The organism is Faecalibacillus sp. (genome assembly GCF_047023275.1).
Lineage (GTDB): Bacteria > Bacillota_I > Bacilli_A > Erysipelotrichales > Coprobacillaceae > Faecalibacillus.
The window spans coordinates 1-57,671 of the sequence record NZ_JBKYAR010000006.1 but is presented as its reverse complement, the minus strand read 5'-3'; the positions used below and the strand labels follow the sequence as shown (position 1 = coordinate 57,671).

The following is a 57,671-nucleotide window of genomic DNA, read 5'->3' as shown; positions in this document are numbered from 1 at the left end:
CATTTGAATGTCCAATACTTACAACTACATTATTTTGACTACAATATTTTGTAAGAGCGTAATCTTCATCATTTTCAACAGCCATTGTAATATATTTAATTAAACCATGAGCTGCTTTTTGATATCTTTTAAATTGTTCAATATCAGGTTTTACACAGTATTCTTCAGGTTGAGCTCCTTTATGTGCTTTATTTAAATAAGGACCTTCAAAGTGAATTCCTAAAATTTCAGCACCTTCATAACCTTCTTCAACAACTTTTGCAACATTACTTACTGCATTTGTTAGAACTTCTTCACTTTGAGTAAGAGTTGTTGCAAGGAATGAAGTAACCCCTTCATCAACGATTCCTTTTGTCCATTTTCTTAAACCTTCAGGATCAGCATCATTTGTATCAAAACCATAAGCTCCATGACAATGAATATCAATAAAACCAGGAAGAATTCTTAAATCCCCATAGTCTTTAGTAACTTCTTTTTCATTGTAAGGATATATTTCTTTAATAATTCCATTTTCTAATTCTAATTGTGCAGGAATGAATTGATCAGCAATCCAAACTTTTTTACTTTGTATAATCATAATTTCACCTCAACTTTATTATAGAACACTTTGCTTATCTAGACAAGCAACAACTCTCTTATTTCCTATAAAAATTCAATTTACCTTGACTTTAAATTAGTATATAATAAGTAGCATAATAAGGAGGAGAAGGATATGGATGAAAATTTACTTTTATCATTAATTGAAAACAACGCGAAAATGGAAGTCGTTGATCTTGCGGCCGCCTTAAACGAAACAGAAGAAAATGTTGAAAATAAAATTAAAGATTTAGAGAAAAATAAAACAATCTATGGTTATCATACATTGATCAATTGGGATAAAACAAACCATGATGTATGTACAGCAGTGATTCAAGTTAATGCTAAACCTGAAAGAGATTATGGATATGATCGTATTGCGAAAAAAATCTATAATTTTCCTGAAGTAGATACAATGTATTTATTAGCAGGTAATTATGAATTTTTATTAATTGTTAAAGGAAAGACAATGGTTGAGGTTGCTAAATTCGTTAATAGTCGTTTAGCGGTTATTGAAGGTATTGAAAGAACAGCCACAATGTATGTTTTGAAACAATATAAAAACATGGGTAAACTTGTTGATGGTGATAATAAAGATGCAGCAGAAAGATTATTGGTAACTCCATAATGGATTTTGAAAAAATTGTTAATCCTATTGTAAAAGATATTCCACCTAGTGGAATTCGTAAATTTTTTGATTTAGCTAATCAAATGGAAGGTGTTATTTCTTTAGGGGTAGGGGAACCTGATTTTGCAACCCCTTGGACAATTAGAGAAGCTGCAATCTATTCAATTGAAAAAGGAAAAACATTCTATACTGCAAATCAAGGATTATTAGAATTAAGAAAAGAAATTTGTAAATATCAAAAAAGAAGATTTAATTTAGATTATAAACCAGAACAATGTATTGTTACTGTTGGAGGATCTGAGGGAATTGATTTAGCCTTTAGAACAATTATCAATCCAGGTGATGAAGTCATTTTATTACAACCAAGTTATGTTGCTTATACACCAGGTGTTGCTTTAGCTGGTGGGGTAGTAAGAAACATTACTTTAACAGAAGAAAATGAATTTAAATTAACACCTGAACTTCTAAAAGAAGCTATCAATGAAAAAACAAAAGCAATTCTTTTAAACTATCCAAGTAATCCAACAGGAGGATTCATGACAAGAGAGGATTATGAAAAACTTGTTCCTATCTTTAAAGAATCTGGAATTATGATTATTACAGATGAAATTTATGCAGAACTTTCTTATGAACATAAATTCTGTTCAATTGCTGCATTTGATGAAATCAAAGATCAAGTTATTTTAGTGAGTGGTTTTTCAAAAGCTTATGCAATGACAGGATGGCGTTTAGGATATGTTCTTGCTAATGAATATCTTGTTAAAATGATGAAAAAAATTCATCAATATGTCATCATGTCAGCACCAACATGTGCTCAATATGGAGCCATTGAAGCGATGAGACATTGTGATGAAGAAATTGAAAAAATGCGACAAGCTTATCTTGCAAGAAGAAATTTCTTAGTCAAAACATTTAATGAAATGGGACTTAAAACATTTACACCACAAGGTGCTTTCTATGTTTTCCCATGTATTAAATCAACAGGTCTTACATCAGAACAATTCTGTGAAGAATTATTAAATGATCAGTTAGTAGCCTGCGTACCAGGAAGTGCTTTTGGTGAAGCGGGAGAAGGATATATTCGTGTTTCTTATGCTTATAGTTTAGAAGAACTTAAAGCAGCAACAAAGAAAATTAGAAAATTCTTAGAAAACAGGGGAGTTATTTAACTCCTTTTTTTTGGTTTTAAAATAGATACAAATTAATCATAAAAATCATCATTTCCCTATAATATAGATAAAGAAAAGGGGATGATTTTAATGGTAGTTAAAAGTTATGAACAAATGACAGATGTATCAATTATGGAAGTAAAAACGTATTTATTAATTCATAGTGACGGAATTTATCAACAAGATATTTATGATTTAATGAATACGTGTATTGATGTTTTTCAATTAAAAAGAAAATTAAATAAAAGAAAAGATATTCAATTATGGCTCTTTTCAAATATTAAAAGATATATTGATTGTTGTTTATCTTATAATGAAATGGAATATCATTTAGTCATGATGAATTTATTAATCAATCAACATTTTAAACCATTAGTCGAATATAAATATAATTTATTTTATTATATTTTAGATCATAGTGATTTTAATATAGAAATTTATTGTCTAGTAAGACATTTACTTACATTTAAAATGAATCAACTCAATCAAGTCATTTTAGGTATGACACATTATAAAATGATGAATGATGAACAAACACACTATCAAGCCAGTCTTATTCTTTTATTAGAAAAACAATATAAACAAGCTTATCTTCATTTACCATTTGTAACACTTGATGAAGCCTTTAAACGTTTTGAAAAATCTCTTTATAATTATTCACCATCCCGTTACGAAATGTTGTATCATAAAGATAAGACATATTCTACATTGTATGCTAGATAGGAGATCATTATGGATAGACTTTATTACACATATTTAATTATTAAAGAATCTTTAGATTATATACCTGCTATTGAAATAAAAAAACAACTTGAAGAAAACTATCAAATTAAAGTAGATATTAAAACAGTTTATCAAGCAATTAGAAATATTAATGAATTATCCAAATATATTTATCAAAAAGAGATTATTAAAACCAAACATCGAAAAGGGTATAGTATTGATGAAGAATTCTTTAATGATGGACAATTTCAATATTTATGGGATAGTGTGCTTTTCAATAACGATTTAAATCAAAATGAAGTCAATGCGTTACTTACAAAATTACAAACATTAAGTTCAAGTAAACAACTTTCACGTATTCAAAATCAACCTAGAAAAAATCAACCTAGAAATTATGATTTACTTTTAAATATGACAACTGTTATTAAAGCCATTCATGAAAAGAAAAATATTTATTTTAAATATGTAAGTTACGAAATAAAAAATAATAAATTTATTGAAATAGCTCATAATCATGGAAATCATAAAGAAAATAATGAATTCTATATCATTTCTCCTTATAAACTTATTCAAAGAGATTCTAAATACTATGTTTTAGGATATTTCAATCAAAGACCAGATAAATTATCTATTTATCGTCTTGATCGTATGCGTTTAGTAAGAAATCATAAAAGTTCTTTTGAAGAAGGAGAACAATTTGATTTGGAACAAGAAACGGATCATATAAATATGTATGTTTCAGGAAAAAGAGATACTTTAGAAATTAGTTTCGATGAAGTGGTTTTAAGAGAAGTTATTGATCAATTTGGACAAGAACATCCAGTAAAAAAAGATTTTGAAAATCGTTATCATCTTACAATTAAGGATGTGCTTATTTCTGATGGACTTATTGGTTGGTTGATGATGTTACAAGATCATGTAACTGTTATTAAACCTTATTCACTTCAAGAAGAAATGAAGGAAAGAATTTCAAATATGTTAGCACAATATAGGTAGGTAAGTAAAATGATTTATATAACAGGAGATAAGCATGGTGATTTTAGTGAAGTATATGGTTTTTGTTGTAAAAATAAAACAACCAGAGATGATTTGATGATTGTTTTAGGAGATGCAGGAATTAACTACCATGCAAGTGAAAAAGATATTTATTTAAAGGATAGTCTTTTACAATATCCTATTACTTTCTTTTGTATTCATGGAAATCATGAAGAACGTCCAGAGAATATAACAAGTTATAAAACGAAAATATTTCATGGGGGAATTGTTTATTATGAAGAAGAATATCCTCATTTGTTATTCGCTAAAGATGGAGAAATTTATCAATTTAATCATCAAAGTGTTTTAGTGATTGGTGGAGCTTATAGTGTGGATAAAAACTATCGTCTACAAATGGGATATAATTGGTATCCAAGTGAACAACCATCGGATGAAATAAAAGAAAAGCTTTTATTATATGCAGAAAACCATCCTCAAATAGATGTTGTTCTTTCACATACCTGTCCTTATAAATATCTTCCTCGTGAAGTATTTATGACAGGAATTAATCCTTTAAAGGTGGATTATAGTACAGAATTCTTTTTAGATAAATTAGAAATACGTTTAGATTATAAAAAATGGTATTGTGGTCATTTTCATACAGATAAAGTTAAAGATAAAATGAGATTTATGTTTGATGATATTATAGAATTTTAAAAATAATTGGTTATTTTGACCAATTATTTTTTTGGACAATTTGTCCAATGAATAAAGCTAAAAGAGAGTATATAATAATAGAAAAGAAGAATATTTGAGACAAATATGAAACAAACTTGAGACAAAAAATAATCGGACATATGATACAATTTATTTGTAACAAATCTAGATGACGTTACCTCAAAAAAAGAAAGTAGGTCATATAAATTGATAACAGTAAATAACTTAACACCAGATAGTGCCTGTCGTACCTTCTTCAATAATGATATCTATTTTTCTGCTTTTTGTAATGCTGTTTTGTTTAATGGAAGACAATTGATAAGTGCTCAAAATTTAATACATTATGAAAATGACAGTGCTGTAATAATCAACGATACAAAGAAAGTAGAAGATAAAAAAAGAAGAAGAGATATCATCGTTAGAGGGGATATTCATGGTATCTATTGTCTCTTTGGTATCGAACATCAAAGTACGATTGATCAAGAAATGGTGATTAGATGTGGCAATTATGAAATGATGGAGTATTTAAAACAGATAAAAAAAGGTGAAAAGGTTATACCCCAAGTCATGATTGTTTTTTATACAGGAGATAGAAAATGGAATGCTCTCTTAAGATTAAGTGATTACTTTGAAATACCAGAAGAGTTAAAAGAATATGTTAATGATTGGAAAATCAAAGTTGTAGATGTCAAAGAAATAAATACAAGTAAAATCAAAGATGAACAGACAAGATATTTTATAGAAGCAATACAGGCGATGTATAAAGGAAACTTTGAAGGATTGCATCGAAAAATAAAGATGAATAGAGATAACTTGATTTATGCAGCTATTATTACAAGAAGTTTAGATTTAATTAAAGACTTACCAGAAGGAGATGAAATAGATATGTGTGAAGGAATGGAAAGAATGGCAGAAGGATTTAGAAATGAAGGTAGAAAAGAAGGACTTATGGAAGGTGAAAAACGAGAAAAGAAAATGACACTATTATCACAATTAAAAGTAAAATTAGGAAATGTATCAAATCAATTAGAACAAGCAATACAAAATAGTTCGATGGAAAAACTCAATACTTTAACACTTGCTATTTTTGATATAACAAGTGAAGAAGATGTTTTAAAAATTATTAATTAGAGGCTAATAAGTAAATAAAAAAGCATCTATATCGCAAAAACGGACTTATGCCCGTTTTTTAATTACTTATTGATGTAATTTGTATTTGAAATAAAACAAGGATCATAATGAATAAACAGTAAAAACTATTTATTAGTTACAATTTCTTTAGTTTTTTTCCAATCAATATCTTTGACTTGTTTAATTATAGATTGGAATAAATTTCTTTTATCTTTTGGATAAATTGCATAATAACGAACATGTGCTTCTTGATCAGTAATTGGTATTAAAATACGATTTTCTTCAGCTTCTTCTCTTTGAATAGTAATATTACTTCTAAAATTAGGTAAAGCTGACATTTTTGTCAGTTCATTAAAAACAGAAGGATCATCTTGAAATAAAAGATGTGATTCAGGAATCATGCGTTGACAGACCTCATTCCAAAAACCAATACGTGAAAGAAGTAAAACACTTTGACCATTTAAATCAGAAAAAGATATTTCTTTAAAAGGTGCTAAAGGATGAGCTGGTGGTACTGATAAATAAAGAGATTCTTCTAAAAATTCTTGGGAAATATATTTTTTATCTTCTAAAGGATGATATAAAATGATTAAAGAATAATCACCTTTTTTAAGTCCTTCAATTAATGCCTTTTCCTCTTGAACAAGAGTACTTTCAATTTGAGCTTCTGTATTATTTAATAAAGCATATTCAACGCCCCATAAAGGAGCTGGTGCACAAGAACCAAAAGAAATATGATTTTGATTTAGTTTTGTAAGTTCCTTGATCATTTCTTCGCGACCATCAAGAAGCTTCTTCGCAAATTCTACCGCAAGTTTTCCATTTTCATTCAGTTCAATTTTATTTTTTTTACGATCAAATAAAGAAAGTCCTAAATCATGTTCTAATCTTTGCATGGATCTTGTAAGACCTGGTTGAGAAATTAATAATTCCTCAGCAGCTTTTGAAATAGTTTTATTTTTCGCAATGGCAACAAGATGTTCAAGTTGGTTAAATTCAATCATAGTTTCACTTCCTTTTTCGTAATTATAACACACTATGACTTTGAGTTATAGTAAGATAATTGAATGATAATGTACTTTTTTAAAAGCACATATTAAAATAAAAGTAGTTAAGGAAAAAGGAGAAGAAAAATGAAAGTATTAATAATTAATGGAAGTCCTCGTCCAAAAGGAAATACAAAGATTGCTTTAGATGAAATGATAAAAATCTTTGATCAAGAAGGTATTGAAAGTGAAATTGTGCATATTGGAAATAAGGATATTCGTGGATGTATTACCTGTATGTCATGTAAAACAAGATTAGGTCATTGTGTTTTTGATGATTGTGTCAATGAGATTGCTCAAAAGTTTGAAGAAGCAGATGGACTTGTGGTTGGAACACCCGTTTATTATGGTTCTGCCAATGCAACCTTGATTGCCTTTCTAACAAGATTATTTTATAGTACTCCATTTGATAAAACAATGAAAGTTGGCGCAAGTGCTGTTGTCGCAAGACGCGGGGGAATTTCTTCAACTTATGATGAAATCAATAAATTCTTTGCTATTTCAGGAATGCCAATTGCTTCTTCACAATATTGGAATTCTATTCATGGAAGAGAAATAGGAGAAGCAAGTCAAGATGAAGAGGGATTACAAACAATGCGTGTTCTTGCTAGAAATATGTCATTTTTAATGAAATGTATTCATGATGGTAAAGAAAAATATGGTTTACCAGAAAAAGAAGAATTTCATCGTACAAACTTTATTAGATAATAAAAAGAGCTAATGCTCTTTTTCATTATCTAAATTAATTAAATTACTTACATAAGGTTTTTTACCACTTAAAACATCATTATAAAGATTTTGTTTCCAATCAATATAATCAATACTTTCTTCAAGTTGTTGAATCGTATCTTCAAGACTTTTTCTTTTTTTAGAAAGCATTTCTTGACGTATTTTAATTGTAGAAGGACCTTGTAAACAAAGAGCTAGGTATTCTTTCATTTCTTGAATACTAAAATCACATTTCTTTAAACAAGAAAGATCTTTGATCCAATTTACATTATGTTCATCAAAAATACGACGATTATTTTTATCCCTTTTAACATTAGGAACAAGACCTTCATTACAATAATATTTTAAAGTCTGATAAGTCATATCGAGTTTACGACAAACTTGCATCATTGTGTACATAAAAATCACCTCAAAAAAATTATATTCTTCTTGACCGATAGTTACAACCGTAAATTATAATCATATTGTAATAGATAAGAAATCAAGGGGGCTTATAAAATGAAAACATTTAATTATTCTTATCCAGTAAAAGTTTATTTTGGAAAAGGAAGTGCAAAAGAAGCTTTTTCAAATGAATTAAAAAAATATGGAAGTAAAGTTTTATTAGCTTATGGTGGAGGTTCTATTAAAAGTAATGGAATCTATGATGAAGTTGTTTCTTTATTGAAAGAAGAAAATAAAGATGTGATTGAATTTAATGGGATTATGTCCAATCCAACGTATAAAAAAGTACAAGAAGGAGTAGAACTTGTAAAAAAAGAAAAAATTGATTTTATTTTAGCTGTTGGTGGTGGAAGTGTTATAGATTGTTGTAAAGTCATTTCTAGTCAAGCAGTTATTGATGAAGATATTTGGGATTTAGAATATGTTCATGGTAAATTTCCAACAGAGGGTATTCCAATGGGAGCCATCGTAACGGCTTCAGGAACAGGTGCTGAAATGAATGGAGGAGCAGTCATTACTCATGAAGAAAAGAATTGGAAAGGTGGTATCTTTGCTTCAACAGCTGACTTTGCAGTTCTTGATCCAACATATACAATGACAGTACCATCTATGCAAGTATTATCAGGTGCTTTTGATACGTTAAGTCATGCCTTAGAAACTTATTTAGGAAATTCTGATCAAGATAATGTTTCAGATGATGTTGCACTAGCTATTATGAAAAATACTGTTGTGAATATGAGACGTTTATTAAAAGATATCAATGATGAACAAGCAAGAAGTAATTTGATGTGGGATTCAGCAATGGCTGAAAATGGTATCTTAAAATGTGGACGTCAAACTGATTTTCAAGTACATCAAATTGAACATCAATTAGGTGCTTTTACAGATTGTAATCATGGTCAAGGTTTAGCAGTTATTCAACCGGTTTACTGTTATCATATTTTAAATGATGCCAGAGAAAAATTGACACGTTTTGCACAAGTTGTTTTTAATCAAAAAACAGCTGAAGAAGGTTTAGAAGCTCTTCAAAACTTTATTAAAGAATGTCATTTACCAACAACATTACCTGAATTAAAATCTAAAGTTGAAATCACAAACGATTTATTAAAACAAGTAGCTGATACGACAAATTTGATTAAAACAAATCCTCGTACACTTACTAAAGAAGAAGTCTATAAAATTTTATTAGAATGTATGTAAAAGGCTATCTACGGATAGCTTTTTTATTTAGAGAAAAATTTATATTTTTTTCTATAAAAAGAAGTTTTTATTTGTATAATAAAATATATAAAAACTATAAAATTATTGTCATTTAAAAAATAAAGAAAGTAATGTTGAAGGATATGGATAATGTTGTATAAAAATGAATGAGTAAGGAGGAATTTTATGACTTATAAATGGTTTTATAAAACACCAGAGGGTTTTGATGATATGTATATGAATAGTGATGGAGACTATTTGACAGGTTTGTGGTTTGTTGGCTCAAAAGATGTCTCTAAACATATTGTTGACTGTAAGGAAAAAGAATTATCTGTTTTTAAGGAAACATGTCAATGGTTGGATATTTATTTTAGTGGTGAAAGTCCTGATTTTACACCTAAATATAAAATAAATAACTTAACACCTTTTAGAAAAGAAGTTATAGATATCATGAATACCATACCTTTTGGAAGTACTTTAACTTATAAAGATATATCAAAGATGATTGCTGATAAAAGAGGAATTAAAAAAATGTCTAGTCAGGCTGTTGGTGGAGCGGTAGGTTGGAATCCTCTTTGTATTATTATTCCTTGTCATAGAGTTGTTGGCTCAAATGGAAGTTTAACAGGATATGGTGGAGGAATAAAAAATAAAGTAGCACTTTTAACGCATGAACAAAATGACATGAGTAAATATTTTATTCCTAAAAAAGGAACAGCTTTATGAAAAGATGTAAATGGTGTAATTTAGATAATCCTTTATATATAAAGTATCATGATTTAGAATGGGGAGTCCCTAATTTTGATGATCAATATTTATTTGAAATGTTGATTTTAGAATCGTTTCAAGCAGGATTATCTTGGGAGTGTGTATTAAATAAAAGAGAAGCTTTCAAAGAGGCTTATGATAATTTTGATATAGAATGCGTTATAAATTATGATGAAAATAAAATAAATGAATTATTATCTAATAAAAAAATTATAAGAAATAAGTTAAAGATAAAAGCAAGTATTAATAATGCTCAAATATTTAAAAGTATTACAAATGAATATGGTAGTTTCTATAACTACTTAATTACATTTACTAAAAATAAAATATTATATGAAATAGGTAAAACAACAAATGATTTATCCGATGCTCTTTCAAATGATTTAAAAAAAAGAGGTATGAAATTTGTTGGTTCTACGATTATATATTCTTATTTACAAGCAACAGGTTTTATTTATTCTCACGATAAAGAATGTTTTATGTATAAGGAACATTTATAGGCTATATTATACTTTTTATATAAAAAATCTTACAGTTATAAAAAAAGCTAAATTTATTTTAAATAAATTCTCAAACAGTTATTCTCGAATAGCTGTTTTTGTATAACTGGCAGTTATACTGAGATGATTTATTGATATTGTACTTTTGTTTCTTTGAAATCTACAATAAAGATGTAAGGAGGAACAAGATATGGAATATATAACTTTGGCTAATGGTTATCAACTACCGATGTTAGGATACGGTACTTTACATATACCTCCTAAACAAACAAAAGAATGTGTTTTAAAAGCTTTTGATGCAGGTTATCGCTTGATTGATACAGCCGCTTCTTATCAAAATGAAAAAGAGATAGGAGAAGCTCTTAAAGAAGTAAACCTTAAAAGAGAAGAAATCTATTTGACGACAAAGGTATGGATTCAAGATGCTGGTTATGAAAATACGCTGCAGGCATTTAACCAATCATTAAAAAATCTAGGGGTTGATTATATAGATCTTTATTTAATTCATCAACCTTATGGTGATTACTATGGCTCATGGAAAGCCATGGAAGAACTTTATCAACAAGGTAAAATTAAAGCGATTGGTGTATGTAACTTTTCACCAGAAAGACTCATGGATCTTTACATGAATAGTTCAATTCACCCTATGATCAATCAACTTGAATTTCATCCTTTCTATCAACAAAAGAATCAAAAATGTGTTTTAAAACAATGTAATTGTCTATTAGAAGCTTGGGGTCCTTTAAATGAAGGACAACGTGATATCTTTCATCATCCAATGTTATTAGATATTGCGAAGAAACATCAAAAATCAGTTTCACAAATTATTCTAAGATGGCATTTAGAAAAGCACATTATTGCTATTCCTAAAACTACTCATTTAAAGCGAATGAAAGAAAATATAGATATTTTTGATTTTCAGTTAGATGAAGAAGATAAAAAACAAATAGAACAACTTGATTTAGGTTATAGTGAAATTATTGATCATCAAAATTATATGACTGCAAAATGGCTTAATAAATATAAAATACATGATTAAAAGGAGAAAGGAACATATGTTATTTTACTTTACAGGTACCGGGAATAGTTTGTATGTGGCTAGACAAATTGAAGAAAAGCCAATCAGTATTCCACAAGTCTTACATCAAGAAAATTTAAATTTTAAGGATGAAAAAATTGGAATTGTTTATCCTGTTTATGCAGGAGAAGCACCTAAAATTATTTTAGAGTTTTTAGAAAAAGCAACATTTGAAACAGATTATTTTTATTTGATTTTAACTTATGGAAAAGATGTCACAGATGCTCCTGAATGCATTGCACGTTTATTAGAAGAAAAAGGAAGACATGTTAATTATATTCATTCTATTTTAATGGTAGATAATTACTTACCATCTTTTGATATGAATGAACAAAGAGCGATGGATAAAAATGTGGAACAACAAATTCAACAAGCTCTTCAAGATATCCAAAATAAAAAAGAAGAAATTCCTGAAGCAACACAAGCAGGAAGAGATTTTCATGCTTCTGCTAAAGAAATCTTTGCGAAAAATCCAGAACTCATCAATGGTGAACAAATTACTGTAACTGATCAATGTGTTGGTTGTGGGATTTGTACAAAAGTTTGTCCAAGAGGACTTTTCTATGTTGAAGATAAAAAAGCAAAGCGAAAACAAAATACGTGTGAATTTTGTTTGGCGTGTGCACAAAATTGTCCATCTAAAGCGATCATCACAAAATTAAAAGATGCTAACCCTAATGCCCGTTACAGACATGAAAATGTCAGTTTAAAAGATATTATTGAAGCAAATCAACAAGTATAACTGACAGTCATACTAACATGCAGTATTGATATTGTACATTTATAGAGTTCAAAACTAAAATAAAGATAGAAATTGGAGGAGATAATAATGAAAACATTTGAATTAAATAATAAACAAACAATCCCAACAGTAGGATTTGGAGTCTTCATGATTCCTAATGATGGACCTACTTACGAAGCAACTTTAGCTGCTTTAAAAGCAGGATATCGTCATATTGATACAGCTGCAGGTTACTGCAATGAAAGCGATGTTGGAAAAGCCATTAAAGATAGTGGTATTGATCGTTCAGAAATCTTTATTACTTCTAAATTATGGTTACAAGATTATGGTTATGAAAATGCAAAAAAAGGTATTGAAACTTCTATGAAATTATTAGGAGTGGATTATATTGATCTTTATTTATTACATCAACCTTATGGTGATTATTTAGGAGCTTGGAAAGCTTTAGAAGAAGCTTATCATGCAGGTAAAATCAAATCCATTGGTATTTCTAATATTACAGTTAACTTATGGAATAAGTTTAAAGATGGTATGACTGTGATGCCAGCAGTTAACCAAGTAGAATTTAACCCATTTGTTCAACAAAAAGAATTAAGAAAAGTGATGTCTGAAAATGATATTCGTTTAGAAGCATGGTATCCATTAGGACATGGAAATAAAGATTTATTAGAAAATGAAACAATTGTTTCTTTAGCTAAAAAATACAATAAAAATGCTGGTCAAATTATTTTAAGATGGATTTATCAAGAAGGTGTTATTTCTTTACCTAAATCTACAAATGAAGAAAGAATGAAAGGAAACATTGATATCTTTGATTTTGAATTAACAGATGAAGAAATGAAAGCAATGCAAACCTTAGATACAAATAAACCATCTCATAATCCTGAAGATCCTGCCAACGAAACACGTTTAATGGGATTAAAAATTCATGACTAATTTCGTTACTTTAAATAATGGTTACCAAATCCCTCAACTTGGATTTGGTACCATTCAACAATTTGGTAAACAAATTGAAGACAATGTGGCTTTTGCCTTAAACCATGGCTATCAACTTATTGATACGGCCAATCGTTATGGAAATGAAGTTGAAGTAGGAAAAGGTTTAAAACAATCAGGATTAAAAAGAGAAGATTATTATTTAGAAACAAAATTAGGACCTACACTTTATGAAAATGATCAAGCAATCGATGATACTTTAAAAAGATTAGGTGTAGATTATGTTGATGTGATGATTTTACATCACCCCGTTAATAATTATATTTATGCTTATAAAATGTTAGAAAAAGCTTATAAAGAAGGAAAAATCAAAGCGATTGGACTTTCTAATTTCCAAGTTGCACAAATTCAAGAAATCATTGATCAATGTGAAATCCCACCAATGATTATGCAAGTAGAATGTCATCCTTATTATCCAGCAGAACATGTCTATGATTTTTGTAAGAAAAATCATATTCAACTTCAATCATGGTATCCATTAGGACATGGAAATAGTGATATGTTAAAAGAACCAATCTTTGTAGAACTTGCAAAGAAATATCATAAATCAACTGTACAAATCATTTTAAGATGGCATCTACAAATGGGATTTGGTCTTGTTCCTGGAAGTAAATCATTAGATCATATTGAATCAAATGCACAAATCTTTGATTTTGAATTAACAAATGAAGAAATGAAAGAAATTGAAAAAGTGAATAAACATGCACCATTTTATAAAGTGACTAAAGAATCTTTACAAAGACTTGCGACAACAAAATGTAATTTTGAAGAAGGAGAATAATTATGGAATACAAAACATTAAATAATGGAGTGAAAATGCCAGCTGTTGGTTTTGGTGTTTTCCAAGTTAAAGATGAAGAAGAATGTAAAAGAGTTGTTTTAGATGCAATAGATGCAGGATATCGTCTTATTGATACTGCACAATCTTATGGAAATGAAGAAGCTGTAGGTAAAGCTATTCAAGAAACAAATGTACCAAGAGAAGAATTATTTATTACAACTAAAGTATGGATTTCTAATTATGGTTATGAAAAAGCAAAAGCTTCTGTAGAAGAATCATTAAAGAAAATGCAATTAGATTATTTTGATTTAGTTTTATTACATCAACCATTTAAAGATTATCATGGAGCTTATCGTGCTTTAATTGATTTATACAAAGAAGGAAAAATTAAAGCCATCGGTGTTTCTAACTTCTATCCAGATCGTTTAGTAGACTTAGCTTTAGATACAGAAGTTGTACCAGCAGTCAACCAAGTAGAAGTTAATCCTTTCCATCAACAAGATGCAGCTTTAACTTACAATACAAAATATGGTGTTCAATTAGAAGCATGGGCTCCATTTGCGGAAGGTAAAAATGGTATTTTCACAAATGAAACACTTGTAGAAATTGGTAATAAATATAATAAATCAGTCGGACAAGTTATTTTAAGATGGCTTGTACAAAGAGGAATTGTTCCTTTAGCTAAAACAGTAAGAAAAGAAAGAATGCAAGAAAACTTAAATATCTTTGATTTTGAATTAAGTGAAGAAGATATGCAAACAATTGCTTCACTTAATAAAGATACAAGTTCATTCTTCTCTCATTATGATCCAGCAACTGTAGAAATGATTTGTGGTTTAAAACGTTAGTGAAGAAAAGCTTATGCATTATAGTGTGCCTGATACTTTTAAGTAGCTATCTCTATATAAGTAAAAATTCAGACATTCAATCTCAAAAAACTCTAAAATTCAAATAACTACAAGTACTAAATATTATAAGAACTTTTTATTGGATAACGTTTACCAAGACGATCAATATGGAGATATACACTATAATGCTTATATTCCTAAAGCGTATGACAAAAGGCAATCATATGCTTTATATATAACCTTGCCAGGATATCAAGGTTTATATTTTCAAGGTGTCGGAAAGAATTTAGAGACAGAAGAATTTGGCTTCGTCAGTCAAAACTATAATTCTCAAATGATTATTTTAGCACCACAATTAGAAGATTGGGATGAATTATCAGCCAATCAAACGATTGCTTTGACAAAATATTTTTTAGAACATTATAACATTGATCGAAATAAAGTTTATATAAGTGGTTATTCTGGTGGTGGCAAAACGCTTTCTTGGGTTTTAACGAAAGAACCAGAATTATATAGTGATGCTTTAATGTGTTCTTCAAAATGGGATGGCTATTTAATAGATAAAAAAGATTGTAACCGTTTTAAAATTGTGATAATATGTTCGAGTAGTTTATAGGATAGTGATTGTTTAAAGACAAGCTAAACCTGTTTATTGCCACCCTTTTTAAGTGCGCAATAAATGGGTTTTTATTTTGGAGGGAGAGTATGAAGATAGGTAAAGCTTTAAATAACAATGTCGCTGTTGTTATTGAAAATAACGAAGAAAAGATTGTGATGGGTCGAGGAATTTGTTTTAAAAAGAAAACAGGAGATACGATTGAACCAGAAAAAATAGATAAGGTCTTTTGTTTAGAAAATCAAGAAGTTTTAAGAAGATTTAAAGAACTTGTGGTAGATATTCCTTTAGAGTACTTACAAATTGGTGAAGAAATTATGGATGAAGCAAGACTAAGTTTAGGAAAAGCTTTAAATGATAATATCTATATTTCGATGGTAGATCACATTTATACAGCTGTTGTAAGAGCTAAAGACAATATTTTAGTGAAGAATGCTTTATTATGGGATATTCAAAGATTTTATAAAGAAGAATATCAAATAGGGAAAAAAGCTCTTGAAATTATTGAAAAGAAAACAGGAGTGCTTTTACCAAATGATGAAGCAGGATTTATTGCTTTACATATTGTTAATGGACAATTAGATGAAGATGTTCATGATATGTATGAAATTACGAAAATCATGCAAGAAATTGAAAATATTGTGCGTTATCACTTCAAAATAGAATTTAATGAAGAAAGTGCTTATTACTATCGCTTTATTACACATTTGAAATTCTTTGCACAACGTTTAGTTGAACATAAAAAACCAAATCAAAAAGAAGATGATTTATTAGAAGTTGTTCAAGTAAAATACGCAAATGCTTATCAATGTGTCGAAAAAATAGCTATGTACATAAAAAATCAATATAACTATGAACTTTATGACGAAGAAAAACTATACTTAACAATTCATATACATCGTGTAGTTTATCTTGGAAATAGTCATTAATTGGATGGTGACATTAAGTTGGCCAAACCTTCAAATTTCAATACTTTAGAAATATGGAGGAAAATTATGAGTAAGTATGAAAATTTAGCCAAAGAAATTTTGGAAAATGTTGGTGGAAAGGAAAACATCAACAGTTTAACACATTGTGTTACAAGATTACGTTTTCGTTTAAAAGACGAATCAAAAGCCAATGATGAAGCATTAAAAAATAACCCAGGTGTTGTCACTGTGATGAAATCAGCAGGACAATATCAAGTTGTTATTGGAAATCATGTACCTTTAGTATACGCAGATGTATGTGAACTTGCAGGTATTAGTAATGGAACCCAACAAGTAGAAGATGAAGCACCACAAGGACTTTTTAATAAGTTAATTGATATTATTTCAGGATGTTTCCAACCTATTTTAGGACCATTATGTGCAGCAGGGATTATTAAAGGATTAAATGCTTTATTAGTCTTTATTTTAGGATCAAGTTTCAGTAATAGTGGAACTTATATGATTTTAAATGCGATTGGTGATTCTATTTTTAACTTTTTACCAATTATTTTAGGATATACCGCAGCTAAAAAATTCAATGTTAATGTTATTGTTGGAATGATTATTGGAGCAACACTTTGTTATCCAACAATTCAAACAGATACATTATCAGCTGCAGGAAAAGCAATTGGAACATTACCATTTATTGGATCTTATTATACAAAGTTCATTGGTATTCCATTTGTTTCAGGTAACTATACAAGTACCGTTGTACCCGTTATCTGTATTGTCGCTTTAGCAGCTCAAATTCAAAAGATTGCGAAGAAATTTGTACCTGAAATGTTACAAAACTTCTTTGTTCCGTTCTTTGTTTTAATTATTTCACTTCCAATTGGGTTACTTGTTATTGGACCAGTTGTAAGTTTATTAACAACAGTTTTATCAAATATGTTTGCAGGACTTTATGCTTTTTCACCAATTGTAACTGCGTTTGTCATTGGAGCATTATGGCAATGTTTAGTTATCTTTGGGTTACATTGGGCACTTGTACCAATGGCGATGGTCAATATTGGAAACTTAGGATATGATACAATTTTACCAGGTATGTTAGGAACAACATTTGCGGCAACAGGTGTTCTTGCGGCGATGTATTTAAAATTAAAAGATGAAAACAAAAAAGCACTTGCAATCCCAGGTGTGATTTCCGCATTTTGTGGGGTAACAGAACCAGCTATCTATGGATTCTTGTTACCTGAAAAAACACCATTTGTCTTCTCTTGTATTGGTGGAGCTGTTGGTGGTGCCATTATGGGAACAGTTGCGGCTAAACAATATGTTATTGGTGGTCTTGGAATCTTTAGTGTTGTAAACTACATTTCACCAAAAGGAAACGCAACTGGTATGATTGTTTCGTTAATTGCTGGTGCTGTTTCATTAGTTGTTGGTTTTGTTTTAACAATGATTTTCTATAAAACAAATGATCAACAAGTTGAAAATAAAGAAGTAACAAAATTAGAAGAAGAAACAATTTTATCGCCAATTAAAGGAGAAGTAAAACCAATCGAAGAATCAAGCGATGCTGCTTTTGCTTCAGGTGCTTTAGGAAAAGGTGTTGTGATCTTACCAGAAGAAGGAAAAGTATATGCTCCTGTAACTGGAACAGTAACTGTTTTATTCCCAAGTTTACATGCAATCGGTATTACGAGTGATGCAGGTGTTGAATTACTTATTCACATTGGTATTAATACAGTACAACTTAATGGTGAAGGCTTTACAGCTCATATTAAACAAGGTGATCAAATTAAACAAGGTCAATTACTTGTTGAATTTGATATGAATAAAATTAAAGAAGCCGGTTATTCTTTAGAAACTCCTGTGCTAGTTACAAATTATGCAGATGTAAAAGAAGTCAAAAATACAAGTGCTTCATTTGTACAATTACAAGAAACTTTAATAGAAGTTAAATACTAAAAATAAAGGTATTGGAGGGATCCTATGAATAGACCTTATGTCATATGCCATATGTTACAATCAATAGATGGTAAAATTGCGGGCGGTTTCTTTAGAGAAAAACAAACATTAGAACTTGCAAAGATTTATAGTGACATTTCTAAAGATTATAATGGGGATGCGATTATTTATGGAACAACAACTGCTAAAGAAATGTTTTCAAAACAAAAATTAACTCAAACCTCAATAAATACTCAATTACCAAAAACAGATTATGTATATCAAGATGATAAACATCAGTGGATTGTTGTCATTGATCCTCAAGGAGAAATCATTTGGGATGAAACTGTTTCTCAAAATACAAGACTTAAAGATAAAAATTTAATTGTGATTCTTACAGAAAATGTTTCCAGTCAATACCTAGAAACATTGAAATCATTAAATATTTCTTATCTATTTACTGGTAAAGAAGAAATAGATTTAAGACTTGCCTTAGAAAAGCTTTATGATTTATTTTCTATTAAAAAGCTTTTATTACAAGGTGGAGGAATTACGAATACCTATTTTATTAAAGAAGATTTAATAGATGAATTAAGTCTTGTTGTTTCTCCTGTTTTATCAGGAGAAGAAAAACAACCTAATATTTTTGAAGATTGTCATGAATACATAGGTCAAACATTTGATTTAAAACAAAGTGATTTCTTAATGAAATCAGGTTTATATTTAAAATATGTAAGAAAATAGTGGAACTTTGGTTTCACTTTTTTATATAACGGATAATTATAGTGATATGAGATATTAATAATGTATGGGATTATTAAACAAGATATGAATTGTTTAACTATTGAAAATCCAGGAACTATTTGTGTGGGTAAGAAACAAATGAAACGTAGTGGCAAATCAGATCCTCGTAATAAAGGATTTATGAAGATGTTTAATTTGATTGGAATTGGAGAGTGTGCAGGAAGTGATGTACCCGAGTTATTAAGCGTTTGGGAAAATGAAGGATGGGAAGAATCATTGATTGAAGAAGAAAATTTACCAAGTCGTACGATTTTGACTCTTTCATTTGAAAAAAAATGCCGAAAAAACAAAAAAATATGAAAAAATTCTAACCCTTATGGAACCTAAAGAGTGGTATAAAGCAAGCAAACTTATAAAAGATTTAGATATTAAAGAAAGAAGAACAAGAGAACTTTTAAATGAACTTGTAGAAAAAGGAATGCTTGAAAAAAAAGGAGTTACTAAGGGTAAACGTTATAGGAAAAAATAATAAAAAGTGAGTTCGTGTTTATAAACATGAACTTTTTTCATTTTACATAAACTTAACATAAACCATACGTTCTTTTGATTTTTGAAAGTGTTGAAAAACACTATGATAGGAGTGTCTTAAGAAAAGGAAACAAAAATAAATAATATCTTAAGAGAAAACAAAGGAAGGTAAATAAAAAATGAAAAAGAAAGTATTAAGTGTTTTAATGGTTTTCATGATGTGTCTTGGTTTAGCCGGATGTGGCGGAGGATCAAATAGTTCATCAGATGACATTAGTGGAAAGGTAAGTTTAAATGGATCTACTTCAATGGAAAAATTTGTAAACGCCTTATCAGAAGGAATTAAAGAAGAATATCCAAACTTACAATTAGAAGCACAATTTACAGGATCTGGTGCAGGTCTAGAAGCAGTTGCATCAAAAACAACAGATATCGGAGATTCATCTCGTGCTTTAACTGATGATGAAAAAGCAAAAGGATTAGAAGAAAATATCGTTGCTATCGATGGTATCGCAATGATTACTAACAAATCTAATAAAGTAACAAACTTAACAAAAGATCAATTAGCTCAAATCTATACAGGACAAATTACTAACTGGAAAGATTTAGGTGGACAAGATGAAGCAATCGTTGTTATCGGACGTGAAGCTGGTTCAGGAACTCGTGGAGCATTTGAAGAATTATTAGGAATTGAAGATCAATGTCAATATGCTCAAGAATTAAATGAAACTGGTGCTGTTCTTGCTAAAGTTGCTAAAACTTCTGGTTCAATCGGTTATGTTTCATTAGATGTATTAGATGATACAGTTGCTCCTCTTCAATTAGATGGTGTTGAACCTAGTGAAAAAACTGTTAAAGATGGAAGCTATACTTTACAAAGACCATTTGTAATGGCTACAAACGGTAAAATCAGTGAACAATCTAAACAAGTTCAAGCAGTATTTGATTTCATCAATAGTGATGCTGGACAAAAAATCATCAAAAAAGTTGGTTTAGTAACACCAAATAAATAAAAAATAAAGAGGGAAGTATTATGGAAAAAAAGTTATCAATTATTAGCCATAAGAAAGCAAAATCCCTAGTAGAAAAAACAGCCGCGATGATCTTTCGTGGCTGTGCTATTATCTCTGTTTTAGCAGTTATTACAATTACAGGATATATGATTATTTCGGGGACACCTGCCATCTTTAAAGAAGGTATTACAGGTATTTTGTTTTCTACAACATGGGCACCAACAGCAGCACATCCTCAATACGGAATTGCTTATGTTATTTTAACTTCTATTGTAGGGGTTTTTCTAGCTATTTGTATAGGTGTACCAATTGGGTTATTTACAGCAATCAACCTTGCTGAAATTGCTCCAGCAAGACTTAGAAAAATATTAAAATCAGCAATTGAATTACTTGCTGGTATTCCATCAGTTGTTTATGGATTATTAGGTATTTTGATTGTCAATCCAATGATGTATAAATTAGAATTAATGATTTATCATGGATCTAAAACACATCAATTTACAGGTGGGGCCAATCTTTTATCAGCTATTATCGTACTAGCAATCATGATTTTACCTACACTTATCAATATTTCAGAAACAGCCTTAAAAGCTGTACCTGATGATTATCGTAAAAGCTCACTTGCTTTAGGGGCAAGTAAAATTCAAACAATCTTTAAGGTTGTTGTACCAAGTGCTAAATCTGGAATTATGTCAGCTATTGTACTTGGTGTAGGTCGTGCTATTGGAGAAGCGATGGCTATTTTGTTAGTAGCCGGAAATGCAGTATCTCTTCCACTTCCATTTAATTCTGTTCGTTTCTTAACAACAGCCATCGTTTCAGAAATGGGATATGCCAGTGGTACACATCGTCAAGTTTTATTCACAATTGGACTTGTTCTATTTATCTTTATCATGATTATTAACTTAATCTTAACATATGTTTTAAAAAGAGGTGACTTAGATGAATAATACAATATTAGAAAAAAAGAAACGTGTTAGTGATCAAATTCTCTATGCACTTATTCAATTAAGTTCATTTCTTTCAATTTTTATCTTATTAGTTATTATTGGTTATATTCTCTATCGAGGAATACCAGCCTTTGATTTTTCTTATTTAGTAAATACAACAAGTATTATTAATGATACTGTAGGTATATTACCTAATATTATTAATACACTTTATATTGTTATTGTGACACTTTTAATTGCTTGTCCAATAGGAATTGGTGGAGCAATTTATTTAAATGAATATACAAAAAATAAAAAATTCGTTAGTATCATTTCATTTACAACGGAAGTTTTAGCAGGTATTCCATCAATTATTTATGGATTATTTGGGATGTTGTTCTTTGGATCATTTTGTCATTTGAATTTCTCTATTTTAACAGGGTCACTTACACTTGCTATTATGATTTTACCAATCATTTCAAGAAATACTCAAACAGCATTAGAATGTGTGCCAAAAAGTTATCGTGAAGCAGCGTTAGGAATTGGAGCAACAAAATGGTATATGATTCGTACAGTTCTTTTACCAAGTGCGATTCCTGGGATTTTAACAGGGGTTATTCTAGCAATGGGACGTATTGTTGCTGAATCAGCTGCTTTATTATTTACAGCAGGATCAGTTGCTATTTTACCAACAAATATTTTTGGTCATTTATTAAGTAGTGGGGGTACACTTACAATTCAATTATATTTAGAAATGGCTAAAGGAAATTATGAAGTTTCATTTGTGATTGCTCTTGTTTTAGTAGTTATTGTTTTAGGTTTAAATATGTTAGCTAAATGGATCAGTCGTAAATTTGATGTAAATAAAGGGGATAATTAAAGATGGAAAATAAAATTGAAGCTAAGCATCTGAATTTATATTATGGACAAAAACATGCTTTAAAAGATGTAAATTTAGATATTAAAGAAAACAAAATTACTGCATTTATTGGCCCTTCAGGGTGTGGTAAATCAACATTTTTAAAAACATTGAATCGTATGAACGATTATGTTGATAATGTTAAAATTGAAGGGGATGTCATCTTAGATGGTGAAGATATCTATGATAGCCGTGTAGATACAACATTACTTAGAAAAAAAGTCGGAATGGTTTTCCAACAACCAAATCCATTCCCTATGTCGATTTATGATAATGTGGCTTATGGGCCACGTATTCATGGTATTAAAAATAAAAAACAACTTGATAAAATCGTTGAAGATAGTTTAAAAGCAGCAGCACTTTATGATGAAGTTTCAGATCGTTTACATTCAAGTGCTTTAGGTCTATCTGGTGGACAACAACAAAGATTATGTATTGCTCGTGCTTTAGCGGTACAACCAGAAGTTATCTTATTAGATGAACCAACAAGTGCCTTAGATCCAATTTCAACACTTAAAATCGAAGAACTTTTATTACAATTAAAAGATCAATATACGATTGCAATCGTTACTCACAATATGCAACAAGCAAGTCGTATTGCTGATTATACAGCCTTCTTCTTAGTTGGAGAAATGGTAGAATATGGACCAACAAAAGATGTCTTTGGTATGCCAAAAGATAAAAGAACTGAAGATTATATTACTGGTAGATTTGGATAGGAGGAAAGAAAGATGCCAAGAAGTCAATTTGATCAAGAGCTTAATAAGATGCATGTTGATTTAGATAGGATGTGTCATCTTGTTGTTTTAGCTATTGAAAACTGTGTTACAGCATTTAAGGAACAAGATTATGAACTTGCTCGAGATATTATTCATGGAGATAAACAAATTAATGATGTGGAAAGATCGATTGAAGCAAAATGTTTATCTTTGATTTTAAAACAACAACCCGTTGCTTCTGATTTAAGAGATGTTTCTACTGCTTTAAAAGTAGTTACTGATTTAGAAAGAATTGGGGATCAAAGTGCAGATATTGCTGAATTGATTTTAGAAATGAAAGAAATGGATAGTTTCTTAATGATTGGTCATATTCAAGATATGGCAAAAATTGCAACTAAAATGGTTAAAGAAGCTTTAGATGCATTCCATCAACATGATTTAAAACATGCTTTAGAAGTAAAGAAGATGGATATTAAAATGGATGAATTGTTTGATCAAGTTAAAGAAGATATTATTCAAATGATCAAAGAATCGAATGACAAAGGTGATTTAACAATCAACTTCTTAATGATTGCTAAATACTTTGAAAGAATAGGCGATCATGTTGTTAACATCTGTGAATGGATTGAATTTAATCAAACAGGAAAACTTAACAATACACGATTAATTTAAACCTCTTTATAGAGGTTTTTTTAGTTGTTCAAATATGTAAATACATTTAATTTATTTAAATATATTAAGTTTATCATGTGTTATTATTAGTATGCTTTTATTTTAAATGACTATCGAAAATAGTAGTTAAAAAAGAGTGACTATGATATAATTTTGCCGAATAGTTATACACGGCAGGTAGTTATCCTTGGTCGTTTAGATCGAAGGACGTATTCTTCGTTTACATAGATATCCCTAGGGAAATATGAAAAACGGAGGTGATGGAAATGACAGCTTATGAAGCTATCATGATTATGTTAGGTACACTAACATTAATGATGTCGATAATAAGTATTGTTATTAAATTACTTCTATACATTATAGAAAATAATGCAAAAAAATAACTACCTCACAAAGTTTTGGCAAACACTGAGGTAGTTATTTTACTCACAAAAAATCCAAGGCTAGTCGTTTATGACTATTCCTTTTTTCATTTATATTATAATTTATGATAATTTCTAAGTCAACATCACAAAATGATTGTTTAAAAAAAGTCTGATTCGAAAATGATAATGTCTTAATATATCCAATTTGATAATGTCCCACTAGTGGGACATTATCAAATCCATGTTAAACTATAACCTCAATGATTGGAGGTTATTATGAGAAAGGTTGAATTAAGAATGAATGAAGAATACAAATATAAAATCATTAAGAAACTTGTTGAAACTGATGGCAATAAAAAACGTGCCGCTTCTAAATTGAATTGTACTGTTAGAACGGTTAACAGACTCATCATTAAATATAAATCCGAGGGTAAAAGTGCTTTTATTCATGGTAATCGTGGCAGAGTCCCTTCTACTACTATTCCTCTTGATATAAAAAACAAAATTATCTCTTTTTATATCAATGAATATTCCAACGCCAATTTCTCTCATTTCTGTGAAATTGTCCATAGAGAATTCAATATTAAAATCAGTGATACTACTTTAAATAAGTGGCTTAGAGAAGAAGATATTATTTCTCCTAAAGCTAGAAGACGTACTAAGAAGCTATTAAAACAACAGTTAAAATCCAAAATGAAGAATTCCAAATCTAAAAAGATTAAAAACGATATCAAGAACTCTATCGCTTTGATTGATGAAAAAGATGCTCATCCTAGACGCCCTAGATCCAAATATGTTGGTGAAATGATTCAGATGGATGCCTCTTCTTTTCATTGGATTGATAAAGAGCTTTGGCATCTTCATGTCGCTATCGATGATGCTGATGGTAAAATCGTTGGTGCCTACTTTGATTATCAGGAAACCCTTAAAGGATACTACAATGTTCTCTATCAAATATTAACGAATCATGGCATTCCTGCTTTATTTTATACTGACAGGCGTACTGTATTTGAATATAAAAGAAAAGACAGAGCATTCGATGATGAAGATACCTTCACTCAGTTTTCCTATGCCTGTCATAATCTTGGAATTGATATAAAAACTACGAGCGTACCCCAAGCCAAAGGGAGAGTTGAAAGACTCAATCAAACATTACAGTCTCGTTTGCCTATCGAACTCAAATACGCTCGTATCACCAATATAGAGGATGCCAATAAATTCTTAAACTCCTACATAAAAAAATTCAATGATCAATTCGCTCTACAACTCAATACTACCAAATCAGTATATGAGAAGCAACCTGATATTGAAGAAATCAATCATATGCTTGCAGTATTGTCACCTAGAAAGATTGATGCTGCTCATTGTATTCGTTTTAAAAACAAATATTATTTACCAACGTCCAATGAAGGAGCTAAACGATATTTCAATAATAAAACTGATTGTATGGTTATTGAAGCTTTTGACGGCTCTCTCTATGTAAACATACTTGATACTTTATATCTTATGGAAGAAGTTCCTGAATATGAAAGATTCTCAAAAGAATTCGATGATGAACCTGACACAAAAGAAAAGAAAGTTAAAAGAAAATATATTCCTCCAATGACTCACCCTTGGAAAAGAGAGTCATACAACAATTATGTTCAAAAACAAAAGCACCGTTCTGGTGCTAATGTTTAACTTTTTTTGAGACATTTTCATTTTTGCTTGACACATCACAAAATGATTGTTTAAAAAAAGCTTTTCATGCAAATAAATAGCATCTTGTGCAATAAATATATCATTAATGCTAATCATCACATATAATTGTATTAATTAGGGAGGATTACCATATGAACAAGAAAAGATATATTATAATTGGGTCAATAGTTTGTGTACTGCTTATGACAGTGGTATTTTTTGTTTCTAATCATGGAAAAAGTAATGAACAAGTTGTTACAGAATATTTTGAACTTTTAAAAAAGAAAGATTATAAACAAATGTATCAAATGTTAGATCAAAAGACAGTCTATACTCCTACACAAAAATATTTTATTGAAAAGCATAAAGAAATCTATGATGTAATAAATCCAAGTAATATACAGGTAAAAGTAATAGATGAAAAAGATAATATGGTTCAATATCAAATATCGATGGATACTGTAGCTGGAAAAGTTAAATATAAAAATAAGATTGAAATTAAAAATGAACAAATTAAATTTAATAAGCAACTTATTTTTGATGAGTTTTCTGATAAGAACAAAGTAAAAGTGATTACGACACAACCTTATAGAGGGTATATTTTAGATAGAAATGGAAAATATTTAGCTAAACAAGGAAATGCTTATTCTGTTGGTCTTGTAAGAGGAAAATTGAATGGTGAAAATGATTATGCACAAATAGCTAAGTATTTAGAAACGGATGTTGAAACCATTCAAAAGAAAATGAGTGCATCTTGGATCAAAGATGATTCTTTTGTACTTATTAAAAATGTATCAGAACAAGTAAAAAATCAATTGATTCAACAAGAAATTTTAAATATTAAAGGTGTTAAAATCAATACGATTTCTATGCGTGTTTATCCTTATGATAAAATAACATCTCATATCATTGGGTATGTCCAAAATGTTAATTCAGAAGACTTAAAAAAACATAAAAATGAAGGTTATACAAGTAATTCAATAATTGGTAGAAGTGGTATTGAAGCAACATATGAAAAAGAGTTACGTGGAGAAGTAGGTGGAAAAATTGTCATTGTTGATGAAAATAATAATGTCATTAAAACAGTTGCCCAAAAAGAAGCAAAAGATGGTAAAGATATTCGTTTAACAATTGATATTGATTTACAACAAAGTCTTTATAATGAATATCAAAATGATAAAAGTGCTTCTGTTGCTCTCAATCCAAAAACAGGAGAAGTCTTAGCTCTTGTATCAACACCATCCTATTCAAATAATGATTTTGTCTTAGGATTATCAACAGATAAATGGAATGCTTTAAATAATGATAGTAATCAACCTTTAATGAGTCGTTATAAACAAACTTATACCCCTGGATCAACAATGAAGCCTATTACAGCAGCTATTGGTTTAGAAACAAAGACAATTGATCCAGATAAGGATTTAGGTGCTAAAGATAAATGGCAAAAGGATTCAAGTTGGGGCAATTATTATGTGACAACATTACATGCTCCTTCACCTAATAATTTAAAGAATGCCATCACGTATTCTGATAATGTTTATTTTGCAAGAAGTGCCTTAACTATTGGAAAAGATAATTTGTTTAAATATTATAAAAACTTAAAGATTGGTGAAAAGATTCCTTTTGAACTTGCTTTAAATAAAAGTCAGTATATCAATAAAAATCAAAAAGTAAGTGATCAATTAATTGCTGATAGTGGTTATGGACAAGGACAAATTCTGATGAATCCTCTACAACTTGCAAGTATCTATAGTGCTTTTGTTAATAATGGATCAATCTATCAACCACATATCGTTCAAGGAAAAACAAAAACATGGATTAAAAATGTTTTTTCAAAAGAGACAACAAAAACAATAAAAGAAGATCTTATTAATGCCATTGCGGATGAAAATGGAACAGGACATGCCATCTATCATGATAATGTCATTCTTGCAGGTAAAACAGGAACGGCAGAAATTAAACAAAGTCAAAGTGATACAACAGGAACAGAACTTGGTTGGTTTACAGTCATGACGATAGATGAAAAAACAACCTCTTTTAATAACAACAATGGTCGAAGATGTAAAAGATCGAGGAGGTAGTGGATATGTTGTTGAACATACAAAAACACCTCTAGATTTATATCTTTCTAAGTAGGGAAAAATGATGAAGAATAAGATAGTTTTTACTTATCGATTCATTATACTCGTTTATTATTTATTGGCTTTTTTGATTGCTGTTATGAATGTTGATCATTTAGAAAGAGTAGTAATCTATGCATTGATTATAATTGTTTTGTTTGGTATGGTGATGCGTATTTATATAATGAATATTCCAAAATTATTGTTGTCAAATAAGTATATTGAAAAGAATTTATCTACAGTAAAAGAGGCGATAGATAAAATTCATAATAAATCCATTAATGACAGCTTAACAACGATATATGTTTTCCTTTTAGAAATTTCTAATTATAAAGAAGAATATCAAAATTTTGTAGAACAAAATAGTAAAAGAATTTTTGATGAAAAGCAAAATAAACATTGGTATACTATAAAATTACAGTATTATTATAATTTGAATAAAAAAGATGAATATTTAAAATTATATGATTCTCAATTGGATAATAAAGTTAAAAACCCACTTTTTAAAATCATGTATCTCATTTTAAATGAAGAATTTGAAGAAGCTCTTGAATTATCAAAGAAGGTTACAAGTCAACAAAAAGACATAGGATATATTATGAAGTTATATTATAGAATTATTTGTTTAGAACATTTAGAAAAAGAAAATGAATTGAATGATTGTATTAATGAGATGGTAGAATTCAATGATTAAATACATTATGTTAAAGAAATTAAAGATAAGTATAAAAAATAATAATATGGTATACTTCTTTTCGTAACTTTATTTAGAAAGAAGTGAAATATGAATGTTAATAAAGATAGTAGATGATGATCAAGCTTTTGTAAAAAAGATAAAAGATATTGTTTATGATAATTTTAAAGATATCTTTCTTGATTATTCGATAGAATGTATAACGAGTAATTTTGAAGCTCAGTATTTTGAAAAAGGGGATATTTTCTTTTTAGATATTGATTTAAAAGAAAAAAATGGCATCAAAATTGCTGAAAAAATTAGAGAGAACAATTCTAATGCAATTATTATATTTGTTTCAGCAATGAATGATATGATTTTTGATTCATTAATTGTACAACCTTTTTACTTTATTAGAAAAGATAATTTTGATAGAGATATGAAAATCGCATGTACTCTAATTCAAAAATATATTAATAAAAATCATAAAATTATTACTTTTGATTTAAATGGTAAAAAAACCTCTATGCAATTATCAGATATCATTTATTTAGAATCCTTTTTACATGAAATTACGATTCATACACCATTTGATGATTATAAATATTCGAGTACTTTTAATAAAATGATGTCACTTATTAATTCTACGAATATCATTAGAATTCAAAAATCCTATGCAGTTAATTTATTTTGGGTTAAAGAAATTTATAAAGAAGAGTTATTATTGAGAAATGGAGTTATTTTAAAGATTGGAAAAAATATCGACAAGATGTATTAAAACAATATAAGGAGTATTTATTAAAATGATGTATTTATTTTTTGATTATTTAGAAGTATTATTAGGCGCAATTTTCATAGGTGTTTTTTGTGATGTTGAACAAAAAAACAGATATTGTTTGATTTCATCGATAATTAGTTTCTTTGTTATGGAAATTATGCAAACTTACGATTTGTTTGGCAATGAGATGGCATATGTACTAGCAATTACTAATTTTGTAATTGTTTCTATTGTAAAAAAGGAAGTTAAATTTTATAATTTTATTCCTTGTATATTATTTACATGGATATCTGTTTTTACTTCAACTATAGTTTTATTTTTCTTTAAAGTAATAACAAATTATAATATAGAAAATATTATAAAGCTGTATAGAATACCTATCATTTTTTTAGCAAGAATTATTTTCTTGGTTCTTATTGTTGTATTGAATTATTTCAAAACTAAAATAAAAGATACAATTATTGAAAAAAATAAATATTTATTAACAATTACAATGGTATTGATTTTTGGAATATACTTTATTTTGTTGAATGATATAGGACATATGCAAATAACTATTGATGATATCTATGTGGTTTTATTATTATTGCTAGTTTTATTTTTTGTGGTATGTATTTTATTTATACATATGACACGACTCTATAATGAAAAAACAGAATATGTGTTAAAAAATAAAGAATTGGAATACATAGAAAAAAATAAGTCTTTAGTGCATTATCTTCATGATAATGTTATGAAAATACAGCATTCTTTAAGATATGGATTGATTTTGATAGAAAATAATATAAATGATCAAAAGTATGAAGATGCTAAACATCAAATAGAACAATTTTATGATTTATTAGATAATAAAACAAATATTATGACGAATAATTATATATTTGATACTTTATTAAATGATTATATTTTTCTCATAAATTCTAAATATAATGCCAAAGTAAAATCATTGATCAATATAGGAAATGATTTCTTTTTTAAAGATGTAAATAATTGTACAAAAATAATAAATATTATCTCAAATTTCTTTGAACAATCTAATAAGACTTATTTAGAAATAAAACTTATTGAACATGAATCATATATTGAATTAGATTTATTCGTAGAAAGTAATTTTGATAAAATAAATGATGATACCAACATTGATTGTTTTGATGATTATGCACATCTAAGAAGAATTTTTGATAAATAGAAGAAAGACTTATACAAATATGTTGTATAAGTTCTTTTATTTCTAATCAACTTTTAACCTAAACTTAACATAAAATTCTTTTGCTATGTTAAGATAATGTAAAGGATGTGGAAATAATGAAAGAATGTATATATGTAGTAGAAGATGATGAAAATATTAGAGAAATTATAGATTTAGCTTTAACAAGTGCAGGTTATAATGTTAAACAATATTCAAATGCTTTAGATGCTTTAGAAAATATGAAAACAGATCAAGTGGATCTAGCTGTTTTTGATTTAATGTTACCTGGCATTTCAGGAATTGATGCTATCAAAAAGATACGTGAAACTGATCAAGAATTACCTATTTTGATTTTAAGTGCGAAGGACCGAGAAATTGATAAAGTCAATGGTTTAGATAGTGGTAGTGATGATTATATGACCAAACCATTTGGTGTTTTAGAGTTACAAGCTAGAGTACGTTCTTTGCTTAGAAGACATGCTCCTAAAGCAGCGCCGATTATTGAAAGTCAAACTTTAAAAATTGATAAACAAACAAGAACAGTGATGCATAATGGACAAGTCATGGAACTTACCAATAAAGAGTACCAACTACTTTTATATTTGGTAGAAAATCATACACGTGTCGTAGAAAGAGACGAAATTTTAAATCATATTTGGGGGTATGATTTTATTGGTGAATCAAGGGTTTTAGATGTGCATATTCGAGCTTTAAGAGCTAAATTGGATGATGATGGAAGTAAGTATATTAAAACTATTAGAGGTGTAGGATACCGCTATGTTGAGGAAGTGAAATAAAAATGAATAAAGCGTTATTTAAATATTTTGCGACAGTTTTAATTGTGACATTATTATTTTCCTCAAGTGTATCGATGGTTATTTTATCAGATCAAATGATGCAAACAACAAGAAAAGATATGTACTATACGGTAAAGCTTGTAGAAAATCAAATTGATTATCAAAAACCTTTAGATAATCAAGTAGAGAAACTTAATGATTTAGCTTATACAAAAGATACGCGTTTAACAATTATTGATAAAGAAGGAAATGTTTTAGCGGATAGTGATAAAGAGGGGATTCAAGAAAATCATAGTGGACGTAGTGAATTTAAAGAAGCTTTAAGTGATCAGTTTGGTTATGCGACACGTTATTCTTCAACAGTTAAAAAGAATATGATGTATGTGGCTTATTATCATCGTGGTTATGTAGTTCGTATTGCGATTCCTTATAATGGTATCTTTGATAATATAGGACCACTTTTAGAACCATTATTTATTAGTGCTGCTTTATCATTATGTGTTGCTTTAGCTCTTTCTTATCGTTTTTCTAGAACACTTACTAAACCATTAGAGGAAATTAGTGAAGAGGTTTCTAAAATCAATGATAATCGTTATTTAAGTTTTGATCATTATCAATATGATGAATTTAATGTTATTGCGACAAAACTTAAAGAACAAGCAGATACAATAAGAAAGACACTAAAAACTTTGAAAAATGAAAGATTAAAAATAAATAGTATTCTTGATAAAATGAATGAAGGGTTCATTTTATTAGATACAAATTATGAAATACTTATGGTCAATAAAAAAGCTAAACAACTTTTTAGTGATAAAATGGAAGTGAATCAACCTATCCAAGATTTTATCTTCGATCACCAAATTATAGATCAATTAGAAAATATTGGTGTAGAACCTAAAATTGTTACTCTAAAAAAAGATGAAGAAGTCTATGATTGCCATCTTGCTAAAGTGGAATATGGGGTGACTTTGCTCTTTGTAAATATTACTGAATCTGTTAATGCTACAAAAATGAGACAAGAATTTTTTTCGAATGTTTCTCATGAACTTAAAACACCTATGACATCCATTAGAGGTTATAGTGAATTATTACAAGCAGGAATGATTGATGATCCTAAAGTAAGAAAACAAGCATTGGATAAAATACAAAAAGAAGTTGATCATATGTCACAATTGATAGGTGATATTTTAATGATTTCAAGACTTGAAAACAAAGATATTGAAGTCATTAAACATCCTGTTCATCTCCAACCAATTGTTGATGATATTTTAGAATCATTAAAAGTAGAAATAGAAAAAAGAGAAATTACAGTAGAATGTGATTTAACATCACAAACTTATCTAGCAAATCATCAACACATCCAACAATTAATGAATAACCTGATCAATAATGCAGTAAAATATAATAAACAAAAAGGAAGTTTAAATATTCATTCTTATCTTATTGATCAAGACTACATTATTGAAGTAAGTGATACAGGTCGTGGTATTTCACTTATTGATCAAGGGCGTGTCTTTGAACGTTTCTTTAGATGCGATGCAGGACGTGATAAAGAAACAGGTGGTACAGGTCTTGGACTTGCAATTGTAAAACACATTGTTCAATATTATAAAGGAACAATTCATTTAGAAAGTGAATTAGGTAAAGGAACAACCTTTAAGATTGTCTTGCCAATAAATAAGGACTCGTTGTAGTCCTTATTTTTATGAAAAAGAGTTATAACTTGATAAAATGTGTAATTTTACATATTTTATCAAGTAAAAAAATGTATTTTTGCATATTTTATCAAGTTGAAGGGTGTTGTTACTCATTTTCAAGATATTTTGAATATGTTAAAATGTCATAAAAGAGAGGTAGAAAAAATGCTTCAACAAGAAAGACATGAACAAATACTGGCAAGATTAAATACAGAAGGAAAAGTAAAAGTTAAAGAACTCGCAAACGATTTTGAAGTCACAGAAGATTGCATACGTAAAGACTTAACGGCTCTAGAAAAAGAAGGTCTTTTAAAACGTATTCATGGAGGAGCCATGCAAGTAAGAAAGAATCTCCATGCCTATCATGTAGATGAACGTATGAGTGTACGTTTATCACAAAAGAAAATCATTGCGAAAAAAGCAGTTGAATTGATTGAAGAAAATACAGTGATTTTTTTAGGAATCTCTACAGTGAATTTAGAACTTGCCAAGTGTATTTATCAAAAAAATATATCACTTACAATTATTACAAATATGATTGATATTATGCAATTATTTAGACAAGGGGAACATAAAGTAAATCTTATTTTCATTGGAGGACATTTTAATCGCGCTAAAGATGGTTTTATAGGTACTCTTGCAATTGAACAAATTCACAATTATCGTTTTGATCTTTCTTTTATCGGTACAGTAGGAATGAATATTCATGATGGAAAAGTAACTACATATGATGTTGAAGATGGTCTTACAAAAAAAGAAGTCATGGAAGCAAGTAAAAAATGTTATCTTGTGGCAGAAAATGAAAAGTTCAATTTGGATGGAAATTATGTTTTTGGGCATTTAAGTGAATTTACGGGATATATTGGTGAACAAGAGTTAGGAAGTCCTTTTAAGGAAAAAATAATGGAGTATGGATTAGAAATCATTTAGTGATTTCTTTTTTTTGTAAAATCAATAAAACAATTATTGAATACTATTGTTTTATAACTTATAATGACCTTGTAATAATAAAAAGCAATAAAAGGAGGCATGTTATGAATTGTTTATATCAAACAAAAAGAATTTCTAAGTTAAAAGAAAAGATGTTAAGTAGTAAACGTTATGCTTCTATTGAACAAGCACGCATCATTACACGTGTTTATCAAGAAAATGAAGATTTATCTATTCCTAAAAAAAGAGCTTTATCTTTAAAAGCAGCATTAGAAGAATTAGAGATTTCTGTAGAAGATGAAGAATTGATTGTAGGAAATCGTACCAAAGGTGTACGTTATGGTGTGGTTTTTCCTGAAAGTGGATGTTCTTGGATCAACCAAGAATTTGAAACATTACCAACAAGACCACAAGATCAATTTTTAGTAAAAGAAGAAGATATTAAAGAATTTAGAGAAAAGATTTATCCTTATTGGAAAGGAAAATCTTTAGAAGATGCGATTAAAGGAACTTATGGAAAAGAAATCAATGAAATAAGTAAAGTGGTAAAAATTAATCAAAAAGATCATGCTCAAGGTCATATTTGTCCTGATAGTGCTTTATGGTTAAAACTTGGTCCTCAAGGTTTAATGGAAAAAGCAAAAGAAAAATTAAAGAATTGTAAAGATGAACAAAAAGAATTTTATGAATGTACGATTCTTGTATTAGAAGGGGCAGTTCATTTTATGCAAAGATATCATGATTTGATTGAAAGGGAAAAAATCGAATCATTAAAAGAAGTGGGAAAGATTTGCATGAATCTTTCTAAAAGACCTCCAAAAACTTTTCATGAAGCGGTGCAATCTTTATGGTTTTTATTTGTGATATTACATATGGAATCCAATGCTTCTTCTTTTTCACCAGGGAGAATGGATCAATATCTTTATCCTTATTATCAAAGAGATATAGAAAAAGGTAATCTTACTAAACAAGAAGCTTTAGAAATATTAGAATGTTTGTGGTTGAAATTTAATCAAGTTGTTTACTTAAGAAATCAAAATAGTGCGAAGTATTTTGCTGGATTTCCAATAGGATTTAATATTGCGATAGGAGGCGTGGACGAAAAGGGAAATGATACATATAATGATCTTTCTTTACTTTGTTTAAAAGCTCAAGAACATTTAGGATTACCACAACCTAATTTATCTGTAAGACTTAATAAAAATTCTAGCCATGAATTAATGCAAGCTGCTATTAAAGTTGTTTCACTTGGAAGTGGTATGCCACAATTTTTCAATGATGAAGCTATTATTCAACCAATGATTGAAGATTTAGGAATTGAAGAAAAAGATGCACGTAATTATGCTATTGTTGGATGTGTTGAACTGACAACACATGGCAACAATTTAGGATGGTCTGATGCTGCAATGTTTAATTTTAATAAGGTATTAGAACTAACACTTAATCATGGAAGATGCTTGTTGACAAACCAACAAATAGGTCTTGATTTAGGAAGTTTAGAAACATATCAAACTTATCAAGATTTAGAAAATGCTTTTCAAAAACAAATTGATTATTTTATTGATAAAATGATGACTGCAGAAAAGATTGTAGAAAAAGCACATCAAGATTATTTACCAACAGCTTTTCTATCTACTGTTATTGATGATTGTTTAGAAAAAGGATTAGATGTTACTAAAGGTGGAGCTAAATATAATCTATCAGGTATTCAAATGATTCAAGTAGCCAATCTTGCAGATTCTCTAGCAGCTATTAAACAACTTGTTTATGATGATAAAATGATAAGTCAACATGATTTATTAAATGCTTTACAAGAAGATTTTAAAGGCTATGAAATCATACAAACAATGCTTTTAAATAAAGTGCCTAAATATGGAAACGATGTAAGATGGGTCGATGAGCTTGGAAATCAATGGGCGTGTTACTTTAGAGAAAAGATGAAACGTTATACAAATTATCGAGGAGGTCCTTATCATACAGGAATGTATACTGTTTCTGCACATGTTCCAATGGGTGAAAATGTAGGAGCATCACTAGATGGTAGAAATGCTTTAAAACCACTTGCTGATGGAGGTATGTCACCTGTTTATGGAAGAGATAAACAAGGACCAACAGCGGTTTTAAAATCTGTTTCAAAACTTAATAATTCATGTACGACGAATGGTGGCCTTTTAAATATGAAATTCTTACCAGAATTTTTTAAAACAGAAATAGGCTGTTTGAAATTTGAAAATTTCTTACGTGCTTTTGTGGATTTAAAAGTACCTCATATACAATTTAATGTTGTTAGAAAAGAAGATTTGCTTGATGCTAAAGTTCATCCTGAAAATCATCAATCGTTGACAATTCGTGTTGCTGGTTATACAGCATACTTTGTTGAACTTGCTGGCAAGCTACAAGATGAAATTATTGAAAGAACAACTTATGAAAATATCTAAAGCATTGATTTTTGATATTAAAAGATTTGCAATACATGATGGGAGTGGTTTAAGAACAACAGTTTTTTTTAAAGGGTGTCCACTTCGTTGTCTATGGTGTCAAAATCCAGAAGGATTAAACACTCAAAGACAAGTCATCTATTTTAAAAATAAATGTATTCATTGTAGATGTTGTCAACAATTCAAAGAACAAATTAATTATCAAAACGATCGTCCATATTTTCAAAATCATCAAGACTTTGATCAAGTTATTAAAACATGTCCTAGTGGTGCTATTCAATATGATAGTCAGGAGTATACTTTAGATAAATTAATGAATAAAATTAAAGAGGATGAAGTTTTCTTTCAACATGGAGGAGGTGTTACATTTTCCGGTGGAGAACCCTTTATGCAAGGTGAATTTCTTATTGAAATTTTAAAAAGATGTCAGAAAGAAAAGATTCATACAGCTATTGAAACATCATTTTATACATCATTAGAATTTATAAAAAAGGCATTGCCTTATTTAGATTTAGTTTATATAGATTTAAAAATATTTGATGAGCAAAAACATCAAGCCTGTACAAATGTATCACCACAACTTATTAAAGAAAATATTCGTTATGTTTTACAAAGTGAATATAAAGATAAAGTGATCATTAGAACACCACTGATTCCAACAATGAGTGCAACGGATGAAAATATTCATCAAATCGTAAAATTTTTAATTCAAATAAATCCAGAAGTAAAATATGAGATGCTGAATTATAATCCTTTAGCTTCAGCTAAATATGAACTTGTGAATTTAAAATACGGATTAGAATCATATCAAATGTTTACCAAGCAACAAATGCAACATTTTTATGATGTTGCTTTACAAGCAGGAATAAAAAACTTAATAAAAGAATAGGAGAAAAGAAAATGGAATTTATAATTGATACAGTAAACTTAGAAGATATAAAAGAAGCAGTAGAATATATGCCAATTGTAGGAGTAACAAGTAATCCTTCAATTGTGAAAAAAACAAGTCCTAAAGATTTCTTTAAACATATGAAAGAAGTCAGAGAAATCATAGGAAAAGAAAGAAGTCTTCATATTCAAGTGATTTCTAAAGAATGCGATGAAATCGTTAAAGAAGCCCATCGTATACTAGAAGAAATCGATGATCAAGTCTATATCAAAGTACCCGTATCATATGAAGGAATCAAAGCTATCAAAAAACTAAAAGCAGAAGGAGTCAATGTGACAGCAACAGCTGTTTATGATTTGATGCAAGCCTATATGGCTTTAGCAGCAGGAGCAGACTATATTGCACCTTATGTCAATAGAATAGGGAACCTAGGAAATGATCCAATGGAACTTATCAATGAATTGTCAAATAGAATCGTACAAGATGGATATGATTGTAAGATATTAGCAGCCAGCTTTAAAGGAGTACAACAAGTAAGAGATGCCTTCAATTATGGAAGTCAAGCAATCACAGCGCCAGTAGAAGTCTTAAAACAAATCTTTGCGAATCCAAGTATTGAAAAAGCAGTGAATGATTTCAATAGTGATTGGTATGATGTTTATGGAGAAGGTAAAGGTATTTGTGATTTATAATAAAAGAAATGCTCATGTTTATTTGAACAGAGCATTTTTTAATATTCTTTTTTGTTTAAAAGTTTTAAACTAATGTGATAAGAAATTATATTACAGATGAATGTGAATATAACAGTTGCAAGTGTTACCATAGATAAATGATTTTCTATAAGTGAATCAATAATTGTTTCTAAATCAAAACCTATGAATTTTGTTAGAAAATAAATTAGAGCTACAAATAAGAAGATACCACCAAAAACAATGATCATTGCAAGTTGACTTCTTTGAGCTTCAAAGTAGACTCCTACGGGAGTTATGATCGCAATCACAAAATAAGAAAACATAAGTGTGAGTAGGCAACCTTGTAGAAAATCACTATTTAGAAAATGAAATGATTGTTGAATACGATAGTAACCTATACTTGAAATACAAATCGCAAAGAATAGAAAAAGTAATCCTAATAAAATACCTAAGCTATATTTTTGTTTAAGATAATCTTCTTTTTTTATAGGCAAAGTAAATAAAGATGTAAAGCCATGATTGATACTATCATAACTAATTGTACTCATTAAAATGATACCTGGGAATACACTGAAATAACCTAAAACAAAGGTGGGTTTCTTATAGAAATAAGAAGAGCCAAAACCAAATAAAACAAGAAAGAGAAAGAGTAATTTGCTTTCTTTGATATATGAAAAATCTTTAATAAATAGTCCTTTCATTTTATTCACCCCTTAACATCATAGAAAATAAAGTATCAAAATTATTCTTTTCAATAATAATTTCTGGATAGTTTTCTTGATAGAATTGTTTTTGATTCGTTAAAGCAGTATAACCATAATTTTCTTTTCTCGTCTTTATAAAGTAATTATGATCTACTTGATTAAATTGTTCTTCTGTTAATTTTAATAAACCATATTGATCTAATAAACAATCCGTTGTTTCATGAAATATAAACTTTCCATTATCAATCATATAAATATCATCACATAGACCTTCTAAATCAGAAGAAATATGAGAACTGATTAAAACTGAACGGTTTTCATCTTCTTCCATAAATTCTCGAATTAAGTCAATAATTTCTTCTCGAGCAAGAATATCTAAACCATTTGTTGGTTCGTCGAGAATAAGAAATGAGGCATGATGTGATAAGGCAATTAAAACATTGAGTTTTGCTTTCATACCGGTAGAGAATTCATTGATTTTTTTATCTAAAGGAAATTGATATTGTTTACATTTTTGTAGAAAGTAATCTAAATCAAAATCTTTATAGGTGTTATTTAAAAGATTCATTAAATCTTTCAATTTAAGATATTCACATAAAGAAATATTAGCTAGTGTACAACCAATTTTATTTTTATCAACATTTTTATTATCTTTATCTAAAAGTGTAATATCACCAGAATCGATATGAATGAGATTTAAAATGGCTTTAAAAAGTGTAGTTTTTCCTGAACCATTTTTTCCTATTATTCCCGTAATGGATCCGGGTTTTATTTCTAATGAACAATCTAAATGAAAATGTGAATAAGATTTTTGAACATGATTAACCTTTAACATATTACTCCTCCATTAATAGTTCTAGCATTTCTTTAATTTCTTCATAACTCACATCAGCTTGTTTTCCTTTTTGGATAGCTTTTTCTAGATGGTTTTCAATCTCTTTACGTGCTTCTTCTAAAAGGGTTTCTTCATTAACAGCAAGAATAAAAGTTCCTTTACCATGAATTGTTTTAGTAAGACCTTCGCTTTCTAAAAAGTCATAGGCTTTTTTTACGGTAAGAGCACTGATTTGTAATTCTTTAGCAAGGCTTCTTACAGAAGGTAAAGCATCATTTTCTTTTAAAGTGTGGTTATTGATTTGTTTCTTTATCTGATCGACAATTTGTTCATAAATTGGAATCATAGATGAGTGATTAATAATTATGCGCATATAAGTCCTCCTTCATCTACAAACAGTATATAACAGTATAAAACAGTTTGTCAACTGTTTGGCCAATCCAGCCAATGAAATAGTGAGAGAACAATGATAAAATAAGGCAGAAGAAAGATGAAGGTGATGAGTAATCATATTGGAATGAATGAGGCTGTAGAAACAGCAGTTACCATGTTTGAAAAATCTGAGATAAGCGTAAATGCTTGCAAGAAAATTATTAATACATGCCTTGATAGTTCGTGTAGATGTGATGGGAATAAATATGAAACTATAGAGTATCTTTATGAAGATCATTGTGGAAATTGTCTGAAGAAAAGGAAGATCAAGTTGCGCTTGGGCGTTGGGAAATTCCTGGTGAAATTAGAGAAGCTATTGTAGCACCACAAATTTGTAAAGAATGTTATAACAAGCTGTCTCAAAAATATGATATGGAAAAAGCATTTGTTCCTGACGATGAAAAGTATGTGGTAAATTTTATATTTTTTGTTGAGATATTTTATTTAAAAGATAATAATAGTTGTAAAAGGAGTGTTGAATATGACTGAAAAAGAAAAGATGGAAGCAGATTTATGGTATGATGCGAATAATGATCAAGAACTCATAGATCAAAGATTAGTTTGTCAGGATTTATGCTTTGAATTAAATCAATTAAAACCAAGTGATGAAAAAAGAAATGAAATAATTGAAAAGATTTTAGGATATTTTCCAGAGAATCTTGTTTTATTAAGTCCTTTTACAGCAGATTATGGAAAAAATATAAAACTAGGAAAGAATGTTTTTGTGAACATTAATAACTATTTTATGGATGGGGCATCCATTGAAATAGGTGATCATGTTTTTATTGGACCTTCTTGTGGTTTTTATACAGCGAATCATCCATTAGATTATACAAATAGAAATCAAGGATTAGAAAAAGCCTTACCAATCAAGGTAGGAGATAATTGTTGGTTTGGAGCTAATGTTTCTGTGATGCCAGGAGTTACCATTGGTTCAGGGTGTGTGATTGCTGCAGGAGCAGTGGTGACCAAAGATATGCCAGCAAATAGTTTAATTGCTGGTGTTCCAGCAAAAGTCATTAAAACAATTGAACAATAAAAATGACCTCCAATGGAGGTCATTACCTTTTATTTTAATAAACCTAATTCAATCATTTTTAACCCGATGTCTACAGAGTTATAAGCAGCACCTTTCATTAATTGGTCACCAGTAATCCATAAACTTAAAGCATTATCTTTATATAAATCTTTTCTTACACGTCCAACGTGAGTTAATTCATCACCGATAAAGCTTGTTGGCATTGGATAAACTTGATTAGCTAAATCATCACATAAATCAATACCAGTACTATTTCCTAATAATTCAAAGACTTTATCCATAACGATTGGTTTTTTAGTTTCAATATAAATTGATTCACTATGTCCACGTAAAACAGGAACACGTACACAAGTTGCATTGACTTCAATATCTTTATTGAAGATTTTTTTAGTTTCATTAACCATTTTCATTTCTTCTTTACTATATCCATTTGATAAATCAAATTTATCAACTTGAGGAATACAGTTGAAAGCAATTGGAAAATGTTTTTTATCACCAGCACAAGGTAATGTTTTAGCAACAGGTTCTTTACCATCTAAAACTTCTTGGCTTTGACGATAAAGTTCTTCCATACCAGCAACACCAGCACCAGATACAGCTTGGTAAGTAGAAACAACGATTCTTTCAATATCAAATTCATCATTTAATCTTGTAAGGGCACTACACATCATAATTGTTGTACAGTTTGGACAAGAAATAATTCCATGATGATCTTTTAAGGCTTCACCATTTACTTCAGGAACAACTAAAGGAACATTAGGATCCATTCTAAAATGTGAAGTATTATCAATATTGACACATCCAGCTTCTACAGCATATTTCATATATTTTTCTGAAATACTTCCACCAGCAGACCAGAAAGCAACTTCTACACCTTCAAAACTATTTTCAGTTAATTCTTCAACAACAAATTTATGTCCTTCAAATTCGATTTCTTTTCCAGCACTTCTTGCAGAAGCTAATAATTTAATACTTTCAAAAGGAAAGTTAAATTGGAAAACACATCTTAACATTTCACGACCAACGGCACCAGTAGCACCAACAATAGCAATTTTAAATTTTTTCATTTTTATAATCTCCTTATCCTCTTACTTTGAAAATAACAGCATTTTCATCATTTAATTTATTTTTTAAATCAGCCAATTCAATTTCTTCTGTTATATAAATATGATCATCTTTTTCACTATAGTATGTTTCATAAGGAATATCTACAGGTTTAGATGCTCTTACATAATAGCGAGATGAAGAAATAGGATAAACATGTTTACAATCTTCATAATCATGTGACCATCTTTCTACTTGGTGTGTTTTCATGATATCACTGACAACAGCTGAAGCAGTGACATAACGTCCAGCACCACGACCATAATAAATAATGTTATTAACATAATCGTTATCGATTTCAACAACGTTGTAAGAATCCATAACATTGGCTACAAGTTCATTTAAATTAACAAGTGTTGCTGAAACATCAATTCCTAAACCATCTTTAACAGGTTTTGCTTGAGCAATCATTTTAAAACGATAACCTAATTTTTTAGCGTAATCCATATCTAATTTAGTGACATTACGGATACCACTAGCTTGAATTTGATCAAAGTCAACAAATTTTTGATAACCATTTTGAGCTAAAATACAAATTTTATGAGCTGCATCAATTCCATCTAAGTCTAAAGCTGGATTAGCTTCAACATATCCTAAACCATCTGCAATTGATAAGGCTTCATCAAAATCAAGGTTTTCATTTTCCATTAAAGTTAAAATAAAGTTTGTTGTTCCATTTAAAATACCAACAATTTCTTTGGTGTTATTTGCAATCAAACTTTCTTTTTGACTTGCTAGAACAGGAATACCTCCCCCTACAGAAGCTTCATAGAAAATATGTACATCATTTGCTTTAGCAGTTTGGAAAATTTCTTTTCCATAATGAGCTAATAAAGCTTTATTAGCTGTAACTACATGTTTTTTGTTATTTAATGCTTCTAAGATAATGTTTTTCGCAATTGTTGTTCCCCCAATAAGTTCAACAACGACATCAATTTCCTCATCATTAATAACATCATGATAATCTTTTGTATAAATAATTCCCTTAGGTAAGTCTACTTCTTCAAGACCACACCCGTATTTAACAACAATTTCTTGTTTCATTTCTTTTTCTAAACGTGTTTTTTCATTTGTAAGAATTTCAACGACCCCATATCCTACAGTACCAAGTCCAATAACACCTATTTTCATGATAGTCCCCCTTATAATAAAAAATAGACCAAATGGTCTATTGAAAACTTAACATAAACAAACCATTATTCTTGAGCTTTATTTTTTAAATGCATCAATAATAGTTTTAATGGTTATCATAGTTAAGCCTCGCTTTCTTTACTTTTTTGATATAATAGCATGATTGTATACAGTAGTCAATTTTTTCTCATATTTTCTTTCCTTATATTATATTAATAATAAAATCTTGGATTGTTGACTTTGTATACAATATTCAATATAATAAATTCAATTATTGGAGGATATAGCGATGAATAAGACATATGTAAGTACGCGTAATCATCAAAATCAAATCAATTTCTATCAAGCAATTGTACAAGGAATTGGTGATGATGGGGGATTGTTAGTTCCTAATTTTGATTTTCAAAAATTAGATTTAAATAAATTAGTTCAATTAAATTATGTAGATTTAGCAACAGAGGTGATTTCAACTTTTGTTCCTGAAGATGGTAAAGAACTTATCCATCAAGCATGTTTAAATGCATATGAAAAAGGTTTATTTCCAGAAATTGTTGTTCCTGTAAAAAAAGCAGGAGATGTTTATGTAGCTGAATTATTCCATGGACAAACAGCTGCTTTTAAAGATATGGCATTATCTTTATTACCACATTTAATGACTTTATCTTTAAAACAATTAAAAGAAGATCGTGAAGTCATGATTTTAGCAGCAACAAGTGGTGATACTGGTAAAGCTGCTTTAGAAGGATTTAAAGATGTTGAAGGAACATGTATTAAAGTATTTTATCCATTAGATGGAGTAAGTGCGATTCAACAACAACAAATGGTTTCTCAAGAAGGAAAAAATGTTAAAGTAGTTGGAATTCATGGTAACTTTGATGATGCTCAAAGTGCTGTAAAAGTAGCGTTTGGAGATAAAATGTTAAAAGAAGTAAGTGATCAACATCATGTTTTCTTATCTTCAGCTAACTCAATTAATGTAGGACGTTTGATTCCACAAATCGTTTATTATTTCCATAGTTATTTTGAACTTGTAAGAAATAAAGAAATTGAAATGGGAGATCAAGTAAACTTCTGTGTACCTAGTGGAAACTTTGGAAACTGTTTAGCAGGATGGTTTGCGAAAAATATGGGACTTCCTGTTAATAAATTTATTGCCGCATCTAATAAGAATAATATTTTAACTGATTTCTTTACAACAGGTAAATATGATGCAAATAGAGAATTCTTTAAAACAAATGCACCTGCAATGGATATTTTAGTATCAAGTAACTTAGAAAGACTTGTATGGTATATGTCTGGAAAAGATGGTGATAAGGTTAAAGAATACATGGAAAAATTAAAAGCAGATGGTATTTATGAAGTTGATGATGAAACATTTGCACGTATTCAAGATCAATTTAAAGCAGGATATTTAAATGAAGAAGAAGAAGTTTTAAAAACAATTAAAGATTGTTATGAAGATAATGGTTATGTTTTAGATACACATACAGCATGTGGTTATGGTGTTTTAAAACAATATCAAAAGGAAACTGGAGACCAAACTAAAACAATCTTACTTTCAACAGCATCACCATATAAATTCCCTGAATCTGTTTATAAAGCATTATTCAATGAAGAATTAGATGTTTATGATGCAATTGAAAAATTAAATGAAAAAACAGGTGTAGCAGTACCTAAACCATTAGTTGGAATTAAAGATAGAGAAGTGCTACATAAAACACATATTGATAAAACAGAAATTATTAATTTTATTAAATCAGAAATGGAAGGACTTTAAAGAATGAAAGTCAAAGTCAAAGTACCAGCAACAAGTGCCAATTTAGGACCAGGATTTGACGTTGCTGGATTAGCGTTAACTTTATATAACACCTTTACTTTTGAATTGAATGAAGGTGGATTAAATATTACAGGATGTCCAACACAATTCTGTAATGAAGAAAACTTAACATATCAAGCTTTTAGTCAAGCAGCTAAAAGTTGTGGATTAGATTTTAAAGGAGTCAATATTCATTGTGAAAGTCAAGTTCCTTATACAAGAGGTCTTGGAAGTAGTTCAACATGTATTGTGGCAGGAATCGTTGGAGCTTTTGCTTTTAAAGATAAAACAGATGACCGTCAAGAAATTCTTGAACTTGCAACAAAGATTGAAGGTCATCCAGATAACGTTGCACCAGCTATTTTTGGTGGTTTAACAGTTTCAGTAATGGAAGAAGAACAAGTACTTACATTAAATATTCCTGTAAAACATGAATATCGTTTTGTAGCTTTAATTCCACCATTTACTTTATCTACTGAAGAATCACGTAAAGTATTACCACAAACATTAGATCGTCAAGATGCTATTAAAAATGTTTCACATTTAGCACTTGTTGTTGCTTCTTTAATTAATGGTTATGATGATGGATTAAAATTAGGATTTAAAGATCGTTTACATCAACCATATCGTGGTAAATTAATTCATAATTATGATGAAATCATGAAAGTGTTAGAAGCGGATGAAAATGTTTTAGGATGTTATTTATCAGGAGCAGGACCTACTTTAATGGCAGTCATTCGTGAAGAAGATAAAATGGGTGTTGTTCGTTTAAAAGAAGAACTAGGATCATTATTAAATGATTGGGAAGTTATTAAATTAGAATTAGATCATAAAGGTTATACTTGTGATTATGAATAGATAAGGAGAATTTATTGGCTCCGTGTCAATAGTGGAGGGGCTTAAGAGATAGCGAAAGCTATCTCTTTTCTTTTACTCAAATTCATATGAGAACCCAAGATGAAGAAGAATCCTCTTTCTTAAATTATAAAAATATCTGTAGCCATAGGCATTTCGTTTTACAAGCTTGACCTTGTTGTTCATACTTTCAATAAAACCATTATTAAAACTTGTTTCATATGTTTTATCGTTTCTAACATAGATTGCTTTGTATGTAAGTGACTTAAGTATTGGCACAAACCAGTTCTTTCTTATGTTTTTTGCAGACGAAATAAAATATGTATTATTTGTTTCAAATATATGGTTCAGCCAGTTATTCAATTCTTTCTTGTAATCATTGTGCTTTTCATGGATGAGTTTCAACAGATTCTGATAGATCATATAGCTCTGGTAGAATTCATCTGTACCATCCTGTTCAAATATATGTTCAACATATGTTCTGCAGGTAAAGTGTTTTTTTAAATGACGATCATACCATTCTGTTTGATCATCAAGATCCTTTCTATATTTGTCAAAAAGATGAAGATTTTTCTTAATAGATTTGGCTATCTTTTCATTTTTTAATGAAGAACAGGTATCCAGTCTGCTTCTTTTTAGACATTCACCGAATAATTTTACATAATGAAAACGATCAGCGATAATAGAAGCATTGGGAAAAAGACGCTGCATGATACAACGAAAAGGATTGGAAAGATCCATAATGATGATCCTTACTTTTTTTCTTTCTTTATAGGGAAATCTAAGAAAATAGTTTCTTAGACTGCGTTCTTTTCTGTCTTCAATAATATCAAGAGTTTTGCCGTTGATAGGATCGGTAATATGAAAAGCATAAGTTCCTTTATCAGTGGTTGCTTTAAATTCATCAATAGAAATAACAGACTTAAGATGATAGAATCGTTCTTTTACTTTGATGTGATGAAAAAATATTCTGTATACAGAAGATTTAGAAACACCCATCATACGAGAAATAACGGCCATGGCCGTATTCTCTCTAAATTGAATCAGGCAGGCATGAGCAGCAGAAGAAGTCATTCTAGTATTTTTAAATTTAAAAGGGATATCATCCTTAAAATAAGAATGACATGAATGACAGAAATATCTTCTGTATTCAACCTCAATAACGAATCTTTGATGACCATTGGCAATATGAGACAGGGAAATCTTACGTAAACCTTTAGATTCATGATGTTCGATAACGCCGCAATGAGGACAGACGAAATTATCTTTAAGAACAGATCTAAGTCTAATAAATTTAGAATGGTGACCATGCTTATCAAGACCATATCTAAAGCAAGAATCAGAGTCCTCATAAGGGACAGGAATAAAATAATCAGATAAATTATCAGGAAAATCTAGAGATTTAAATAAATCATTGATATAATTCAAATTGGACATAGTGGAATACCTCTTTTCTATTTATTTTTGGTCATTTAAATTGTAAAACGGTATGAAAGCTATGTCTATTTAAATATAAGAAAACTGGAGCAGGATATATTTCCCCTCCAGTTTTAGTATAGAGCCGAATTTATTTCTCCTTATCTTTCTTTTTTTCTGCTATGATACTTAGATAATCTATACTTACATCTAAAAGTTTAGAAAGTTGTTTCCATGTCTCCATTGGAATTTCTCTTTCAGTGTTTTCATAGTGAGAATATGTACGCGGAGATACATTAATTAATTTAGCAATATCTTTTTGCTTTAAATCTTTATCCTCTCTTATATTTTTTAAATTTATATATACATACTTCTTATTTACTTTCATTCTACTACCTTTCTATCACTACCAACACTATTTAATCATAGCCTTAATAGAAATTAATATATGCATATTTTCATTATATGTAAGGATTATTCTAAATTGTTGAAATGGAACAATTTGGTCTTTTTTTTGATAAATTCATCATTTAGACATATTATTTGTTATAATGAAAAATATATGGAGGTATTAATATGGAAGGTATTACAGAAATTGATAAAACTGAATATATAGATGAATGTAAAGAAATTGTAAGAAATGAAATTCCAGAGGAATTATCTGATGAAATGCTTACAATTGTAACAAATGAAATTATGGATACTTGTCTTTTTATAGGTGGAGATTTTAAAAAAGAAAATATTGTAGATATTACTAAGCAATATGTCACAATGGGTGGTATTAGAAGAATTAAGAAAGCACATGAGGGATTATAAAATGCAACATTATTGTGAAATTCCTACACCTAAAGGTACACTTAGAGGTTTTTTTCATAAACCTAATCAAGACAAACATCCTGTTTGTTTGATTTTTCATGGTTTTACGGGACAAAAAACAGGAACAAAGTTTTCTTATGTTCAATTATCACGTATGTTAGAAGCAAAAGGGATAGCATCATTTCGTTTTGACTTTTTAGGAAGTGGAGAAAGTGATGGTAATTTTGTCGATATGACTTTCCAAGATGAACTTTCTTGTGCAAGAGTAATTTTAGAAGAATGTTTAAAAATGGAAAATTGTACAGAAATCTATGTTTTAGGTCATTCAATGGGTGGAGCAGTTGCTAGTGAACTTGCTAAAATTTATCCTGATGTTATTAAAAAGATGGTTTTATGGGCTCCGGCTTTTAATTTACCTGATGCTCTTCATTATTTAACAGGACAAGTTGAAAGAACAAAAACATATGATCATAATGGGTATGAAATCTCTGATGAGTTTGTAGAAGATATTTTAAAAAGAGATTTTTATCAGAAATTAGATACTTATCAAAATGATTTACTTGTGATTCATGGAACAAAAGATACAACAGTTCCTTATGAAATTAGTAAAAAATATATGAAATTATTTCATGAGGGAACAAAATTTATATCTATAGAAGATGGTAATCATAATTTTGACAAACTATCTGATATTAAGCAAGTTTTAAAATTAACGTTAGAGTTTTTTGAATAATGTGCTCAGCACATTATTTTTTTTACCTATAAATTTGTTGCAATATAATACTATACGTCGTATAATATTCTTGCATAAAGAATAGGAGGGTAAATATGATATTTAATACAGGGGCTGCTTTGTTAGATGCCATTGTTTTAAGTGTTGTCGCTAAAGAAGAAGAGGGAACATATGGTTACAAAATTACCCAAGATGTGAGAAAAGGAATAGATGTATCGGAGTCAACATTATATCCAGTGCTTAGAAGATTACAAAAAGATGATTGTTTAGAGACGTATGATAAACAAATAGATGGTAGAAATAGAAGATATTATAGAATTACAGGTAATGGAAAGAATAAATTAGAGATGTATAGAAATGAATGGATAAGTTATACAGAAAAGATTAGTTCATTATTAAAAGGAGGGGATAATAATGAATAAAGAAGAGTTTTTAAAGAGGCTAGATGAATTGTTACAAGATATTGATGCTGTTGAAAGAGAAGAAGCATTGAATTATTATCAAGATTATTTTGAAGATGCTGGTAGTATTCATGAACAAGAAATTATTAGTGAACTTGAATCACCGGAGAAAGTAGCACAAATGATTAAGGAAGGATTAGGTGTTGAAGATCATCATAAGGTAAATGATGAAAATAAGGAAAGTTATTATAATGAAAAAAATACACGTATTTTAAAAGGAATTATTGCTGTATTGATCATACTTCTTATTTTACCAACAGTTGGTGGAATTGGTGGATTAATTGTAGGGGCAATTGGCTTATTTATTGGTATTGTATGTGTTGGTATTTTTGGGACTTTTGGTTTATTATGTGCAGTTGTTGCATTAGGTGTTGTTGCTTTTCGTTTGTTTGTAGATGGCTTAATTGCAGGTGGTTTGATTTGTTTAGGAATAGGATTGTTATTAGTTTCTTTAAGTTATTTAACATCATTGATGACGGTCAGTTTATTCAAATATTTACCACAAGCTTTTAGAGCAATGATTGATTTAGGTAAAAATATTTATAATAAGGTGGTTGGATAATATGAAGGTTTATAAACATATAGCCCTTGTTTCGTTGATTATAGGAATTGTTTTATGTATTGTTGGCTTTTTTATGAATGGAATTAGTGAATTACCAAGTGATGTACAAAAGATGAGTAAATATGTAACAGTTAGATCATATGGAAAAGCAAGAAATGTTTCAACAGAATTGAGTGTAGATAATAATTGTGATTTAGATTTAGAGTTATCTGCGACAAATGGGATAATTAAGTATTATGATGGTGAAGTTATTAAAGTTAAAGCAGATAATGTAGATAGTGATTATGATTTTAAATATGATGGGATGAAAGCAATTATTTCTTTTGATGGGGTGAATAATAAAAAACAAGCAGGAAATGTTACTATTTATTTACCAAAAGATATAAGATTTAATAATACTAGTTTAGATTTTGATGCATCTAATATTACGATAGAAGCTTTAAAATGCAATAAACTTGATTTAGAAAGTGATGCTAGTAAAGTAACAGTTAAACATCTTCAAGTAGATGAAAAAACAAGTATTGATAATGATATGGGTGATCTTAGATTGAATTATTTAAATACAAATTCATTTGATATAGAAAATGATATGGGTAATGTTAAAGCAACGATGGCTGAATCAAGAAATCAATATCATGTTGATAAAGATGGAAATTTAAGTTCTATAAATGTAAGTGAAACAGACGAAGTTGTTGGAGATAAAAAGATTAGTATTGATACAGATTTAGGAAATGTCACAATTCATTTTGAGGGGGAATAGATATGAAAAAAAGATTATATCGTTCAAAAAAAGATAAAATGTTAGCAGGTGTTTGTGGTGGATTGGCTGAGTATTTTGATGTTGATCCTTCACTTGTAAGGCTTGCAACAGTGTTACTTTGCTTGTATGCTGGAACAGGGTTACTTGTTTATATTATTGCAGCAATCATTATTCCAGAAGCTTCTGTTGAATAAATTGGAAAATATTCAAAATAATATGATTTTGTCGTATTATTTTGTGTCAAGCAAAAATGAAAATGTCTCAAAAAAAGTTAAACATTAGCACCAGAACGGTGCTTTTGTTTTTGAACATAATTGTTGTATGACTCTCTTTTCCAAGGGTGAGTCATTGGAGGAATATATTTTCTTTTAACTTTCTTTTCTTTTGTGTCAGGTTCATCATCGAATTCTTTTGAGAATCTTTCATATTCAGGAACTTCTTCCATAAGATATAAAGTATCAAGTATGTTTACATAGAGAGAGCCGTCAAAAGCTTCAATAACCATACAATCAGTTTTATTATTGAAATATCGTTTAGCTCCTTCATTGGACGTTGGTAAATAATATTTGTTTTTAAAACGAATACAATGAGCAGCATCAATCTTTCTAGGTGACAATACTGCAAGCATATGATTGATTTCTTCAATATCAGGTTGCTTCTCATATACTGATTTGGTAGTATTGAGTTGTAGAGCGAATTGATCATTGAATTTTTTTATGTAGGAGTTTAAGAATTTATTGGCATCCTCTATATTGGTGATACGAGCGTATTTGAGTTCGATAGGCAAACGAGACTGTAATGTTTGATTGAGTCTTTCAACTCTCCCTTTGGCTTGGGGTACGCTCGTAGTTTTTATATCAATTCCAAGATTATGACAGGCATAGGAAAACTGAGTGAAGGTATCTTCATCATCGAATGCTCTGTCTTTTCTTTTATATTCAAATACAGTACGCCTGTCAGTATAAAATAAAGCAGGAATGCCATGATTCGTTAATATTTGATAGAGAACATTGTAGTATCCTTTAAGGGTTTCCTGATAATCAAAGTAGGCACCAACGATTTTACCATCAGCATCATCGATAGCGACATGAAGATGCCAAAGCTCTTTATCAATCCAATGAAAAGAAGAGGCATCCATCTGAATCATTTCACCAACATATTTGGATCTAGGGCGTCTAGGATGAGCATCTTTTTCATCAATCAAAGCGATAGAGTTCTTGATATCGTTTTTAATCTTTTTAGATTTGGAATTCTTCATTTTGGATTTTAACTGTTGTTTTAATAGCTTCTTAGTACGTCTTCTAGCTTTAGGAGAAATAATATCTTCTTCTCTAAGCCACTTATTTAAAGTAGTATCACTGATTTTAATATTGAATTCTCTATGGACAATTTCACAGAAATGAGAGAAATTGGCGTTGGAATATTCATTGATATAAAAAGAGATAATTTTGTTTTTTATATCAAGAGGAATAGTAGTAGAAGGGACTCTGCCACGATTACCATGAATAAAAGCACTTTTACCCTCGGATTTATATTTAATGATGAGTCTGTTAACCGTTCTAACAGTACAATTCAATTTAGAAGCGGCACGTTTTTTATTGCCATCAGTTTCAACAAGTTTCTTAATGATTTTATATTTGTATTCTTCATTCATTCTTAATTCAACCTTTCTCATAATAACCTCCAATCATTGAGGTTATAGTTTAACATGGATTTGATAATGTCCCACTAGTGGGACATTATCAAATTGGATATATTAAGACATTATCATTTTCGAATCAGAAAATAATATGATTTTGTCGTATTATTTTGTTGACATTGACATGTTGATTTCATATAATTAAAAAGGTTTCATAGGCAAAAACCTTTTAAAGTCCCCGGTAAGGATAAACAAAGGAGAAAAGAAAAAGATGAGACAAACAACAATGGCAAATGCTGCCACAATCGAAAGAAAATGGTATGTAGTTGACGCAGCTGGACAAACATTAGGTCGTTTAGCTTCAGAAGTTGCTACAGTGTTAAGAGGGAAAAATAAACCTACTTACACACCACATGTTGATACTGGTGATTATGTAATCATTATCAATGCTGACAAAGTAGTTATGACAGGTAAAAAATTAGAAAACACTAAATATTACCGTCACTCAGGATGGTTAGGTGGTCTTAAAGTTAAGACAGCTAAACAATTCTTAGAACAAAATCCAACAGGATTTGTTGAAGCAGCAGTTAAAGGTATGTTACCACATAACACTTTAGGTAGAAAACAAGGAATGAAATTATTTGTTTATGCTGGTGATAAACATCCTCATGCAGCACAAAATCCAGTAGAAATGAAAGTGAAAGGGTAAGGTGAAAGATAATGGCAAACGTACAATATAGAGGAACAGGTAGAAGAAAATCTTCTGTAGCACGTGTTATCTTAACACCAGGTACAGGAAACTTCGTTATTAATGGAAAAGAAGCTAGAGAATATTTAGCATCAGACGTATTAAACATGATCGTTAATCAACCATTAGAATTAACAAACACTAAAGACAAATTTGATGTAACTGTTAATGTTTATGGTGGAGGGTACTCAGGACAAGCTGGTGCAATCCGTCATGGTGTTGCTAGAGCTTTATTACAAGCTGGTGACGATTACAGACCAACATTAAAAGCTGCAGGATTCTTAACTCGTGATTCACGTGTTAAAGAACGTAAAAAATATGGTCTTAAAAAAGCACGTCGTGCTCCACAATTCTCAAAACGATAGTTCAAGACTGTCAGAGAATACAGAAGACCCAAGGAAATTCAACATTCCTTGGGTCTTTTCTTTTTGTCAAAATCTAAGAATTTGTGTCTAATAGTAACACAATAGTTACACACTAGAAACAAGAAAAGTGAAGAAATTCAGCGGAAATTATTGACAAGTGCTGAAAAACTGCTATAATACTTAGTATAAGAACTGAAGTAATTCAGCAGTGAAAGGATGGATTCAATCATGACAAAAAGAAATATCTTAGCAATAATCAAAGAACATAATGAAAATAAAGACATCAAATGGGAAGTAGTAGAAAATACAAAGAATCTGATAGCAATTACAAATGACTATGATTCTTCAATAAGATTTGAAATCAGATTAAACCAAGGTGAAGAAAAAGACATTAGCATCAAAGATGTAAATGGATGGCAAGAATCAGTTGGTTATCTGCTTTATGGAAATGAATTCTATGATGATTTTTCAGACATTGAAGAAGGAATCAAAATGGCAGTCAAAGCAGTGGTGAAATTCTTTTATTATTACTATTAAGAAATAAGACCTGATATAACGATTTGTTATATCAGGTCTTTTATTTTATATCTTGTTTATAGCTTCAAGTTTGAATGGTAATTCAATATGTGTGTACACTGTTTCTGTGACACCTTGACCCTTGTGACCAACAATCTTCTTGATGATTCTCTCATCAACACCTGCTTCAGTAAGCAGTGAAACACAGGTGTGTCTTGTGTCATGTGGGCGGTGCTGAAGTTTCAATTCTTCCATCAATGGTGTCCAATAGCTGTCATAATAGTTTCTGTATAAGAAATGCTTATCATCAGGTGTGCAAATCAGATATTCACAATCCCTGTCTAACCAATACTGGAAGAATGGGACAACCTTTTCTGCAATTGGAACTTCCCTGATTCCTGATTCTGTTTTTGATTCCCTTACATAGAACCATCTTTCATCAAGATGAACATCTTCCTTCTTCAGGTCAAGCAATTCACCAATTCTGACCCCTGTATATATCAACATCAGGATGACAGAATAATATGTATTGGAATCCTTGACCTTCCAAACCATGTTGATTTGCTTCTTGTTGAATGGTTTCCTGTTGTATGCATTTGGGTTTCCTGCCTTAGTGATATCAACATATCTGACCATGTCCCTTTTATCAGCAGTCACAATTTCATGCATCACTGCATAGTCATACATCAGACCAAACATGATTTTCATCTTCTTCAGTGTTGGTGTGTTCTTCCCTGATTCATCAACTGCCTGTTGCAGGTGGTCAAGTTTAATTTCCACAAACTTCATGTTGTGCAATTTCTCACAGGTTCTAAATGATGCTTTATATCCTTTCACATTTGATTCTGACACCTTTGGAAAATGCAGTTCAGACCACTTTTCAAATACTTCAGCAAAGGTGATTGTGTTGTGATGCAAATCATAAGGGTCTTTGTTGTATTCTGCAAGGGCGGTCAATGCTTCCTTTCTACTTTCATAATATCCAACAAAAGCATAGATGGGATAAGACTTCTGTTTTTCTTCATCAAATGTCCATCCTGTTGTCTTCCTTGCAACCCAAGGTTTCCTTCTATTTCCTGATAACTTATAAACACTTCCAAAACCATTTGGTAAACGCATAAATAAACACATCCTTTCTTAAAATTGGGTGACTTTAACAAAGGGTTGTGTTATACTTATCTTGGTTAAATTTGTGTGTATAGCACAATCCTTTGATAAGACCTGACTACTTCCAATAGTTGGGTCTTATTTTTTTTTGTTCTTGGTTGTTCGCTGTTCTTGCTGTTCTTTGTGTTTTACTACTATTATATATTTATTTTTTTCTTATCTTCTTAGTGTTTCATACTATTTTATAAAAGTATTTTAGATAAAACACCAAGAACACAAAGAACACCTAGAACAGAACTGACTTGATTTCTTTGTAAATATCATAAATCCATCCGATTCCAAACAGTCCAAAGGTCAAAGTGTAAAGAATCCCTAAACCAATTTGACCTGATGCATATCTTTGGACACCTAACCATCCAAGAAATATTGTTGCAATCATCATTCCTTTGCTTGTCTTCAGTTCCTTCTTTTCTTTTGGTGGAATATAAACAGCTTCTGAAGGTGTTTTATTTGATGATGACTGTGTATTGACAAAACTGACACCTTTGATTGGTGTATGCATGGTTGTTGTCTTTCTTCCTTTAGAATTCACAGTGATTCTTCCTGCTTTACTTCCAACAGATATTCCAACAGAATTCTTATTGAAATTCAGATTCACACCTTTCCCCAATTTGATTGTCTTCCTGAATCGCATTGACATATTATCACATCCCTTCTTAGAATTTCTGTCTGTTTTCAATAACCCTTCCAATGATTTGAACAGGCTTTTCAATGATGTCTTTGTTGGAAAAGTACATTGGTGCATATGTAGGATTGAAAGATTGAAGAACAATTCCATCATCCTGTTTCAACAGCTTCTTCACACAAGCACTGTCACCATTCACTTGTGCAATTACAATGTCACCTGATTCTGCATCAGACTGTTGTTTGACAATCAGAACATCACCTTCTTGAATTCTTGGTGACATTGAATCACCTTTGACCTGAAGACCAAAGAATTCACCTGTCTGTGCAAGTCTGAATGGTATTTCTTCCCAATCCAATACTTCTTCAATAGCTTCAATTGGAATCCCTGCAACTACCTGACCAAGAACAGGAATCCTGCATCCTTTTTCAATCCTTGTTGATTCATCTGATAATGCTTCTGAATTATACTGTGCATCCCACACAGCTTCTTGTTCTGATTTATAATCTGATTCACCTGTCAGATAACTGATTGAAACACCAAAGTAATTTGCAAGTTTGGTCATGGTTGTATTATTTGGTGTGAATGTCTTCCACTTAGATGATGACCCTGCACCAAGACCTGCTTCCCTTTCTAACTGTCTTTTTGAAATCTTTCTTTCCTTACATAATTGGTTGATTCTGTCTATAAATTCCATAGCAATTCCCCTTTCTAAAAAAGTGCAGAATAAATTCAGCGAAAAGTGTTGACAAACTGCTGAAGAACTGCTAATATACATAGTGTCAGGTGCAGAACTAATTCAGCAGACTGATATAAACAAAAGTCGCTTGATGTTTTAAATATATGTTGGTAGTACTTCATATGATAGAACATCTTCAGCAATTTGTCAATATTTTATGCTGAATCTTTACGCACTTGCTGAACAAATTATATAAGAAAGGTAGGTGAAAATGATGTCAGAATTTGAAAAGCAGGTCAGACATGCATTGATTGATAGGGATATGACAATGACAGACCTTGCAAATGAATTGGGAATCACAATTTCTTATGTATCTGATTTGCTGAAAGGTAAAAGAACCAATCAGGAACAGCTTCAGAGAATTAAAGAGTTCCTTGAAATCACTGACACAGATGATTATGAAGAATAGAATATCAGTTTCAGAAGTTGCAGAACTGATGAATGTGTCAGAACAGTTCATCAGGATAGGTCTTCAGAAGGGAATCTTCCCTTTTGGTTATGCAGTCAAGATGTCAACACAATGGACTTATTACATCAGTCCACAAAAATTCACAGAACACACAGGAATCACTGTGTCATAGAAAGGAGAACATTATGGAAGGTTATAAAGTTTTTGAACCTGATTGGACATGCAGGGGGTTTCAATATGAAGTAGGAAAGACATTTGAAGAAGATGTCACACCTTCTTGTTGCAATAGGGGATTTCATTTTTGCAAAGAATTAAAGGACTGTTTCAATTATTATTCATTCAATCATGACAACAAAGTTGCAAAGGTCATTGCATTGGGTGAAATTGATGAAGAATCAGATGACAGCAAATGTTGCACCAACAAGATTCAGATTGTTGAAGAAATCAGTTGGGAAGATGTTTTAAGAATGGTCAACCTTGGAAAAGGAAATGCAGGTCTTTG

The 57,671-nt window shown here is 29.7% G+C and carries 65 protein-coding genes and 1 pseudogene (1 of these 66 running past the window's edge); 52 read left to right on the top strand and 14 right to left on the bottom strand.

Translation table 11 applies throughout. The features are described 5' to 3' along the window. On the bottom strand, window positions 1-577 hold the 5' portion of the coding sequence (gene nagA, locus ACLVEP_RS03375) for an N-acetylglucosamine-6-phosphate deacetylase (RefSeq protein WP_412582823.1). The gene continues 563 nt to the left of window position 1, outside the view; 577 of the gene's 1,140 nt are visible here — the first part of the coding sequence; it begins with the start codon at window positions 575-577; its stop codon lies beyond the left edge, outside the window. A gap of 135 nt (window positions 578-712) precedes the next feature. Between nagA and ACLVEP_RS03370 the strand changes: the two genes are divergently transcribed. From ACLVEP_RS03370 to ACLVEP_RS03345, 6 genes are all read left to right on the top strand, one after another. Next, window positions 713-1,204: an Lrp/AsnC family transcriptional regulator gene (locus ACLVEP_RS03370; RefSeq protein WP_317999661.1), complete on the top strand. Its 492-nt coding sequence runs from the start codon at window positions 713-715 to the stop codon at window positions 1,202-1,204. Further along, the gene (locus ACLVEP_RS03365; protein ID WP_412582820.1) at window positions 1,204-2,373 is read left to right on the top strand and encodes an aminotransferase class I/II-fold pyridoxal phosphate-dependent enzyme; all 1,170 of its coding nucleotides are present in this window, start codon (window positions 1,204-1,206) and stop codon (window positions 2,371-2,373) included. The genes ACLVEP_RS03370 and ACLVEP_RS03365 overlap by 1 nt, the downstream gene beginning before the upstream one ends. Window positions 2,374-2,463: 90 nt before the next feature. Next, window positions 2,464-3,096, top strand: a complete 633-nt coding sequence (locus ACLVEP_RS03360) for a hypothetical protein (protein ID WP_412582819.1) — start codon at window positions 2,464-2,466, stop codon at window positions 3,094-3,096. Between the two features lie 9 nt (window positions 3,097-3,105). Beyond that, window positions 3,106-4,092, top strand: coding sequence for a helix-turn-helix transcriptional regulator (locus ACLVEP_RS03355; protein ID WP_412582818.1), 987 nt, complete (start codon window positions 3,106-3,108; stop codon window positions 4,090-4,092). 9 nt (window positions 4,093-4,101) lie between these two features. Continuing rightward, window positions 4,102-4,788 (top strand): metallophosphoesterase, encoded by a 687-nt coding sequence (locus ACLVEP_RS03350; RefSeq protein ID WP_412582816.1) that lies wholly within the window; start codon window positions 4,102-4,104, stop codon window positions 4,786-4,788. 207 nt (window positions 4,789-4,995) lie between these two features. Next, on the top strand, window positions 4,996-5,919 hold the full coding sequence (locus tag ACLVEP_RS03345) for an Rpn family recombination-promoting nuclease/putative transposase (RefSeq protein WP_412582814.1): 924 nt from the start codon (window positions 4,996-4,998) through the stop codon (window positions 5,917-5,919). 125 nt (window positions 5,920-6,044) lie between these two features. On the opposite strand, the gene ACLVEP_RS03340 is transcribed toward ACLVEP_RS03345, so the two are convergent. After that, window positions 6,045-6,923 carry a LysR family transcriptional regulator gene (locus ACLVEP_RS03340; protein WP_412582812.1) on the bottom strand — a complete coding sequence of 293 codons (879 nt, stop codon included), beginning with the start codon at window positions 6,921-6,923 and terminating at the stop codon, window positions 6,045-6,047. Between the two features lie 129 nt (window positions 6,924-7,052). Between ACLVEP_RS03340 and ACLVEP_RS03335 the strand changes: the two genes are divergently transcribed. Beyond that, window positions 7,053-7,673, top strand: coding sequence for a flavodoxin family protein (locus ACLVEP_RS03335; RefSeq protein WP_412582810.1), 621 nt, complete (start codon window positions 7,053-7,055; stop codon window positions 7,671-7,673). Window positions 7,674-7,682: 9 nt separating this feature from the next. On the opposite strand, the gene ACLVEP_RS03330 is transcribed toward ACLVEP_RS03335, so the two are convergent. Further along, a complete protein-coding gene (locus tag ACLVEP_RS03330) occupies window positions 7,683-8,093 on the bottom strand; it encodes a MerR family transcriptional regulator (RefSeq protein ID WP_412582809.1) in 411 nt (136 codons plus the stop codon). Between the two features lie 99 nt (window positions 8,094-8,192). On the opposite strand from ACLVEP_RS03330, the gene ACLVEP_RS03325 reads away from it, so the two are divergent. The 30 genes from ACLVEP_RS03325 to ACLVEP_RS03180 all read left to right on the top strand — a co-directional run bounded on the left by ACLVEP_RS03325 (window position 8,193) and on the right by ACLVEP_RS03180 (window position 38,297). Further along, window positions 8,193-9,338, top strand: coding sequence for an iron-containing alcohol dehydrogenase (locus tag ACLVEP_RS03325; protein WP_412582808.1), 1,146 nt, complete (start codon window positions 8,193-8,195; stop codon window positions 9,336-9,338). Between the two features lie 186 nt (window positions 9,339-9,524). Then, a complete protein-coding gene (locus ACLVEP_RS03320) occupies window positions 9,525-10,064 on the top strand; it encodes a methylated-DNA--[protein]-cysteine S-methyltransferase (protein WP_317999703.1) in 540 nt (179 codons plus the stop codon). Further along, window positions 10,061-10,606, top strand: a complete 546-nt coding sequence (locus ACLVEP_RS03315) for a DNA-3-methyladenine glycosylase I (RefSeq protein ID WP_317999704.1) — start codon at window positions 10,061-10,063, stop codon at window positions 10,604-10,606. Before ACLVEP_RS03320 ends, ACLVEP_RS03315 begins: the two co-directional genes overlap by 4 nt. Window positions 10,607-10,796: 190 nt before the next feature. Continuing rightward, on the top strand, window positions 10,797-11,645 hold the full coding sequence (locus tag ACLVEP_RS03310; RefSeq protein ID WP_412582806.1) for an aldo/keto reductase: 849 nt from the start codon (window positions 10,797-10,799) through the stop codon (window positions 11,643-11,645). A 16-nt stretch (window positions 11,646-11,661) separates the two neighbouring features. After that, window positions 11,662-12,426 (top strand): EFR1 family ferrodoxin, encoded by a 765-nt coding sequence (locus ACLVEP_RS03305; protein WP_412582804.1) that lies wholly within the window; start codon window positions 11,662-11,664, stop codon window positions 12,424-12,426. Between the two features lie 87 nt (window positions 12,427-12,513). Then, complete coding sequence (locus tag ACLVEP_RS03300) at window positions 12,514-13,362, top strand: aldo/keto reductase (RefSeq protein WP_412582802.1); 849 nt, start codon at window positions 12,514-12,516, stop codon at window positions 13,360-13,362. Further along, the gene (locus tag ACLVEP_RS03295) at window positions 13,355-14,203 is read left to right on the top strand and encodes an aldo/keto reductase (protein WP_412582799.1); all 849 of its coding nucleotides are present in this window, start codon (window positions 13,355-13,357) and stop codon (window positions 14,201-14,203) included. Before ACLVEP_RS03300 ends, ACLVEP_RS03295 begins: the two co-directional genes overlap by 8 nt. A 2-nt stretch (window positions 14,204-14,205) precedes the next feature. Further along, window positions 14,206-15,051 (top strand): aldo/keto reductase, encoded by an 846-nt coding sequence (locus ACLVEP_RS03290; protein WP_412582797.1) that lies wholly within the window; start codon window positions 14,206-14,208, stop codon window positions 15,049-15,051. 139 nt (window positions 15,052-15,190) lie between these two features. Further along, the gene (locus ACLVEP_RS03285) at window positions 15,191-15,667 is read left to right on the top strand and encodes a prolyl oligopeptidase family serine peptidase (RefSeq protein WP_412582796.1); all 477 of its coding nucleotides are present in this window, start codon (window positions 15,191-15,193) and stop codon (window positions 15,665-15,667) included. Between the two features lie 89 nt (window positions 15,668-15,756). Then, a complete protein-coding gene (gene licT / locus ACLVEP_RS03280; protein WP_412582795.1) occupies window positions 15,757-16,596 on the top strand; it encodes a BglG family transcription antiterminator LicT in 840 nt (279 codons plus the stop codon). Between the two features lie 66 nt (window positions 16,597-16,662). Then, complete coding sequence (locus ACLVEP_RS03275) at window positions 16,663-18,546, top strand: beta-glucoside-specific PTS transporter subunit IIABC (protein ID WP_412582794.1); 1,884 nt, start codon at window positions 16,663-16,665, stop codon at window positions 18,544-18,546. A 24-nt stretch (window positions 18,547-18,570) separates the two neighbouring features. Beyond that, complete coding sequence (locus tag ACLVEP_RS03270; protein WP_412582793.1) at window positions 18,571-19,269, top strand: RibD family protein; 699 nt, start codon at window positions 18,571-18,573, stop codon at window positions 19,267-19,269. A 60-nt stretch (window positions 19,270-19,329) separates the two neighbouring features. Continuing rightward, window positions 19,330-19,629: a hypothetical protein gene (locus ACLVEP_RS03265; protein WP_412582791.1), complete on the top strand. Its 300-nt coding sequence runs from the start codon at window positions 19,330-19,332 to the stop codon at window positions 19,627-19,629. A 16-nt stretch (window positions 19,630-19,645) separates the two neighbouring features. After that, entirely contained in the window at window positions 19,646-19,798 is a 153-nt protein-coding gene (locus ACLVEP_RS03260; protein ID WP_412582789.1) for a hypothetical protein, read from the top strand. 178 nt (window positions 19,799-19,976) lie between these two features. Continuing rightward, window positions 19,977-20,810 carry a phosphate ABC transporter substrate-binding protein gene (locus tag ACLVEP_RS03255; RefSeq protein WP_412582788.1) on the top strand — a complete coding sequence of 278 codons (834 nt, stop codon included), beginning with the start codon at window positions 19,977-19,979 and terminating at the stop codon, window positions 20,808-20,810. 20 nt (window positions 20,811-20,830) lie between these two features. Then, window positions 20,831-21,760 carry a phosphate ABC transporter permease subunit PstC gene (pstC, locus tag ACLVEP_RS03250; protein WP_412582786.1) on the top strand — a complete coding sequence of 310 codons (930 nt, stop codon included), beginning with the start codon at window positions 20,831-20,833 and terminating at the stop codon, window positions 21,758-21,760. Beyond that, on the top strand, window positions 21,753-22,619 hold the full coding sequence (gene pstA / locus ACLVEP_RS03245; protein ID WP_412582784.1) for a phosphate ABC transporter permease PstA: 867 nt from the start codon (window positions 21,753-21,755) through the stop codon (window positions 22,617-22,619). Before pstC ends, pstA begins: the two co-directional genes overlap by 8 nt. A 2-nt stretch (window positions 22,620-22,621) precedes the next feature. Beyond that, window positions 22,622-23,377 carry a phosphate ABC transporter ATP-binding protein PstB gene (gene pstB / locus ACLVEP_RS03240; protein WP_412582782.1) on the top strand — a complete coding sequence of 252 codons (756 nt, stop codon included), beginning with the start codon at window positions 22,622-22,624 and terminating at the stop codon, window positions 23,375-23,377. A 12-nt stretch (window positions 23,378-23,389) separates the two neighbouring features. Then, on the top strand, window positions 23,390-24,049 hold the full coding sequence (gene phoU / locus ACLVEP_RS03235; RefSeq protein ID WP_032090841.1) for a phosphate signaling complex protein PhoU: 660 nt from the start codon (window positions 23,390-23,392) through the stop codon (window positions 24,047-24,049). Window positions 24,050-24,711: 662 nt separating this feature from the next. Beyond that, complete coding sequence (locus ACLVEP_RS03230; protein WP_412582851.1) at window positions 24,712-26,094, top strand: ISNCY family transposase; 1,383 nt, start codon at window positions 24,712-24,714, stop codon at window positions 26,092-26,094. Between the two features lie 152 nt (window positions 26,095-26,246). Beyond that, entirely contained in the window at window positions 26,247-28,175 is a 1,929-nt protein-coding gene (locus ACLVEP_RS03225; RefSeq protein WP_412582780.1) for a penicillin-binding transpeptidase domain-containing protein, read from the top strand. A 64-nt stretch (window positions 28,176-28,239) separates the two neighbouring features. After that, the gene (locus ACLVEP_RS03220) at window positions 28,240-28,908 is read left to right on the top strand and encodes a hypothetical protein (RefSeq protein ID WP_412582779.1); all 669 of its coding nucleotides are present in this window, start codon (window positions 28,240-28,242) and stop codon (window positions 28,906-28,908) included. A gap of 94 nt (window positions 28,909-29,002) precedes the next feature. Continuing rightward, the gene (locus tag ACLVEP_RS03215) at window positions 29,003-29,665 is read left to right on the top strand and encodes a LytR/AlgR family response regulator transcription factor (RefSeq protein ID WP_412582777.1); all 663 of its coding nucleotides are present in this window, start codon (window positions 29,003-29,005) and stop codon (window positions 29,663-29,665) included. A 25-nt stretch (window positions 29,666-29,690) separates the two neighbouring features. Then, window positions 29,691-30,854 carry a hypothetical protein gene (locus tag ACLVEP_RS03210; protein WP_412582776.1) on the top strand — a complete coding sequence of 388 codons (1,164 nt, stop codon included), beginning with the start codon at window positions 29,691-29,693 and terminating at the stop codon, window positions 30,852-30,854. Window positions 30,855-30,970: 116 nt separating this feature from the next. Next, window positions 30,971-31,651 (top strand): response regulator transcription factor, encoded by a 681-nt coding sequence (locus ACLVEP_RS03205; protein WP_412582774.1) that lies wholly within the window; start codon window positions 30,971-30,973, stop codon window positions 31,649-31,651. A 2-nt stretch (window positions 31,652-31,653) separates the two neighbouring features. Beyond that, complete coding sequence (locus ACLVEP_RS03200) at window positions 31,654-33,345, top strand: ATP-binding protein (protein ID WP_412582773.1); 1,692 nt, start codon at window positions 31,654-31,656, stop codon at window positions 33,343-33,345. Window positions 33,346-33,513: 168 nt separating this feature from the next. Next, window positions 33,514-34,278: a DeoR/GlpR family DNA-binding transcription regulator gene (locus tag ACLVEP_RS03195; protein ID WP_412582771.1), complete on the top strand. Its 765-nt coding sequence runs from the start codon at window positions 33,514-33,516 to the stop codon at window positions 34,276-34,278. Between the two features lie 104 nt (window positions 34,279-34,382). Further along, window positions 34,383-36,716: a glycyl radical protein gene (locus ACLVEP_RS03190; protein WP_412582769.1), complete on the top strand. Its 2,334-nt coding sequence runs from the start codon at window positions 34,383-34,385 to the stop codon at window positions 36,714-36,716. Beyond that, window positions 36,679-37,605 (top strand): glycyl-radical enzyme activating protein, encoded by a 927-nt coding sequence (locus ACLVEP_RS03185; protein ID WP_412582768.1) that lies wholly within the window; start codon window positions 36,679-36,681, stop codon window positions 37,603-37,605. Before ACLVEP_RS03190 ends, ACLVEP_RS03185 begins: the two co-directional genes overlap by 38 nt. An 11-nt stretch (window positions 37,606-37,616) precedes the next feature. Further along, on the top strand, window positions 37,617-38,297 hold the full coding sequence (locus tag ACLVEP_RS03180) for a fructose-6-phosphate aldolase (protein ID WP_318001240.1): 681 nt from the start codon (window positions 37,617-37,619) through the stop codon (window positions 38,295-38,297). 38 nt (window positions 38,298-38,335) lie between these two features. On the opposite strand, the gene ACLVEP_RS03175 is transcribed toward ACLVEP_RS03180, so the two are convergent. Genes ACLVEP_RS03175 through ACLVEP_RS03165 form a run of 3 tightly spaced genes read right to left on the bottom strand, consistent with a single transcriptional unit; the run spans window position 38,336 to window position 40,209 of the window. Next, entirely contained in the window at window positions 38,336-38,998 is a 663-nt protein-coding gene (locus tag ACLVEP_RS03175) for an ABC-2 transporter permease (RefSeq protein ID WP_022002691.1), read from the bottom strand. A gap of 1 nt (window position 38,999) precedes the next feature. Then, entirely contained in the window at window positions 39,000-39,836 is an 837-nt protein-coding gene (locus ACLVEP_RS03170) for an ABC transporter ATP-binding protein (RefSeq protein ID WP_412582766.1), read from the bottom strand. Between the two features lies 1 nt (window position 39,837). Beyond that, on the bottom strand, window positions 39,838-40,209 hold the full coding sequence (locus tag ACLVEP_RS03165) for a GntR family transcriptional regulator (protein WP_412582765.1): 372 nt from the start codon (window positions 40,207-40,209) through the stop codon (window positions 39,838-39,840). Window positions 40,210-40,514: 305 nt separating this feature from the next. Here ACLVEP_RS03165 and ACLVEP_RS03160 point away from each other — a divergent pair, with 305 nt between their 5' ends. Both ACLVEP_RS03160 and ACLVEP_RS03155 read left to right on the top strand, forming a co-directional pair. After that, a complete protein-coding gene (locus ACLVEP_RS03160) occupies window positions 40,515-40,757 on the top strand; it encodes a hypothetical protein (RefSeq protein WP_412582763.1) in 243 nt (80 codons plus the stop codon). Continuing rightward, entirely contained in the window at window positions 40,750-41,307 is a 558-nt protein-coding gene (locus ACLVEP_RS03155; RefSeq protein WP_412582761.1) for a sugar O-acetyltransferase, read from the top strand. Before ACLVEP_RS03160 ends, ACLVEP_RS03155 begins: the two co-directional genes overlap by 8 nt. A gap of 29 nt (window positions 41,308-41,336) precedes the next feature. Here the strand turns inward: ACLVEP_RS03155 and ACLVEP_RS03150 are convergent, their stop codons facing one another. Then, entirely contained in the window at window positions 41,337-42,374 is a 1,038-nt protein-coding gene (locus tag ACLVEP_RS03150) for an aspartate-semialdehyde dehydrogenase (RefSeq protein WP_412582759.1), read from the bottom strand. 13 nt (window positions 42,375-42,387) lie between these two features. Continuing rightward, window positions 42,388-43,542 carry a homoserine dehydrogenase gene (locus ACLVEP_RS03145; RefSeq protein WP_412582757.1) on the bottom strand — a complete coding sequence of 385 codons (1,155 nt, stop codon included), beginning with the start codon at window positions 43,540-43,542 and terminating at the stop codon, window positions 42,388-42,390. Between the two features lie 289 nt (window positions 43,543-43,831). Between ACLVEP_RS03145 and thrC the strand changes: the two genes are divergently transcribed. Beyond that, a complete protein-coding gene (thrC, locus tag ACLVEP_RS03140) occupies window positions 43,832-45,319 on the top strand; it encodes a threonine synthase (RefSeq protein WP_412582755.1) in 1,488 nt (495 codons plus the stop codon). Window positions 45,320-45,322: 3 nt separating this feature from the next. Then, entirely contained in the window at window positions 45,323-46,216 is an 894-nt protein-coding gene (thrB, locus tag ACLVEP_RS03135; RefSeq protein WP_412582754.1) for a homoserine kinase, read from the top strand. Between the two features lie 72 nt (window positions 46,217-46,288). Here thrB and ACLVEP_RS03130 read toward each other — a convergent pair whose 3' ends face one another. After that, complete coding sequence (locus tag ACLVEP_RS03130) at window positions 46,289-47,650, bottom strand: ISL3 family transposase (RefSeq protein WP_412582119.1); 1,362 nt, start codon at window positions 47,648-47,650, stop codon at window positions 46,289-46,291. 130 nt (window positions 47,651-47,780) lie between these two features. Further along, the gene (locus ACLVEP_RS03125; RefSeq protein WP_318000721.1) at window positions 47,781-48,017 is read right to left on the bottom strand and encodes a helix-turn-helix transcriptional regulator; all 237 of its coding nucleotides are present in this window, start codon (window positions 48,015-48,017) and stop codon (window positions 47,781-47,783) included. Between the two features lie 188 nt (window positions 48,018-48,205). On the opposite strand from ACLVEP_RS03125, the gene ACLVEP_RS03120 reads away from it, so the two are divergent. The 6 genes from ACLVEP_RS03120 to ACLVEP_RS03095 all read left to right on the top strand — a co-directional run bounded on the left by ACLVEP_RS03120 (window position 48,206) and on the right by ACLVEP_RS03095 (window position 51,155). Next, window positions 48,206-48,445, top strand: a complete 240-nt coding sequence (locus ACLVEP_RS03120) for a hypothetical protein (protein ID WP_412582753.1) — start codon at window positions 48,206-48,208, stop codon at window positions 48,443-48,445. A gap of 1 nt (window position 48,446) precedes the next feature. Continuing rightward, a complete protein-coding gene (locus tag ACLVEP_RS03115) occupies window positions 48,447-49,178 on the top strand; it encodes an alpha/beta hydrolase family protein (protein WP_318000719.1) in 732 nt (243 codons plus the stop codon). Between the two features lie 95 nt (window positions 49,179-49,273). After that, entirely contained in the window at window positions 49,274-49,600 is a 327-nt protein-coding gene (locus ACLVEP_RS03110) for a PadR family transcriptional regulator (RefSeq protein WP_318000718.1), read from the top strand. Then, complete coding sequence (locus tag ACLVEP_RS03105) at window positions 49,593-50,201, top strand: DUF1700 domain-containing protein (protein WP_412582752.1); 609 nt, start codon at window positions 49,593-49,595, stop codon at window positions 50,199-50,201. Before ACLVEP_RS03110 ends, ACLVEP_RS03105 begins: the two co-directional genes overlap by 8 nt. A gap of 1 nt (window position 50,202) precedes the next feature. Further along, window positions 50,203-50,961, top strand: coding sequence for a DUF4097 family beta strand repeat-containing protein (locus tag ACLVEP_RS03100; protein ID WP_412582750.1), 759 nt, complete (start codon window positions 50,203-50,205; stop codon window positions 50,959-50,961). Window positions 50,962-50,963: 2 nt separating this feature from the next. Further along, complete coding sequence (locus tag ACLVEP_RS03095; protein ID WP_412582748.1) at window positions 50,964-51,155, top strand: PspC domain-containing protein; 192 nt, start codon at window positions 50,964-50,966, stop codon at window positions 51,153-51,155. Window positions 51,156-51,232: 77 nt separating this feature from the next. On the opposite strand, the gene ACLVEP_RS03090 is transcribed toward ACLVEP_RS03095, so the two are convergent. Beyond that, on the bottom strand, window positions 51,233-52,615 hold the full coding sequence (locus tag ACLVEP_RS03090; protein ID WP_412582851.1) for an ISNCY family transposase: 1,383 nt from the start codon (window positions 52,613-52,615) through the stop codon (window positions 51,233-51,235). A gap of 256 nt (window positions 52,616-52,871) precedes the next feature. Between ACLVEP_RS03090 and rplM the strand changes: the two genes are divergently transcribed. From rplM to ACLVEP_RS03075, 3 genes are all read left to right on the top strand, one after another. Next, on the top strand, window positions 52,872-53,309 hold the full coding sequence (rplM, locus tag ACLVEP_RS03085; protein WP_022002676.1) for a 50S ribosomal protein L13: 438 nt from the start codon (window positions 52,872-52,874) through the stop codon (window positions 53,307-53,309). 11 nt (window positions 53,310-53,320) lie between these two features. Next, on the top strand, window positions 53,321-53,713 hold the full coding sequence (gene rpsI, locus ACLVEP_RS03080) for a 30S ribosomal protein S9 (protein ID WP_022002675.1): 393 nt from the start codon (window positions 53,321-53,323) through the stop codon (window positions 53,711-53,713). Window positions 53,714-53,941: 228 nt separating this feature from the next. Further along, window positions 53,942-54,250 carry a hypothetical protein gene (locus ACLVEP_RS03075; RefSeq protein ID WP_412582746.1) on the top strand — a complete coding sequence of 103 codons (309 nt, stop codon included), beginning with the start codon at window positions 53,942-53,944 and terminating at the stop codon, window positions 54,248-54,250. 45 nt (window positions 54,251-54,295) lie between these two features. On the opposite strand, the gene ACLVEP_RS03070 is transcribed toward ACLVEP_RS03075, so the two are convergent. The 3 genes from ACLVEP_RS03070 to ACLVEP_RS03060 form a co-directional block, all read right to left on the bottom strand. After that, on the bottom strand, window positions 54,296-55,348 hold the full coding sequence (locus ACLVEP_RS03070; protein WP_412582745.1) for a tyrosine-type recombinase/integrase: 1,053 nt from the start codon (window positions 55,346-55,348) through the stop codon (window positions 54,296-54,298). 274 nt (window positions 55,349-55,622) lie between these two features. Further along, window positions 55,623-56,030 carry a DUF4236 domain-containing protein gene (locus tag ACLVEP_RS03065; protein ID WP_412582849.1) on the bottom strand — a complete coding sequence of 136 codons (408 nt, stop codon included), beginning with the start codon at window positions 56,028-56,030 and terminating at the stop codon, window positions 55,623-55,625. 22 nt (window positions 56,031-56,052) lie between these two features. Further along, window positions 56,053-56,718 carry a helix-turn-helix domain-containing protein gene (locus ACLVEP_RS03060; RefSeq protein WP_257414462.1) on the bottom strand — a complete coding sequence of 222 codons (666 nt, stop codon included), beginning with the start codon at window positions 56,716-56,718 and terminating at the stop codon, window positions 56,053-56,055. A 256-nt stretch (window positions 56,719-56,974) separates the two neighbouring features. On the opposite strand from ACLVEP_RS03060, the gene ACLVEP_RS03055 reads away from it, so the two are divergent. Further along, window positions 56,975-57,169, top strand: coding sequence for a helix-turn-helix domain-containing protein (locus ACLVEP_RS03055; RefSeq protein ID WP_412582744.1), 195 nt, complete (start codon window positions 56,975-56,977; stop codon window positions 57,167-57,169). A 185-nt stretch (window positions 57,170-57,354) separates the two neighbouring features. Beyond that, window positions 57,355-57,671, top strand: a pseudogene (locus ACLVEP_RS03050) (hypothetical protein); the annotation flags it as partial.

Bases quoted from the DNA above. Each gene is read 5' to 3' on its own strand.
- ACLVEP_RS03370 (WP_317999661.1), top strand. From the start codon at position 713: ATGGATGAAAATTTACTTTTATCATTAATTGAAAACAACGCGAAAATG.
- ACLVEP_RS03365 (WP_412582820.1), top strand. From the start codon at position 1,204: ATGGATTTTGAAAAAATTGTTAATCCTATTGTAAAAGATATTCCACCT.
- ACLVEP_RS03360 (WP_412582819.1), top strand. From the start codon at position 2,464: ATGGTAGTTAAAAGTTATGAACAAATGACAGATGTATCAATTATGGAA.
- ACLVEP_RS03355 (WP_412582818.1), top strand. From the start codon at position 3,106: ATGGATAGACTTTATTACACATATTTAATTATTAAAGAATCTTTAGAT.
- ACLVEP_RS03350 (WP_412582816.1), top strand. From the start codon at position 4,102: ATGATTTATATAACAGGAGATAAGCATGGTGATTTTAGTGAAGTATAT.
- ACLVEP_RS03340 (WP_412582812.1), bottom strand. From the start codon at position 6,923: ATGATTGAATTTAACCAACTTGAACATCTTGTTGCCATTGCGAAAAAT.
- ACLVEP_RS03335 (WP_412582810.1), top strand. From the start codon at position 7,053: ATGAAAGTATTAATAATTAATGGAAGTCCTCGTCCAAAAGGAAATACA.
- ACLVEP_RS03330 (WP_412582809.1), bottom strand. From the start codon at position 8,093: ATGTACACAATGATGCAAGTTTGTCGTAAACTCGATATGACTTATCAG.
- ACLVEP_RS03325 (WP_412582808.1), top strand. From the start codon at position 8,193: ATGAAAACATTTAATTATTCTTATCCAGTAAAAGTTTATTTTGGAAAA.
- ACLVEP_RS03320 (WP_317999703.1), top strand. From the start codon at position 9,525: ATGACTTATAAATGGTTTTATAAAACACCAGAGGGTTTTGATGATATG.
- ACLVEP_RS03315 (WP_317999704.1), top strand. From the start codon at position 10,061: ATGAAAAGATGTAAATGGTGTAATTTAGATAATCCTTTATATATAAAG.
- ACLVEP_RS03310 (WP_412582806.1), top strand. From the start codon at position 10,797: ATGGAATATATAACTTTGGCTAATGGTTATCAACTACCGATGTTAGGA.
- ACLVEP_RS03305 (WP_412582804.1), top strand. From the start codon at position 11,662: ATGTTATTTTACTTTACAGGTACCGGGAATAGTTTGTATGTGGCTAGA.
- ACLVEP_RS03300 (WP_412582802.1), top strand. From the start codon at position 12,514: ATGAAAACATTTGAATTAAATAATAAACAAACAATCCCAACAGTAGGA.
- ACLVEP_RS03295 (WP_412582799.1), top strand. From the start codon at position 13,355: ATGACTAATTTCGTTACTTTAAATAATGGTTACCAAATCCCTCAACTT.
- ACLVEP_RS03290 (WP_412582797.1), top strand. From the start codon at position 14,206: ATGGAATACAAAACATTAAATAATGGAGTGAAAATGCCAGCTGTTGGT.
- licT (WP_412582795.1), top strand. From the start codon at position 15,757: ATGAAGATAGGTAAAGCTTTAAATAACAATGTCGCTGTTGTTATTGAA.
- ACLVEP_RS03275 (WP_412582794.1), top strand. From the start codon at position 16,663: ATGAGTAAGTATGAAAATTTAGCCAAAGAAATTTTGGAAAATGTTGGT.
- ACLVEP_RS03270 (WP_412582793.1), top strand. From the start codon at position 18,571: ATGAATAGACCTTATGTCATATGCCATATGTTACAATCAATAGATGGT.
- ACLVEP_RS03265 (WP_412582791.1), top strand. From the start codon at position 19,330: ATGTATGGGATTATTAAACAAGATATGAATTGTTTAACTATTGAAAAT.
- ACLVEP_RS03260 (WP_412582789.1), top strand. From the start codon at position 19,646: ATGGAACCTAAAGAGTGGTATAAAGCAAGCAAACTTATAAAAGATTTA.
- ACLVEP_RS03255 (WP_412582788.1), top strand. From the start codon at position 19,977: ATGAAAAAGAAAGTATTAAGTGTTTTAATGGTTTTCATGATGTGTCTT.
- pstC (WP_412582786.1), top strand. From the start codon at position 20,831: ATGGAAAAAAAGTTATCAATTATTAGCCATAAGAAAGCAAAATCCCTA.
- pstA (WP_412582784.1), top strand. From the start codon at position 21,753: ATGAATAATACAATATTAGAAAAAAAGAAACGTGTTAGTGATCAAATT.
- pstB (WP_412582782.1), top strand. From the start codon at position 22,622: ATGGAAAATAAAATTGAAGCTAAGCATCTGAATTTATATTATGGACAA.
- phoU (WP_032090841.1), top strand. From the start codon at position 23,390: ATGCCAAGAAGTCAATTTGATCAAGAGCTTAATAAGATGCATGTTGAT.
- ACLVEP_RS03230 (WP_412582851.1), top strand. From the start codon at position 24,712: ATGAATGAAGAATACAAATATAAAATCATTAAGAAACTTGTTGAAACT.
- ACLVEP_RS03225 (WP_412582780.1), top strand. From the start codon at position 26,247: ATGAACAAGAAAAGATATATTATAATTGGGTCAATAGTTTGTGTACTG.
- ACLVEP_RS03220 (WP_412582779.1), top strand. From the start codon at position 28,240: ATGAAGAATAAGATAGTTTTTACTTATCGATTCATTATACTCGTTTAT.
- ACLVEP_RS03215 (WP_412582777.1), top strand. From the start codon at position 29,003: ATGTTAATAAAGATAGTAGATGATGATCAAGCTTTTGTAAAAAAGATA.
- ACLVEP_RS03210 (WP_412582776.1), top strand. From the start codon at position 29,691: ATGATGTATTTATTTTTTGATTATTTAGAAGTATTATTAGGCGCAATT.
- ACLVEP_RS03205 (WP_412582774.1), top strand. From the start codon at position 30,971: ATGAAAGAATGTATATATGTAGTAGAAGATGATGAAAATATTAGAGAA.
- ACLVEP_RS03200 (WP_412582773.1), top strand. From the start codon at position 31,654: ATGAATAAAGCGTTATTTAAATATTTTGCGACAGTTTTAATTGTGACA.
- ACLVEP_RS03195 (WP_412582771.1), top strand. From the start codon at position 33,514: ATGCTTCAACAAGAAAGACATGAACAAATACTGGCAAGATTAAATACA.
- ACLVEP_RS03190 (WP_412582769.1), top strand. From the start codon at position 34,383: ATGAATTGTTTATATCAAACAAAAAGAATTTCTAAGTTAAAAGAAAAG.
- ACLVEP_RS03185 (WP_412582768.1), top strand. From the start codon at position 36,679: ATGAAATTATTGAAAGAACAACTTATGAAAATATCTAAAGCATTGATT.
- ACLVEP_RS03180 (WP_318001240.1), top strand. From the start codon at position 37,617: ATGGAATTTATAATTGATACAGTAAACTTAGAAGATATAAAAGAAGCA.
- ACLVEP_RS03175 (WP_022002691.1), bottom strand. From the start codon at position 38,998: ATGAAAGGACTATTTATTAAAGATTTTTCATATATCAAAGAAAGCAAA.
- ACLVEP_RS03170 (WP_412582766.1), bottom strand. From the start codon at position 39,836: ATGTTAAAGGTTAATCATGTTCAAAAATCTTATTCACATTTTCATTTA.
- ACLVEP_RS03165 (WP_412582765.1), bottom strand. From the start codon at position 40,209: ATGCGCATAATTATTAATCACTCATCTATGATTCCAATTTATGAACAA.
- ACLVEP_RS03155 (WP_412582761.1), top strand. From the start codon at position 40,750: ATGACTGAAAAAGAAAAGATGGAAGCAGATTTATGGTATGATGCGAAT.
- ACLVEP_RS03150 (WP_412582759.1), bottom strand. From the start codon at position 42,374: ATGAAAAAATTTAAAATTGCTATTGTTGGTGCTACTGGTGCCGTTGGT.
- ACLVEP_RS03145 (WP_412582757.1), bottom strand. From the start codon at position 43,542: ATGAAAATAGGTGTTATTGGACTTGGTACTGTAGGATATGGGGTCGTT.
- thrC (WP_412582755.1), top strand. From the start codon at position 43,832: ATGAATAAGACATATGTAAGTACGCGTAATCATCAAAATCAAATCAAT.
- thrB (WP_412582754.1), top strand. From the start codon at position 45,323: ATGAAAGTCAAAGTCAAAGTACCAGCAACAAGTGCCAATTTAGGACCA.
- ACLVEP_RS03130 (WP_412582119.1), bottom strand. From the start codon at position 47,650: ATGTCCAATTTGAATTATATCAATGATTTATTTAAATCTCTAGATTTT.
- ACLVEP_RS03125 (WP_318000721.1), bottom strand. From the start codon at position 48,017: ATGAAAGTAAATAAGAAGTATGTATATATAAATTTAAAAAATATAAGA.
- ACLVEP_RS03120 (WP_412582753.1), top strand. From the start codon at position 48,206: ATGGAAGGTATTACAGAAATTGATAAAACTGAATATATAGATGAATGT.
- ACLVEP_RS03115 (WP_318000719.1), top strand. From the start codon at position 48,447: ATGCAACATTATTGTGAAATTCCTACACCTAAAGGTACACTTAGAGGT.
- ACLVEP_RS03110 (WP_318000718.1), top strand. From the start codon at position 49,274: ATGATATTTAATACAGGGGCTGCTTTGTTAGATGCCATTGTTTTAAGT.
- ACLVEP_RS03105 (WP_412582752.1), top strand. From the start codon at position 49,593: ATGAATAAAGAAGAGTTTTTAAAGAGGCTAGATGAATTGTTACAAGAT.
- ACLVEP_RS03100 (WP_412582750.1), top strand. From the start codon at position 50,203: ATGAAGGTTTATAAACATATAGCCCTTGTTTCGTTGATTATAGGAATT.
- ACLVEP_RS03095 (WP_412582748.1), top strand. From the start codon at position 50,964: ATGAAAAAAAGATTATATCGTTCAAAAAAAGATAAAATGTTAGCAGGT.
- ACLVEP_RS03090 (WP_412582851.1), bottom strand. From the start codon at position 52,615: ATGAATGAAGAATACAAATATAAAATCATTAAGAAACTTGTTGAAACT.
- rplM (WP_022002676.1), top strand. From the start codon at position 52,872: ATGAGACAAACAACAATGGCAAATGCTGCCACAATCGAAAGAAAATGG.
- rpsI (WP_022002675.1), top strand. From the start codon at position 53,321: ATGGCAAACGTACAATATAGAGGAACAGGTAGAAGAAAATCTTCTGTA.
- ACLVEP_RS03075 (WP_412582746.1), top strand. From the start codon at position 53,942: ATGACAAAAAGAAATATCTTAGCAATAATCAAAGAACATAATGAAAAT.
- ACLVEP_RS03070 (WP_412582745.1), bottom strand. From the start codon at position 55,348: ATGCGTTTACCAAATGGTTTTGGAAGTGTTTATAAGTTATCAGGAAAT.
- ACLVEP_RS03065 (WP_412582849.1), bottom strand. From the start codon at position 56,030: ATGCGATTCAGGAAGACAATCAAATTGGGGAAAGGTGTGAATCTGAAT.
- ACLVEP_RS03060 (WP_257414462.1), bottom strand. From the start codon at position 56,718: ATGGAATTTATAGACAGAATCAACCAATTATGTAAGGAAAGAAAGATT.
- ACLVEP_RS03055 (WP_412582744.1), top strand. From the start codon at position 56,975: ATGTCAGAATTTGAAAAGCAGGTCAGACATGCATTGATTGATAGGGAT.